This is a genomic window from Orrella marina, assembly GCF_003058465.1.
Taxonomy (GTDB): Bacteria; Pseudomonadota; Gammaproteobacteria; order Burkholderiales; family Burkholderiaceae_B; genus Algicoccus; species Algicoccus marinus.
Genome location: NZ_CP028901.1, coordinates 1,152,773 through 1,210,443, shown reverse-complemented (window position 1 = coordinate 1,210,443; position 57,671 = coordinate 1,152,773). Strand labels below are relative to the sequence as shown.

Sequence of the window (57,671 nt, the reverse complement as noted above, 5' to 3'; positions counted from 1 at the left end):
AGCTGCTCAGGCAGGGGGGCCTCAAGGATCCACTGGCGAATCTGTGACCCGGCTTCGGCGAGTGCGCCCACGTCGTCGGCGTCGAGGCTCAACAGACGATCCTGGATTTTCTTGTCAAGACCGGTTTGCGCCAGAAAGTCCCGAAACGCCTGGGAGGTGGTCGCAAAACCACCTGGGACCCGTACACCGGCATCCGAGAGCTGGCTGATCATTTCGCCAAGCGAGGCGTTTTTACCGCCGACCGAATCAACATCCGTCATCCGGAGCTGATCAAATGGAACAACATATGACATGGAGTTACCTTTTTACAATGGATAGAAAGCGAGTTTGGTCAATGCAGGTTGCGACACTCGCGCTACACTGACCAAACTGGCCTTGACCAGTCGGACTCCAGGTCCCGGAACATGACCGGTCTCCATAAGTGCGAATCGTCTATCTGATTTCTATCTGGTTTGGCGACTCGATTCACTTGCTGGGTTCACTTGTGTGGATACACGCAGGGCCGGACGGTTCTGGTATTTTTGTGCCGTGATTGTACTACCCTCAACACCGGATTCTTGGAACTGATATTGTGAGCGACAAACCGATCAAGCGAACCGTCTTCATCCTCTCTGACGGCACAGGCATTACAGCCGAGACTTTTAGCCATTCAGTCCTTTCCCAGTTCGAGTCAGTCGAGTTCAAACAGGTTCGGGTTCCGTTTATCGATTCGCACGAGAAAGTCGATGATGCGATCCGCCGAATCAATGAGGCAGCCAGCCGCGAGGATGGTCTCCCGATCGCCTTCACCACGTTGGTTAATTCGGAGCTGTCGGCTCGGGTCAAAACAGCCAACGCCATGTTCATGGACCTGTTTGCAGGCTTTGTGGAGCCTCTGGAACAGAATCTGGGTGTAAAGTCTACGCATTCGATCGGCAAGTCGCACAAAGGCGGCACCTCGGTTGAGTATCGCAATCGAATTGACGCGATCAACTACAGCCTGTCACATGACGACGGCCAGTTTGTGAAAGATCTGGCAAAGGCTGATGTCATCCTGATCGGGGTGTCGCGCTGTGGCAAGACACCCACGAGTCTGTATCTGGCTATGCAGTATGGTGTCAAGGCGGCAAACTTTCCGCTGATTCCGGAAGATTTTGAACGAGGCTCACTGCCTTCGACCTTGCATTCATTTCGCCACCGACTGTTTGGGCTGACGATTCAGCCGGATCGTCTGGCAGAAGTCAGGCACGAACGCCGTCCCAACAGCAAATACGCCTCGATCGAGCAGTGTCGCTACGAGGTGATGGAAGCTGAGAGGCTGATGCGCATGGAAAGTATCCCATCCCTGTCTACCACCACCAAGTCAATTGAGGAGATTTCGACGACGGTGCTACAGGAAATCAATCTCGAGCGGCAGATGGTCTACTGAACGGCTTCGCCGCAGGCGTCGGATGTGGGCATTATCTGCCCGTGCGATGCTGACGGGCCTGCTCGAACAGGCACAATGCGGCGGCAGTCGCCACATTTAGCGACTCGACATATTGCTGGTTGTGGTCAATTCTCACTCGATGATCTGCCAGGGACAGCATTTCAGACGAAACCCCCTGCCCTTCGCTTCCGAATATCCAGATTGCTCTGGCTGGTAGTCGCATCGAGAAAAGAGACGTCGCTTCTTCAAGGGTGGTCGCAATGACAGGCAGGCTCGAGGCATTTTCACGGTAAGCCCGCAACCAGTCGGATGCGTCCCGCGTTTCATGGATGTGCAGACCTGCATGAGCCCCTTGGGCGCTTCTGAGCACTTTTGGGGACCAGCACCCCGCTGTACCTGCGTTGGCGATGACGGTCTGGATACCGGCAGCCGCACACGTCCTCAGCAGTGTGCCTACATTGCCAGGATCCTGGATGCCGTCCAGGACCACCGCGCTGCCATGGATGTCAACAGGTATCTCCCGTGCGGGCAGATCGGCCAGCAAGGTCACACCCTGGTGGGACTTCACGTCCGAGAGTGCGTCAAACAGTGAGGTCGATATGACGACCCAGTTGGCCGGGTCGATCTGGTTGCGGATCTGGACGACTTCCGGGTGGTCGAACCTGGTCTGATCAATCAGCAGCCATTTCACCTCAAGCTGATTCTGCAACCAGCTTTGACACAGGTGCGGGCCTTCGAGCCAGACCAGATGTCCAGGCCGTCCAGCATGTGCCTTGTCATGCAACCATTGACGAAACAATGGATTGGCCCGAGACTGGATTTCCTTCACGGGCGGCCCCTTTCCAGTAGCACTCGCACAGGCGCAAAACTGGTGCGATGAGCCAGTGTCGGGCCCAGTTCTCTCAGGCGCTGCAGATGCAGCGCCGTGCCATACCCTTTATGCTGGTCAAATCCGTAGTCGGGGAACGCTTCATGGAGTCGCATCACCGAAGCGTCCCGGGATGTCTTGGCGAGTATCGAGGCCGCGGCAATTGCCTGGACGCTCGAATCACCCTTTATGATTGTTTCACATGCAATATCGAGATCTGGCGCACGATTGCCATCCACCTGCACCAGCGTCAAGGGAACGTTGATCTGCAGGACCGCTCGTTGCATGGCCAGCATGGTCGCCTGCAGGATGTTCAGGGAATCAATCTCTTCTACACTTGCGCTCGCAATGGACCAGGCCAGACTCTGATTGCGAATCTGTTCGGCCAGTTGTTCCCGGCGTTTTGGAGAGAGTTTTTTCGAATCCTTGAGACCTTCAATCGGTCGCTCGGGGTCGAGTACCACGGCGGCAGCAAATACCTCACCAGCCAGCGGGCCTCGGCCGGCTTCGTCTACGCCTGCGATAAACATCAGTTCTGACATGTCAACAACTCAACCACAGCCTGCCCGGCCTTTTGCGCGGTATTGCGGCGCAAGATCTGGTGCAGATCCTCAAACTGGCTGCGAATGTGTGCTTTGCGCGATTCGTCTCGCCAGAGACTGTCTAGCTCCCTGAACAGATTGTCCGGGGTGGCCTGCTCCTGGAGGAGTTCCGGTACGACAAATTCGCGGCTTAGCACGTTGGGCAGGCCCACCCAGGGGACACTAGGTCCCGTCTGGCCGGACTTGAACGCCATGATACGTCGCATCATTCCCGACAGAATGTAGCTGATGACCATAGGGCGCTTGAACAGCGCGGTTTCGAGTGTGGCAGTCCCGCTGGCAACCAGTGCTACATCGCAAGCCGCCATGGCTTGCCATGAGACGGGCCATTGTTCGCGCGACTGTATGCCGCTAGCCTGGATGATGCGCAGATTCGGCACCGGGTAGCGGGCGAGAAAAGCTTCGAATTCCTGCCTGCGGACCTGATTCACCATGGGCACCAGAAAACATGTTCCGGGCTCTTTCTGGGCAAATCGTGCTGCTGCCTGCAGAAAAACCGGGCTGAGCAGGCGGATCTCTGAGGAGCGACTGCCAGGCAGAATCGCCACGACCGGGGTGTCGGCATCAATGCCCAGGCTCTCCCGTACGCCTGCGCGGTCCGGTTCGGTTGGAATGGCATCAGCGAGCGGGTGGCCGACATAAGTGACCGGAATACCCTCTTTCTCATAAATCTCGACTTCGAATGGGAATAGCACCAGCATATGTGAAACGGCGCGACGGATCTGATGGATACGCTCGTAACGCCAGGCCCAGATGGACGGTCCCACAAAATGTACAGTTGGCACGCCTTGCGCGCGCAACTTCTCCTCAAGTCTCAAGTTGAAGTCGGGTGCATCCACGCCCAGAAAGAGCGCTGGTGGGGTCAGTTTCCAGCGCTTCGCCACGTCGTTGTAGATCCTGATCAGACGTGGCAGGGATCTCAGGGCATCTACATACCCAAATACCGAAAGCGCTGCCATGGGATGCCAGATCTGCATGCCGCTTTGCTCAAGTGCCGGACCACCGATCCCCTGAACCACCAGATCAGGTATACGTTCCTGCACTCCCTGCAACAGTCGGGATGCAATCAGATCCCCTGACGGCTCTCCCGCAACCAGACCAATGGGGGTCATGAGCGGATGATGCCCCGGTCACTTGCATCCAGAAACTGTACCAGCCTCTGGATGGCATTGGCCACCGCCGGCTCGTCAGTCAGGCGCTGGACCAGTTGTTCGCGGGCTTCGACAATAGACAGGCCACGTCTGTAGATAATCTTGTAGGCATCTCGAAGGGCAGAAACCTCCTCCGAAGAAAAGCCTCTGCGCTTCAAGCCTTCAACGTTGATGCCGACCGGGATGCAGGGGTTGCCCGAAGCCATTACGTATGGGGGTACATCCTTGTGAACGGCACTCGATCCACCGACCATGGCGTGTGCGCCCACCTTTCCAAACTGATGAATTGCCGCGAGACCCCCGATAATGGCCCAGTCACCGATGTGAACGTGTCCGCCCATCTGTACGCCATTGGCCAGTATGGCCTGGTTACCGATCTGACAGTCATGTGCCACGTGGACGTATGCCATCACCCAGTTGTCTGAGCCCAGTCGGGTCACTCCGACATCCTGAACAGTCCCGGTGTTGAAAGTGACATACTCCCGCACCATGTTCCGGTCGCCGATTTCCAGGCGGGTGGGCTCGTTGGCGTACTTCTTGTCCTGCGGCATGCCGCCGATCGAGCAGAAGCGGTAAAAAACGTTGTCTTCCCCGATGCGAGTGTGACCGTCGATCATGCAGTGCGGACCTACCTGGGTTCTGGCACCAATATGGACGTTCGGGCCGACGATGCTAAACGCGCCAATAGAGACGCCATCCTCGAGAATGGCTTTGGGGTCGACAATTGCGCTAGGGTGAATCGTTACAGCCATCAGGCACTCATCGGTCGAATTGCACACATCAGCTTGGCTTCAGCGGCCACCTGACCATCCACCTTGGCAACTGCAGCATATTTGCAGATCGTTCGGCTCAGCCGCTCAGCGACGACTTCCAGGTGCAACTGGTCTCCAGGTACGACCGGACGACGGAAGCGGGCACCATCAATACCGACAAAGTAGTAAAGCACTTCTTCGTCACTGGGCTTGAGACCGGTTTCATCGGCAAATGAAAAAATCGCTGCAGCCTGAGCGAGCGCTTCCAGGATCAATACACCCGGCATCACCGGATAGTGCGGGAAATGGCCTGAAAAAAATGGTTCGTTGATCGAGACATTCTTGAGCGCCACGATGGACTTTCCGGGCACCATGTCCACCACTCGGTCGATCAGCAACATCGGATAACGGTGAGGAATGCGGTCGAGGATGGCTTTGATATCTAGTTGCATGAAGGTTCCTGAAGCGAAGGAAGATCGGTTCTAGACCGGTATTGTATTGAAATTGATCCAACGTGGCGCTGAATCGTCGCGCTGGATTCGGATACTGGCGTAGCGCGTGCACTCATTCGCCTGGATCAAATCTTTTTCTGGGTGATGCAGTGCATGGTGTCGAAGGCAGTTCGCCACCAAGCTGGGAATTCGAAAAGCCGGGGGCGGATGACTGGCACGAGTTCCGGGGTGACTCAGACCTGCCAGCGTGCGTGCGGCTCAGACACCGCTGTCCCGACGTTCAAGGTCTCTCAGACGACGACGCAACGTTGACAGTTGCCCGAGCACGGCTGCGTTCTTCTGCCAGTCAGTGTGCTGGTCAAATGGGTACACGCCTGTGTATCGGCCAGCCTTGCGAACGTCTGAAGTGACTGCTGTCCCACCAGAAATCTGCACGTCATCGACCACTGTCAGATGCCCGGCGAACATCGCTGCCCCGCCGATGATGCAACGTTGACCGACAATCGTCGAGCCTGCCATGCCGACGCAGGCGGCCATCGCCGTGTGGTCACCGATCTGGCAGTTGTGAGCGATCATGATAAGGTTGTCGAGTTTGACGCCGTTTCCAATCGTCGTGTCTTCCAGGGCGCCGCGGTCGATAGTGGTGTTGGCCCCGATTTCGACGTCATCGCCAATGCGTACCCCGCCTAACTGGGCAATCTTGCCCCAGGCACCCTTGCCTGCCATCGGATTCGGCGCAAATCCGAAACCATCAGCTCCGAGCACGACACCTGCGTGAATGATTGCGCGAGCACCTACACGGACCCGCTCATACAGCGTGACGTTCGGATAAATAACACTGTCAGGGCCGACTTCGCAGTCATCGCCGACCGTGCAGTTGGCCTCAATGCGTGTGTTTGCACCGATAAAGCTACGTGCCCCGATCACCACATTCGGTCCAATCGTTGCACTCGGATCGACTGTTGCATCGTCAGCGACAACTGCACTGGGGTGAATCGCTGCAGCCGGTTCTGGGCGGCAGGCCTGTTCAAACCAGCCTGCTACCACTGCATAGAACAGATACGGTTCTCTACAGATGACCGTTGCATAGGGCGACTTGTCGCAGGCGTGCGTATTGTCCGCCGCAGATGACTCAGCAGCGCGGGATCCGCGGGAATCAGCCAGACTCGCCTGCATTGCGACTGCGCAGGCCTGGGTGCTCGCTAATTCGGACTCATACTTTGCCGAGACGATGAAAGAGATTTCTCGCGTGCCTGCACTGGCGAGTGATCCGATCCCCTGCACTTTGGTGTGGCGATCGAACTGTGTTCCATCCTCCACCGCACTAACCAGTCCTGGCACCCTGACATTCACAAAACCCACCAGGTCTGCCAGACTGGGTGCGTCAGATTCTGAAAGCAATATCGGCATGGTGAAAGAGGATTACTTCTTTTTGCTCAACAGTTCAAGCACCTTGTCGGTGATGTCCACGCGTGGGCTGACTGTGACAGCGTCCTGGATAATCAGGTCGTAATTTTCAGACTCTGCAATTTCCTTGATCGCCAGGTTGGCACTGTCAATAATGTCGGCGAACTCTTCGTTACGGCGGCGATTGAAGTCTTCCTGGATCTCGCGCTGCTTGCGTTGAATGTCGGCGTCCATGTTGCTCAGTTCGCGCTGGCGACGGTTCCGCTCGCTCTCGGCCATAACCGGTGCATCTTTCTCGAACGCCATGGCCTGCTTGCGCAGTTCCTCAACCGATTTCTGAAGCTCCTGGTTACGCTTGTCGAACTCTGCCTCGATCTTGCCTTGAGCCGCTTTGGCGGGCACCGAGTCCTGCAGAATGCGCTGCGTGTTGACGAAGCCAATCTTGGTGCTTGTCTGTTCGGCCTGCTGGGCCACTACCGGGGTAGCAGGCTTGGTGTTGCTCTGCCCAAAAGCGACAGAGGGCTGAGCCATTGCCCAGACACCCGCAAACGTCAGAACAGCTGCGCCGATGACCGTGCGCGACAGCACGGCTGTACCACGGTTGAAAGTGGACTGCTGGGAGTGGATACGCTTCATTTCAAAATTCACCATAAAAATGTCTCTCAAATCAAATGCATTGTGCCATCAATCAGGGCATCAGATGTGTGTTCGGTGTGCCGTCTTGCAACCGCCATGCGTACTCAGAAACCAGTTCCAACCTGGAACTGGAAGACCTGGGCATTGTCACCCGGTTTGGTGTTGAGTGCCTTGGCATAAACCAGCTGCAACGGTCCCATCGGTGAGAGCCAGGCCAGACCAATGCCGGTGGAGTAGCGCAGATCGGAGAAGTCAAAACCGGGGTTGATATTGCCAGCTCCGTTATACCCGAACACCTGACCAGCATCCGCAAACACAAACATCCGCAACGAACGGTCTCGCTGCGTTCCTGGGAACGGGAAGTAGAACTGAACGTTACCGACAACCCGCTTGGAGCCGCCAAGGAATGTCCCGGTTCTGACGTCTCTCGGACCAACCGAGTTGCCGACAAAACCACGGACTGTGCCAATACCACCCGCGTAAACGTTCTTGATGACGGGATATGGCGTATCACCATCGCCATACGAATTACCGTAGTCGAACAGGGCATTGAACGCAAGCGTGTAATCCCGACCGATCGGCATGTAATATTGCTGTTGAGCGCTCAGCATGTAGTACTTGAGGTCCATCGTGCCCACGGTTGCATTGAGCATTGTGTAGGCGCCCTTGTTGGGCGTAGTCACGCTGTCACGCGTATCGGTCGACCACCCCAGGTTGAAGATCACACTGTTGGTGGACTCGCCATATGACTGCACAAACTGTTCATAGGCCAGCGGTGAGTCGTCGTACAGACTCAGCGAGTTGTGCTCGAAGTTGGCACCCAGGAAGATTCGGTCGAATTCAGTGATCGGCACACCAAAATTCAACCCGCCACCTGCAGATGTGACTTCGTAGTTACCCGGGTTATTCAACGTTGGCGTAATCGTCCGGTAGTAGCCTGAAATCGAACGGCTAACCCCGTCAAGCGTCCAGTACGGGTCAGTATGGGTCACCACAAACGCCCGTGAGTTCTGGCTGGTATTGACTGCGAAGGTTAGTGACGTGCCGCTTCCGAACACGTTGTCCTCAGACAGTCCGGCGCTCAGGATCACACCATCGGCCTGGCCGTAGCCCACGCCGAGGTTGATTGCACCAGTCTGGCGCTCCTGGAGCGCAATGTTTACATCCACCTGATCAACCGAACCGGGAACGGGTTCGGTGGTCAGGTCGACTTGCTGAAAGTAGCCCAGACGGTCCAGACGCTCCTTGGAGAGTTTGAGCGCCTCGCCGTCGTACCAGGCGGCTTCCATTTGCCGAACTTCACGCCGGGCCACTGAGTCCCGTGTTCGCTCGTTACCGGTGATTTTGATGCCACGCACGTACACACGTCGACTCGGGTCGACGTAGAAAGTCATGTCGACCACGCGGGTTTCGCGATTGGGTACAGGACTGGGGTTGACGTTGGCAAATGCATAGCCAAGTCCGCCAAGGTAGTCACGGATGGCCTGGCTGGTTTCATTGACCTTGGCCCCGGAGAATGTCTCGCCGGACTTGATTTTGATCAGAGACTCGATCTCTTCGTTGAGCCCCATAAGCGTACCGGCAAGATCGACCTTGCCGACCTTGTACTGCTCACCTTCAAAAATCGTGATGGTGATGTAAATCGACTCTCGATCAGGCGAAATCGTGACCTGGGGTGTCTCAGCGCGGAACTCGAGATATCCTCGATCCAGATAAAAGGACTGGATCGCCTCGACATCGGCCTGCAGCTTCTCGCGCGAATAACGGTCGGTCTGTGTGTACCAGGTCAGATAGCCTGGTGTGGTCAGTTGCATCTGGTCAAGCAAGGTGCTTTCGCTGAACGCGTTGTTGCCAATGATTCGGATCTCACGGATCTTGGCAATGTCGCCTTCGAACACGTCAAAGTTCACACCGACCCGGTTGCGTGGCAAAGGCGTGGTGGTGGCCGTGATCTCGACACCGTACTTGCCCTTGGTGAGATATTGCTGCTTGAGTTCAAACTGTGCCTGGTCAAGCATCGATTGATCGAATATTCGGCCCTCGCCAAATCCCACTTCCTGGAATGTCTTGACGATCTGCGAAGACTCAAACTCACGCATTCCTGTGAACGAGACTGACGCGATCACGGGACGTTCCTGCACACGCACAACCACCACGTTGTTGTCAGTGCTGATGCGTACATCCTCAAAAAAGCCGGTCGAATATAGCTGGCGGATCGTATCGGTTGCCATTTCTTCCGTGAAGCGCTCGCCAACCTTGACCGGTATATAGGCGAACACGACCCCGGGTTCAGTTCGCTGGATACCTTCTACCCGGATATCGCGTACGACAAACGGAGAAAACGCCGAAGCAAGCATGGGCACGGCAAGCAGCGTTGCGGCCAGCATTGCTTTGACGCTCCTGGAAGCAGAACGCGTTGATGGCGTGGTTTCTTTGTGCTTGCCTAGCTGGCTAAGGAATGCTGAAATCTTTCTCAAACCCATTGAATGTCGTTGCATAAACCGTCTAATCCCGTGAAACGCGGGTGAAGCCCCTGAATCGGGGCATTTTAGTTGAGAACCGGGTCAGCTTAACAGCCGCGCCAGATCGTTGAATAAAGCGACGCTCATCAGCCCCGCCAACACAGCTACGCCAGCCCTCTGACCGACTTCGAGCCAGCGTTGCGGCGCCGGCTTGCCACGAATGATCTCAATGGTATAAAACGCCAGATGACCACCGTCAAGCATCGGAATCGGCAGCAGGTTCAGTACGCCGATGCTGACGCTTACCAACGCAATAAACCCGAGGTAGGCGACGATTCCGATTCTAGCTGACTGGCCAGCATAGTCTGCAATGGTGACCGGACCGCTCAAGTTTTTCAAGGATACATCGCCAATGACCATCTTGCCCAGCATCTTCAGAGAAAACCATGCTGTCTCGAACGTGCGGGTCACGCCGTTCCAGAGGCTTTCGATCACGCCGTGCTCGACAGTCACCATTGGAACAACTGACGAAACTTGAATACCTAGTCGACCCACTTCGCGTCCATCTGCTGCGGTGACCAGCGCAGGCACCGCCTGAATGACCAGATCCGTATTGCCACGGCGCACACCAATCTCGATCGGCTCGCCGGCGTGAGTCTCGACAAATTCAATAAAGGTCAGCACGTCCGGCTGCATGATCGAACCAATTGAAGTTACTTCGTCTTCAGGTTGCAGACCAGCCCGTTCGGCTGCACTATCCGGTTGCGCCTGACCAAAACGGACGCTTCCCGGGGCCAGAGACAGTCCGACCTGGGCGAGCGGGTCTTCCTGTTCGGCCTGTGCATCAGGGGCAAGGCCCGGCAGTTCGATCTGCCGCTCACTTACGCGCCCTCCCGACTCGATCCCCAGCGACACGGCGCCGCCAGACATGGTCTGGTCAAGCAGTAACCAGCGCGCCTGTGGCCAGGACTCGATGGTTGTGCCGTTGACCGAAATCAGACGATCGTTCTCGAGAATGCCCGCCTGTGCAGCCGGCGTACTGGCAGGAGGCTGCGCGAGAATCGCTTGCGGTTCCTGTGTTCCGGCAACGTTCAGTCCAGCGTAAATCACCGCGGCGAGGATGAAGTTGGCGACCGGGCCGGCGACCACAATGAAGAACCGGTTCCACACCGATTTCTGATTGAACGCCTCACCTTCTCGGTAGGGAAGCCCCTCCTCTTTTGCCTGTTGTGGGTCGTCGAGCATCTTGACGTAACCACCAAGCGGTATGGCGGCCACAGCCCATTCGGTACCGTTGCGATCGGTGCGGCTCCAGATTGGCTTGCCAAATCCGACACTGAAACGCAGGACTCTGACACCGCAGCGGCGCGCTGCCCAGTAGTGGCCCAGTTCGTGAAACGTAATCAGGACACCGAGAGCGATCAGAAAGGAAATAATCGTAGTCAGCATGTTTGAGCAGAGGGGGTGTCAGAAGGAATCATTGGCAACGGTCAGAGAGCGAAAGCATCAGTCAGAATCGGTAGGCCCAGAAACAATCGGGGCTGCAGTCAGAAAGAACCAGATAAAAAAGTAGAGAAAGAAACAGAAAATTTCGAAAGAACAGGCAACTGTTGACCTGTCACGCTCAAGGCATGAGCAGGTTAAATCAACAGTATCAAGGCTGGCTCACAGCATACTGCATCAGCCGGTCGGGTTTGTTTTGTGGCTTTCAGCAGCCTGCTCAAGCTGCTCTGCTTTGACATGCGGCGAGCGCAAAGGTTCTCGCTTGCGCATCGAGTTCCAGAACCTGCTCGATCGACACAACCGGAACGTTGCTGCGGGCACTGTACCAGTTCAATGCCTGCTCCAGTATCGCAGCGATACCAGGATAGGGAATTCGACGCTGCAGGAACTCCTCGACTGCGACTTCATTAGCCGCATTGAATGCGATACAAGCGCCCTGCCCGCCTCTGAGTGCTTGATAGGCGAGGTCCAGACACGGATACCGTAGTAGATTCACCTCCTCAAAATCCAGACGCCCTACTTTGAGCAGGTCGAGCCAGTCGACACCCGCCTCGATTCGTTGCGGAAATCCCAGCGCATGTGCAATCGGTGTACGCATATCAGGATTTCCGAGCTGGGCCAGCATGGATCCATCGTCATACTCGACAAGCGAGTGCACGATGCTTTGCGGATGGATGACGACATCAATGCGATCAGGCGTCATGTCAAACAGCCAGTGCGCTTCAATAACCTCCAGGCCCTTGTTGACCATGGTCGCGGAATCAACAGAGATCTTGCGTCCCATGCTCCAGTTTGGATGTGCACACGCCTGTTCAGGGGTGATGTGCGCCATCTCGTCCGGGTTGTGAGTCCTGAACGGACCACCTGATGCTGTCAACACGATACGGTTAACGCCTTTGGCGGGTCCGTTGCCGATACTGCCCTGTCCTCCACCTGGCATGCACTGGAAGATCGCGTTGTGCTCACTGTCGATCGGTAGCAGCACAGCGCCGCTTTCTCTCACCGCTTTCATGAAAATCGAGCCGGCAGCAACCAGTGCTTCCTTGTTGGCAAGCAGTACCCGTTTTCCCGTCTGGGCGGCAGCCAGAGCAGCCGGCAGACCTGCCGCACCGACGATAGCAGCCATCACCACGTCAGTATGATCGTCGCTTGCTACGTCGGCCAGTGCCTGATCGCCTTGAAGAATCTCTACCTTGCCTGTGTGCCCGGTCAGCCCCTCGCGTACGCGCTGTGCCGCGGCGGCGTCAGGCACGACCACCCGCCTTGCACCAGTGCGTCTGATCAGCTCAGCGAGTTCGTCCATGCGCTGGCGAGCGGTCAGTGTCACGATCCGGAATCTGTCTGGATGTCGCAAGGCGACATCAATCGTACTGAGCCCGATGGAGCCGGTCGCTCCGAGAATGCAGATTGACTGTGGCGTCATTGAAAAAGACTTGGTGAGGTGATCAGATAAGCCAGGGGGACGACGGCAACCACCGCGTCAATGCGATCAAACACGCCTCCGTGTCCCGGTAGCAAATTGCTGGAATCCTTGATGCCGACCTGACGCTTCAGAAGTGATTCGAACAGGTCGCCCATGATCGAGACTGCTCCGAGCAATGCTGCGATGAGGATAAGCAGAAACCAGCCATAAAGTTCAAGTACTTGTTCGGCGTAGCTGCCGGGAATCTGTGAGGTGACAAGCATCCATACAATGACACCATTGAGTCCTACAAGGGCCCCTTCGCGAGTCTTGCCCGGACTGATAGCCGGAGCCAGCTTGTTGCGGCCCCAGCGCTTGCCGCCGAAATAGGCGAATATGTCTGCAATCCAGACCAGCGCCAGAATCGAAATTACCAGCCAGATGCCACCCTGATCCATCCAGACCACCAGCGCACCCCAGGTCGCATAAAGACAGACAGGCGCAAAGAGCCCCCAGACCGGCAGGCCCGCGGCTGAATGCACGTCTGCATGCTTGAGTTTCATGGGTACCAGCATCAGCCAGACAGCGCTGCTCAAGGCAACACTTAGCAGGAACAGTGTCTGGCTACCTTGGGAAGCCGATAGCCCGACAGGCTCTTTCACAGCCCCTTGCCATAGCATGCCTTGCCAGATCAGGCCGAGTATGACGGCTGCACCACCCACCCAGCCAATGACGGGCATCGGACGTGAGGTCATGCGCAGCCATTCCCAGACCGCCAGCCCGCTGACAACTGCCAGAAATACCGGCCAGGCCTGCTGCCAGGGGCTTGCCAGAACGCTGGCCAGAACGAGTAGCAACACAATTGCCGTGATGACCCGCTGGCGCAGCATCAGAAACGTCCTGTCGATGAGAGTTCGGCGAGCTGCTCGCTGGTGCGTCCAAACCGTCTTTCACGATTGGCGTACCAGTCGAAAGCAGTCTGCAGGTCTTTCTCGTCAAACTCGGGCCAGTGACGATCTGAAAAGTAAAGCTCTGTATAGGCGAGCTGCCAGATGAGAAAATTGGAGATTCGCTGTTCGCCACCAGTGCGGATAAACAGGTCGGGTTCGGGCGCCCAGGCCATGCTGAGATGACTGGCCAGCAAGTCCTCGGATAACGGAACGGATCCGTCACGCACCCCTGGATTCTCCTGGAAGGATTTTTCGATCGCTTGCAGGATGTCCCAGCGACCACCATAGCTAGCCGCAATTGTCAGGTGAAGCTGATTATTGTGTTCAGTACGCTTCTCGGCGTTATGGATACTCTGGATCAGACGCGGCTCGAACTTGGAGATGTCGCCAATCACACGCAAACGCACGCCCTGCGAGTCGAGCTGGGTGACCTCCCTCTCGAGTGCCTGCATGAACAGCTTCATCAGTACGCCGACTTCTTCTTGCGGGCGACGCCAGTTCTCCGAGCTGAACGCGAACAGCGTCAGGTACTGAACGCCAGCCTCCCCGCAAGCCTGGACTGTTCGCCGGACACTCTGAACCCCTCGCATATGGCCAGCAGTGCGAGGAAGGTGGCGTGCCTTGGCCCAGCGTCCATTGCCGTCCATGATGATGGCAACGTGCCGGGGCACCTTGTTTGAGAATGTTGGCTTGCTCGCAACCTTCAAATCGGAAAAATCCTCAGACCGTCATGATTTCAGCTTCTTTCTGGGCAACCAGCTTGTCGATCTCGGCAACATACTGGTCGGTGAGCTTCTGAATACGATCCTGAGCCCTTCTTTCGTCGTCTTCGGAAATTTCCTTGTCCTTGACGAGACGTTTGAGGGCCTCGTTTGCATCGCGCCGCTGGTTGCGCACAGCAATCTTGGTGTCCTCGCCCTCGCCTCGTACAACCTTGGTGAGGTCGCGTCTGCGCTCTTCTGTCAGCGCTGGCATCGGCACGCGAATCGAATCGCCCATTGCCTGCGGATTCAAACCGAGATCGGAATCGCGAATCGCTTTGTCGACTATGTTGGCCATATTTTTTTCCCATACCTGCACGTTCAGGGTACGTCCGTCGAGCAAAGTGACGTTGGCGACCTGGTTCAAAGGCGTGGGAGAGCCGTAGTACTCGACCTCAATGTGGTCTAGCAATCCGGTTGATGCACGCCCAGTGCGGATCTTGGCAAGACTCGACTTCAGGGCTTCGATCGACTTGCCCATCTTGGTGTCGGTGGATGACTGAATTTCGTTGATGCTCATAGGGATCCTACCTTATACGTGAACGAGTGTGCCCTCATCCTCACCGTCGATGGCTCTTTGCAAAGCACCATGCTTGTTGATGGAGAACACACGAATCGGCAATTTCTGGTCGCGACACAATGCAAAGGCTGTCGCGTCCATCACTTCAAGCCGCCGGGCAATCACCTCGTCAAAACTGATGCGAGAGTAACGCGTGGCGGACGGGTCTTTGTTGGGGTCGGCGCTGTAGATACCGTCGACTTTAGTGGCCTTGAGAACAATCTCGGCACCCATCTCGGCCCCCCGCAAGGCAGCGGCGGTGTCGGTTGTAAAGAACGGATTACCCGTACCCGCCGCAAAAATGACGACCTTGCTCTCTTCGAGATAGCGCAAAGCCTTGGGGCGAATGTAAGGCTCGACGACCTGCTCGATCTTGAGAGCGGACTGAACCCGGGCGTCGACCTTTTGATGTTTGAGTGCGTCTTGCAGAGCGAGCGCATTCATGACCGTGGCCATCATGCCCATGTAGTCAGCCGTGGCTCGATCCATTCCCTGCGCACCGGGAGCAACCCCGCGGAAAATGTTACCCCCGCCGATGACGATAGCGAGTTGAACCCCCAGGCGGACCACCGAACTGACTTCTTCAGTCATTCGCACAATAGTGCTGCGATTAATTCCGTACGAATCCTCTCCCATGAGCGCTTCGCCGGACAGTTTCAACAAAACACGCTTGTGTCGCTGGGCGGGCATGATGTTTCCTATAACAATGGCTGGTTTGGTGGACAGACAGCCTGAACGGCTTGTGCCGGTGACTGTCAATCTTGTTTAATCTTCAATTTTGCGTGAAGTACAACGGTAAGTGAACGATGGTCAAAGGAGAAAGGTAATCGAGCCTGACGATGAATCTGGCTTGCAGGACCCGCTCTTGCAGATTGACTCACTGCAATGAGTCCTGACTTTCCTGAACCGCAGAACCCCCGAAGTTTAAACGATTCGAACGCATCAGTAATAGCCACAGTGGTCATCGCCAGATCGCATGGTTTTTTACATCTCGCCCGGACCCGGTCTTGCGTCATTGTCGGCCGAGAGTGGCTGTCCGATAACCTTCAACCCAAAAAAAACCGAGTCGGCTCATAAACAAGAACCGGCTCGGCTTCGGACCGACAGTCAGCAATCAGGCGTTACCAGCAGCCGTTGCAGCCACTTCCGCGGCAAAGTCAGTGACTTTCTTCTCGATGCCTTCGCCCACGACAAACAGTTCAAATGCCTGAACCGATGCCCCTTTTTCTTTGAGCATCTGAGCAACCGACTGCTTGTCGTTCTTGACGAACGGTTGTGACAGCAGAGCCACTTCCTTCAGGAACTTCTGAACCGAGCCTTCGACCATCTTCTCAACGATCTCGGCCGGCTTGCCCGATTCAGCCGCCTTCTGGCGCGCAACTGAGCGCTCAGCTTCTTTGTCTGCATCCGGAACACCCTGCTCGTCAATCGCGCGTGGCTTGGAAGCGGCGATGTGCATTGCGACGTCCTTGCCGACTTCGTCACCACCTTTGATGTCGACCAGCACGCCAATCTTGCCACCGTGAACGTAGCTGCTCAGGCCGTGCTCGGAAGCCAGGCGCTTGAAGCGGCGAACCGCGATGTTCTCGCCAATCTTTCCAACGAGAGCCGTGCGGGTGGATTCGACCGTACCGTCGCCCATTGCCAGTTCGGATAGCGTGGCAACGTCAGCGGGGTTCTGGGTTGCGACCAGGTCAGCGATTGACTGGACAAAGTTGATGAAGTCCTCGTTCTTCGCGACGAAGTCGGTTTCGCAGTTGACTTCAACAATTGCGCCAGTCTTGCCGTCGGACTGGATGCTGATGCCGACCAGACCTTCAGCGGTCACTCGGCTTGCTGCCTTGCTGGCCTTGCTGCCAAGCTTGACTCGCAGAATCTCTTCTGCACGCGCCAGGTCGCCCTCGGCTTCGGTCAAAGCTTTCTTGCACTCCATCATGGGTGCGTCGGTCTTTTCACGCAAGGTCTTGACCATTGCTGCGGTGATTTCAGCCATATCTACTCCGTCTTGTGACATGCCCGCCTGGCCGGGTTGCTGGCTGGCATGTGCGTTAATTCAATTTCTGCATCAAGTTCATTGGCGTCACCAGTTATGGTGACTGGCATCCGGCTTTCTGAGCCAGATGCCAGGCTAGAGGCCTGGTCAGGCCTTCTCGCCACCGTCTTCCTGGACTTCAACGAACTCTTCGCCTTCCTGGATAGCTTCGATGACACCGTTGACGGCTTGCTCACGGCCTTCAAGGACGGCGTCTGCCATGCCTGCTGCGTACAAGGTGATGGCTTTGGCAGAGTCGTCATTGCCCGGAATGACATGATCAATGCCGTCAGGCGAGTGGTTGGTGTCAACGACCGCGACAACAGGAATGCCGAGTGTCTTGGCTTCTGCGACAGCAATCTTGTGGTAACCGACGTCGATCATGAAAATCACATCGGGCAGACCGTTCATGTCCTTGATGCCGCCGATCGATTTGTTGAGCTTGTCCATCTCGCGAGTGAACAGCAGTGCCTCTTTCTTGGGCATGCGCTCGAGACCACCATCGGCGGCCAGCGTTTCCATTTCCTTAAGACGCTTGATTGAGCTTCTGACCGTCTTGAAGTTGGTCAGCATGCCACCGAGCCAGCGGCTATCAACGAAAGGCATGCCGCAACGAGCTGCTTCGCTAGCAATGATCTCGCGAGCGGCGCGTTTGGTCCCGACAAACAGAACGGTGCCGTTCTTGGCAGCAACCGAGCGCACAAACTTTGCAGCGTCGGCGAATTTCTCGACGGATTTCTCGAGGTTGATGATATGGATCTTGTTGCGCTGACCAAAGATGTAAGGAGCCATCTTGGGGTTCCAGTAGCGCGTCTGGTGTCCGAAGTGGACGCCAGCTTCCAGCATTTCACGCATCAATGACATGAATAAATCTCCGAGGGTTAGGTCTTGCAATGTGTCTGCACCGAAGGCCGGGTTAAGTCAGGTGAAACCGGCAGCATTCAGCACCCTGGTGACGCATTACGCTATTTGATCCGGCCTGAAGGCTGTTATCCTGACGGGGATGCATGCACAGGATCCCGGATCTCGAAGAGATTTCGGAAAGCTTGCGATGACACCCTTGATGCCGGGAAAGACGGCCAACTTTGTCGGACCGGACCGCGAATTTCCGCGTTACGAATCGTGTTTCTCTGACCCGGTTTTACGGAAAGCCTATAATTCTAACCTTTTTACGGGTTTCTACTCAACTGCCTTATGCCATTGGTCACCGACCCCTCCGATCTGGACAAGATGCGCGCTGCATGCCGTGACGCAGCCAAAGTACTTGATTACCTCACTCCCTTCGTCAAACCGGGCGTCACGACCGGCGAACTTGACCGTCTGACGGTTGAGTACATCACTGATGAACTCAAGGTCAAATCGGCCACCATCGGATATGCGCCGCCTGGTTATCCACCGTTTCCTGGTGCCATCTGTACTTCGGTGAATCATCAGGTGTGTCACGGCATACCGGGTGACCGGGTACTCAAGGCGACCGATATCGTCAACATTGATGTCACCATCATCAAGGACGGCTGGTTTGGTGACACGAGTCGAATGTATTACGTCGGGGAACCGTCAATCCAGGCCAGGCGTCTGACCGAAACAACGTTTGACTGCATGTGGCTTGGGATCATGCAGGTCAAGCCAGGCAAAACGCTTGGCGATATCGGGCATGCAATTCAGAAACATGCCGAATCGCTCGGTTTCTCGGTCGTCAGAGAGTTTTGTGGGCACGGTATTGGCCGCAAGTTTCACCAGGATCCCCAGATTCTGCATTACGGACGCCCGGGATCGGGTCAGGTGCTCGAGCCCGGCATGATCTTTACCATTGAGCCAATGATCAACGCCGGCAAACGTGATATCCGACAGCTTGGCGATGGCTGGACCGTGGTCACTCGAGATCACAGCCTCTCAGCACAGTGGGAACATTCTGTCCTCGTCACGGAGACTGGTCACGAGGTTCTGACCATTTCGGACAACATGCCGGCACCACCCGAGTGGGCGAACACGGGTGTCAGCGCTGCCTGATCAGGCAGCGCTGAACACAGATTCTCTGCAATCGACCGGAAGGTGTCGGGACAGCCGGATTTTCTCCAGAATGTCGACATCCTTCTGCCCCGGTACTCAAGCGTGCTGCACGAGTAGTTGTCGCAGGTGCTGTGAGCGGGTTGCCTGACGATGGTGAAATGGATGAAGTGGGTGGAGATCATGGCGTGAAATTTGTTTGTGCGGAGAAATCATGAGCGTGTCTGCGATCCCGACAGTCGTGTCTTCATCGGTCAGAACCGTCGCACAGATCAGAGATGATCTGAAGCAGAGTCGTGAGACTGCGATCGCGGCTTACCGGGAGCGAGGTAACGCAGACCGACTCCTGCATGATCTGCGACGCGCTACTGACGAGGCACTACGTGCCCTGCTGCGTCTGCATCCGCTTCCTCGACACGCCGCCCTGACAGCAGTGGGTGGGTACGGTCGTGGCGAACTCTACCCCTATTCGGATGTTGATCTGCTGATTCTCCTTAGCCAAGCACCGACACAGCAGGAAGAGTCCTTGCTGGGTGAGCTGGTCGCTTCACTATGGGACTTGGGCATCGAACCCGGATACAGCGTCCGGACCATTGATCAGTGTCTTGAGGAGGCTCGCGCCGACATCACGGTCGAGACATCGCTGCTGGAGACGCGCTACATCGCCGGGCGGCGTTCGCTGGTCAAGCAGTTTGACAAAACGATGTTTGCCCAACTCGATGCCCGTGCTTTTTTCAGAGCCAAGCTCGCCGAGATGCGGCAGCGTCACGTGCGTTTTCAGGAGACGCCCTACGCGCTTGAGCCCAACTGCAAGGAGTCGCCTGGTGGCCTGAGAGACTTGCAGGTGATTCGCTGGATGGCGCGTGCAGCCGGCTTCGGTAGCAGCTGGGCCCAGATCGCCCGTAGCGGCGTTCTGACCAACCAGGAGGCGCGTGATCTTCGCCGGGCAGAGCTCGCGTTCAAGCGTCTGCGCATAGAGCTGCATTTGCTGACCAACCGGCGCGAGGACCGACTGTTGTTCGATTTACAGCATAGCCTGGCGCAAGCCTACCGGATCCAGCCGAAAACGACACGGCGTGCCAGTGAGATCCTCATGCAGCGATACTACTGGGCAGCCCGATTGGTGACCCAGCTCAACACAGTGCTGGTGGAAAGTCTGCAGGCAGAACTGTTCCCGGTGGGGCGTGACAAGGCTGTTGCGCTCGACACGTATTTCTACAACCTGCAGGGACGTCTGGACATTGACGATGATCAGGTTTTCAACAAGCAGCCTGAGCTGCTTCTCAAAGCGTTTCTGATCGTCCAGCAACACCCCGAGATCACGGGCATGTCCCCGCGGACCTTGCGCGCCATCTGGCATGCCCGCTGGCGCGTGGATGCCAGGTTCCGGCAGAACCCGGTCAACAAACAGGCATTTCTGAGCATTCTGCAGCAGCCACAGGGCATCGTGCACGCCTTGCGCCGCATGACCATGCTGAACATCTTGCCGCGCTATCTGCCCGTGTTTCGTCGCGTGGTTGGACAGATGCAGCACGATCTGTTTCACGTTTACACAGTCGATCAGCACACTTTGCAGGTGGTGCGCAATCTGCGTCGCTTCACCATGCCTGAGCACGCACAGGAGTACCCGCTGTGTTCCAAGCTGATCGCCAACCTTGATCGCCACTGGCTGCTTTATGTGGCGGCTCTGTTTCATGACATTGCCAAGGGCCGCGGTGGTGACCATTCCGAACTCGGCGCGGTCGATGTGCGCAAGTTTGCACGGGAGCACGGCCTGGCAGAAGAAGACACCGATCTGGTGGTGTTTCTGGTTCGCAATCATCTTCTGATGTCCCAGGTGGCTCAGAAGCAGGATCTGTCCAATCCCGCCGTCATTGACACATTTGCCAGAAAAATTGGCAGCAGTCGACGGCTGACCGCTCTGTACCTGCTTACCGTGGCCGACATTCGTGGCACCAGCCCAAAAGTCTGGAACGCCTGGAAAGGCAAGCTGCTTGAAGACCTTTTCTATTTGGCCCGCGCGGCGCTTGGCGGTCAGCCCGAAACTACCAATACCGTGCTGCAGCAGCGGATCGCCGAAGCAACCCGACTGACCCGGCTCAGTGGGCTGCTTGATGAGAGTCGCGAGAACTTCTGGCGTACTCTGGACGTGGCCTATTTTCTGCGACACGACGCGCCCGATATCGCGTGGCACACCCGCAACCTGCATTTCCGGATCAGCCCGGCCGAACCGGTGGTCAAGGTCAGACCCGTTATTGGTGGCGAGGGAATGCAGATCATGGTCTACACCAACGATCAGAGTGACCTGTTTGCGCGCATCTGCACCTATCTGGGCCGACGTAAGCTTGATGTGCAGGATGCCCGGATTCACACAACACGCCATGGCTACGCTCTGGACAGCTTTGTGGTGTTGCCCACCTCAGGCGAGACAGATTTGCGTTCGCTTTCGACGTTGATCGAGCATGAGCTGCCTGATTATCTGCTAGGCCGCGAAGTCAAGGCCCTGAAGACCCGTTCAGGTATGACCCACCGCCCTTCCCGTCTCTCTCGCGCCTTTCCTGTCGATCCGATCGTTGAGCTTCGCCCGGATGAGGGCGGCCAGCACTGGCGTCTGGCGATCGTGGCCACCGACCGGCCTGGACTGCTGGCTGAAGTGGCCAATGTGTTTGTGGAATTCAACGTTTCAATCGAGACGGCGAAGGTCATGACACTTGGCGAGCGCGTGGAGGACGTATTCATCATCAGTTCCGAGCAGTTGACGCAACCCAGGATTCAGCGCCAGTTCGAGCGCGCCATCTTCAACACTCTTTGTGTAGAGCAATCTCATGTCGCTTGAAAAAAATGTCCTGACTGCTATCGCGTTTCTTGCTTTGAGCGCTCTGGGTGCGGCCCTGGTAAGCCAGCATGTCTTTGACATGCAGCCTTGTGCCTGGTGCGTACTGCAGCGTGTGATTTACATCGTGATCCTGATGTTTGCCCTGATCGGCCTGATCATGCCCGCCTTGATGAAACCTGCGCTAGGTTTCATCACACTCACCGGCGCAACGGGAGCTGGCGTGGCGGTTTATCAGGTGACTGTGGCATCAAACTCGCTTAGTTGTGATCTGACTCTGGCCGATCGCATCATCTCGGGCAGCGGCCTCGATGCGGCCGCTCCGTGGCTGTTTGGCGTTTACGCAAGCTGCTTTGACGCCGCAGTTGACTTGCTGGGCGTGGAGTACGCAATCTGGAGTCTGATTCTCTTTGTGGTGCTGGCGCTTGCCGCGCTGATGACACTGGTTGCTGGTCGGCCGTCTGGCCGCCGCCAGACTTCAATTTCTTCCAGCTGATGTGATGATGTGAGTGAGGGCAGACCGCTTGATCTGCCCATCCCCCGTTCTGACCCAGGCGGTTCTCGCCCGGCTTTTTCGCCCGGAGAGTGCTTTGGGCTCTGGGCTTTTCAGGCCCAGGCGCTTAGTTGTCGTTGGCAGCAAATCCCATGTTGAACTGAAGCCCGCCTCCGATCCGGTCACCATTGCGCGGTTCGGCAATTCTGGCCAGTAACTCTGGCGTGATGTCGCCGGTAATGTATTCGCCCGTAAAGCAAGATGCATCGAAACGGGTCAGTTTGGGGTTGAGATCGTTCACCGCGCGCTGCATGTCGTCAATGTCCTGATAAATCAGCGCATCGGCGCCGATGATGCGGGCGATTTCAGCTTCATCACGACCATTTGCGATCAATTCATCCTGTGTCGGCATGTCAATGCCGTAGACGTTCTGGTAGCGCACGGGTGGCGCAGCTGATGCCATGTAAACCTTGTTGGCGCCTGCTGCACGGGCCATTTCAACGATTTCGCGGCTCGTTGTTCCGCGTACGATTGAATCGTCTACAAGCAGCACATTCTTGCCCTGGAACTCCACACCGATGGTATTGAGTTTCTGTCGAACCGATTTCTTGCGCACCGCCTGACCTGGCATGATAAATGTGCGGCCGACGTAGCGGTTCTTGATCAGCCCCTCTCGATACTCCAGGTTCAGGCGCTGGGCCAGTTGCATGGCGGCTGGGCGGCTTGAGTCCGGAATAGGCATGACAACGTCGATGTCTCCCAGGGGTAGCGTTCGGGCGAGCTTGTCTGCCAGATATTCTCCCATGCGCAGACGTGAACCGTAGACAGAGACGCCTTCGATCACAGAGTCTGGACGCGCAAAATACACATACTCAAAAATACACGGGGCATGCTGATAGCCTTCACTGCAGCGCTGGCTGGAGATCTTGCCATCTAGCGAGATGAAGATGGCCTCACCGGGTTCAACATCGCGTACAAACGCAAATCCCGATCCTTCGAGGGCGACCGACTCCGAGGCAACCATCCATTCCTTGCCCTGAGCGGTATCCATGCTGCCCAGACACAGGGGCCGAATCCCGTGCGGATCCCGGAATGCGAGCATGCCATAGCCAGAAATCTGTGCCACCACAGCGTAAGCCCCTTTGACCCGTTCGTGCAAGGCTCGCACCGCTTTGAAGATTGCTGCTTCATCGAGTGAAACACCACTGGCTGCTCGTTGCAGCTCGTGCGCCAGCACATTGAGCAGCACTTCCGAATCTGAGTTGGTGTTGATATGTCGCTGGTCCACCCGGAAAAGTGATTCGCGCAATTCCAGCCAGTTGGTCAGGTTGCCGTTATGCGCAAACGTGATCCCGAACGGGGCATTCACGTAAAACGGCTGAGCCTCTTCTGCGCTTTCGCTCGAACCCGCTGTGGGGTAGCGAACCTGGCCGATACCGCTAAAACCGGGCAAGGATCGCATGCTGCGCGTGCGAAACACATCGCGTACCAGGCCATGACCTTTGAACATGTTGAAATGACTGCCATCTGATGTGGCAATGCCAGCTGCATCCTGCCCCCTGTGCTGCAACAGCAGCAGGCTGTCGTAGATCAGCTGATTGACAGGACCGCGACCGACGACACCAATGATTCCGCACATGAGATTTCCTGGGTTTCCTGATATAAGCGCTGTTCACGCCAATTGATTTAAAACACAACGAAGAGATTCGAGAAGAACGGGTAACGAGAAGAAGAGTTATTAGAAACGATTTGTTGCCCTTCAGTAGGGAAGCCACTCATTGACGGGCTCAGGGACTCTGGCCTTGATCTGCTGCATCGCCCCCACAATTGCAGACGAGAACATGGCATTGGTCCACCAGGCTTGTTTCGGGACCGGTGTGTAGCCGAGCACAATGACAAGGACCAGTGTGATCAGTAGTCCTCGAATCAGTCCGTACAGCCCCCCAGACCCCGGTCTGCCGGTGTGAGTCCGGCACCTCTTAAAAATCCGGACAGGGTCATGTTGAGCAGTCCTACAGACACCAGCACCAGAATGAACAACAGTACGTAAGCGATACCCAGACGCAGATACTCGTTGCTGGCCCACTGCAACAAGGGATGATTCGCAACCGACGGACCCCACCAGATCGATGCCAGGCCGGCCAGCGCAAAACTCACCAGAGACAGCAACTCCTTGATCAGGCCGCGCTTGAACCCGAGGAAACAGGACACGCCCAGTATGGCGAGCAGGCCGTAATCGAACCCGGTCACTGCGTTGCAATAAATCCGGTTGGATAGCCCAGCGAACGCAGCCGGGTCTGGGCCGCCTGTGCGGCATCACGCGAAGAAAACGGACCCACCCTCAGGCGGAATGTTGGCTTGCCGTTGACGGTTGTCGACTCGACAAACGCGTTGGTCACGCCTTCGGAGCGCAGCTTGTCACGGCGTGTACTGGCATCAGCCTGGGTGCTGTAAGAGGCCACCTGGACAACAAATCCTGATCCGGATGGTTTGGCAGCAGCCCCGGCAGTCGGTGCACGACCTTCGAGCAATGCGATCGCTCGTGATCCGTCGTCGGTTCGAGTGGCAGGTGTGGGTGGGGCTGGCTTGGGTTCCTTGACTTCGGCTGCAGGCTTGGGTTCAGAGGCTGCTTGCTCGCTGGTGGTTTGTGCTGAGTCAGTTGCCGCACCGGCGTCCGTCTCTACGCTGGCGGCGCCTGTCGTTTCGGTCCGTGGCGCTTGCTGCCCGGTTGTCTCGGTTCCGACGGAGGCTGAACCTGTGTCTTGCGAGTCCAATGCACCAGGCGTGACAGGCTGGACCGTTCCGCGGACCGTCGAATCAGACGCAGCGGATGTGATCAATGTCGGGTTAAACGGGCTGTTGCGATCAGGGATCGCGATTTCAACTGAAGCAGGAATGGGTTTGGGCTCACTATCGAGGAGCATGGGCAGAACGATGACCGCCGCCAGAACCAGTGCGACAGCGCCGGCCAGGCGACGCCGGGCTCTCACGCGCATGGAAGCCGCCTGGGCTTCACTGCTGACCGAAGGCCTGGGCCGTGACCCTTGTCGTGATGATGAGGCAGACTCTTTCCTGGAAAATAAACCCATGACACAACCCTGAGAACGCAGGATAAAACAGGCCGAGATGGCCACTGAACAAGCTTCCGTACTCGATCGACTGACTCAGATCAGTCCGGCTCACCCGATTGACCGGTCAAGCACGACCCAAGTGAGCCAGCACGTCACCAACGGTCATGAACGAACCGAACGTCACGATTCTATCATCCACAGCTGCCGCCTGGCGCGCAGCGTCAAAGGCTTCATGCGGTGAGTCGTAGCTGAGCACTTCGGCCAGAGGCTCGTCATGCTGGGGGTTGTCGTCAAGCCAGGCCTCGAGCGCAGCTTGCACGCGATCCTTGAGTACCGTTCCCGTCACGCCGCGCGACCCTTGCAGTGTGGCACAGTACCAGCGGTCGATCCGGGGAGCCAGAATTCGTACCACCTGGTCGATATCCTTGTCTGCCAGCATCCCGAACACGGCGTAGGTGTAAGGATGAAACCCCATTGCAGAGAGATTCTTTTCCAGAACAGCGGCCGCATGAGGGTTGTGGGCGACATCAAGCACCACCAGCGGCTGGCCTGGGAGAATCTGGAACCGGCCAGGCAGCGCAGCCTGCAACAGTCCCTGTCGTACCGCTTGTTGAGGTATTGCCATCCGGTCACGCACAGCGTCGAGTGCGGCCAGGACGCCGCAGGCATTAAGTAGCTGGTTGGCACCGCGCAAAGCCGGGTAATTCAGCGCGTTGCGACGATGGTCGCGTCCCGCAAAGCCCCATTGCTGCCGGTCACCTGAGTAATTGAAGTCGCGGCCAAACAGCCAGAGATCTGCGCCAATGGACTCGGCGTGGTCGATCAGTGTCTGCGGGATGGCAGGATCCGAGCAGATTGCCGGGCGCCCTGCTCTAAAAATGTGAGCTTTTTCTAGCGCGATGGCCTCGCGTGTGTTGCCCAGCCATTCGGTGTGGTCGATATCGGTGCTTGTCACGATGGCGCAATCGGCATCCACGATATTGACTGCATCCAGGCGCCCGCCGAGGCCGACTTCCAGAATCATGGCATCCAGACCGGCTCGGGCAAACAGCCACAGGATCGCGAGCGTGGTGAACTCGAAGTAAGTCAGACTCACGCCCTGTCGCGCTGCGTTGACCGTCTCGAATGCTTCGATCAACTGTGCGTCTTTTGCGGGATCCCCATTGATCCGGGCACGCTCGTTGAAATGGATCAGATGCGGGGAGGTATACATCCCCACGCGATATCCCGCTGCAAGCAGGATGGACTCCAGCATGGCACATGTCGACCCTTTGCCGTTGGTCCCGGCGACCACGAATCGTAGCGCCGTACTTTCCAGGTCCATCCGGTCGGCAACCTGGCGCACGCGCTCAAGGCCGAGATCCATCGCCTTTGGATGCATGGTTTCAAGTGCGGCGAGCCACTGGGCGAGTGTCTGCGGGGCAAACTGGGTGGAGTCTGGACTGATCGGATCGGTCATGGTTGGTGTCAGGTCGAGAATTGAAAATCAGATCCCAAGTTTACGCTCTTGCGTGAACTTAAGGGTTATCCCGTAATTTCTGTGATAGATTTCGGTCAGGTTCCACTCCGGTTCCGTACCATCATGCCAACCATATGTGTGCTCTCTATTCGCGTTGAATCTCCTGTGCTGCCTGCCTGGTAAGTGGTTAGCGGGTGATGAAGCTTCGTTGCATCATCTGTGGCGGCCTCTCCTGTATATCTGTCGCTCAGGGATACTTTCAGGCATATTGCAGCCTGCGGTAGCGGGCATCAGAAAGATGTGTTTTATGGTCTTGCGTTCTGGTCAGGCGTTCTGGCGTACGGGTATTCAGATGCTCTGGTCGGATTATCTGCGCTGACCGGGTTTATGAAATTTCTGGGGTACGGGTTGTTCAAGCATGTTGTGATCTTGGTGATACATGGCAAACGCACATAAATCGATCGATGCGACCGCGGCTTCCCTGATGTTGCTGCTGTGTGTGATCTGGGGTGCCCAGCAGTCTGTCATCAAACTGGTGGCTGACGATATGTCCCCTACTTTGCAGATCGCACTGCGTTCCGGAATCGGCATGCTGCTCATCGGCGTGGTGATGCTACGCCAGCGGGTGTCGTTTGCCCTGCACAAAGGCCCCTGGAAAGCTGGCCTGCTCGCGGGTGGCATGTTCGCGGTCGAGTTCCTGTTCATTGGCGAGGGGTTGCGTTACACCTCTGCCTCACACATGGTCGTGTTTCTGTACACATCCCCGATCTTCACCGCGCTGGGACTGCATTTTCTGCTGCCCGAGGAACGTCTCTCGCGCGCGCAATGGCTCGGAATCGGCATGTCGTTTGGCGGTATCGTAGTTGCCTTTCTGAGTGGGTTTCTGGTCCCGCAGTGGGATGCCGACATCCTGCTGGGGGACACGTTTGGTCTGCTGGCCGGTGCCATCTGGGGGCTGACTACGGTAGTGCTGCGCTGCACCCGTTTGAACCAGATCCCGGCGACCCAGACCACCCAGTATCAGCTTGGTTCGGCATTTGTCGGGTTGCTGATTGCATCGGCTTTCATGGGACAGCTCGAGGTCAACTGGACCCCGGCAGTGGTGTCTGCTGTTGTCGCTCAGGGTGTGCTGGTTGCATTTTTTACGCTTTTGATCTGGTTCTGGTTACTGACTTCCTATAACGCATCCCAGTTGGCATCCTTCTCGTTTTTGACGCCCATCTTTGGCGTTGCTTTTGGTGTGCTGCTGCTCGACGAGCCTCTGGATATAAACTTTGTCATTGGATCGGCCATGGTGATCCTTGGCGTGGCAATTGTGAATCATCCGCGTTCGCGGGCTGGATCTGCCATCAAGGATGCACCTTCTCGAACAAGGAAACGTTGAAACATGTGTCTGGCTGTTCTGGCGCTTGCATGTCCACAAGGACAGCGAAATCTGTCTTCCGAGCTTTCTCAGACCTATCTGAATGAGTCGGATCGCAACGAGATGGACTGGAACTGGGTGGTTGTGGCCAACCGGGATGAGGTGCACGACCGTCCAAGTACGGATATGCAGCCCTGGGATGATGATCCGCAGATTCTGGCCGGGCGCGACCTGAAAGCCGGCGGAAGCTGGCTTGGAGTTCACACGGACGGACGTTTTGCGTTGCTGACCAATTACCGTGAGCCTGGTAAACAACGCGCTGACGCACCATCCAGAGGCTTTCTGGTCGAGCAGTTTCTTCGTCAGTCTGTCACACCCGAAACGTATCTCGACGCACTCAACCCGATCTCGCAGCAGTACAACGGGTTCAATCTGCTAATTGGACGGGATGGTGACTGGTGGCATGCCTCGAATCGCTTACCGGGCTGGAAGCAACTGATCGGATGGCAAGAAACATCTCGTTCACCATCCGCATCAGACCCGGTTGTCTCGGCGTACGGATTGTCCAACGCCCTGTTCGACACGCCATGGCCCAAAGTGATTCGAACACGTGAGGCGGTTTATCAACGGCTACTAGATGGCCGGATCAGTCTCGACGTGCTTGCCGACGCAATGCGCGACTGTGAGCCGGCACCGGATGTTGAGCTGCCCAGAACTGGGCTGGCTCTCGACCGTGAGCGTCTGTTGTCCTCACCGTTCATTCTGAGTCCGGAGTATGGCACGCGTTGTACTACGGTCGTGATGCAAAAGCGTGATGGATCCATCCTGGCTCAGGAAACCACGTACTTTCCAGATGGACGGACAAAGAACCGTTCTGGCTGGTGTACGCAGGGTGACACCTGGTCGCGGATCGAAGTTTGACATCTTCCTGCCCCTGGCCACGTGACCGGGAGTTCCTGCTCTTGTGACTGACTCAGTCGCGCGAGAATGCACGACCGTTAAAGTCGACCGTTACGAGGTTTCCGTCAAGCTGCCCCATGCCTGGCGCATTGGTCGGCATGCCTGGTGCGGCAACACCTTTGATCGACGGATCGGTCAGCATTTTCCGAACAGCGTTGGCTGGCACATGGCCCTCAATCACCTGCCCCGTCTCATGAATCACGGCCGTGTGGCATGAACCGAGTGCTGGGGGCACCCCGAGCCGGGCTTTGTGAGCGACGACATCCTGGGTCTTGATCTGGGTGACCTTGAACCCCTCATCACGCATGTGGTCAACCCAGCCGGTACAACAGCCACAGTTCGGATCCTGATACACAGTCAGATGGGTTGTCTGCTGCATTGTGGGCTGCGTTGATTGCGCCAGGCTGGACGCAAACGCGAGACTGGCACTTCCCATCAGTGTCACCATCGCAAGTAGCCAGCCCATTCGTCCCGCGAGCGCAAGGCAGTCAATCTGCGGGAATTTCTTGATTCCAGACATACTGAATCTCATACACAAAATCTCATTTGAAAAAAACATCTGAAAATTTCAATCTTGTCAATGACTTAAACTGATTTGACCGGAACGTCTGAACGCTATTCAGACTATCTTTCCCTGTTGACTTGTCAAGTTCTGTGTAGTCAGACATCAAGGCGCCAATCAATCTGATCAGTACTGTAACAACCGATGCTGAGACAGGTACAAATTACCCCAGACCACCTCACACATTTCTGGCTCACCGGTCCGGTATGGGCCAGGCATTGTGCAAGGCTCGGACATCCCGTCGCGTGGGTCCAGATCTGGTCTGCACCATGGCGGCTGGCACTCCCAGTACGCGTGCGCCCGGGATGTCTGCCTGCTCGCAATACTGTCCCTGTCCGCTGGAGTCAGCCTCGTCAATCACCACAAAACACCGGTCATGCCGGGCTGGTTCATAAGGGTGTCCACCAGTGAACGCACCAAAGGCAGGCAGGATGCAACCATCGGGACGTACGACAAACCCTTTGAGCCTGATTCGCTCCCCCGTCTGGCCCTTGAGTACCAGAACAGGATGGAGATGGCCCGCAAGCCAGAATGTAGTCTGCGAGGATGCGTCCTGTAGTGAGCCCTTTGGTTGCGGGTCCTGCGGTAGCGTCATCTCGGGTGCATGCCTGCAGGCGAATGGTCCGACTGTGTACGGTTCGTTCACGACCTCAATGCCAAGTGATGACTCTGGATCACCTGCATGATCATCATGGTTACCCCGAATGAGGATGATCGAGAGCTCCGGATGCCGGGCCCGCCATTGCCGCAGAGCGTTGAGCGTTCCCTGTGCCCTGTGAACAGCTGCTGAGTGCAGAAAGTCCCCCAGCACAATTAGCCGTTTTGCCTGACTGGCTGACAAGGCCATGGAAAGCCTGGATAGTGTTGTCGAGGTCGTGCCTGTAGGCACGGGTTGTCCTTGTTGCCGGTAACTGGCCGCCTTACCCAGGTGGACGTCGGCGACAAACAGTGTCGACTGGGCTGGCCAGTAAAGTGTCCCGTGGGGCATCAGCCATACGTTTTCTGTCTGGCTTTGTCCGGCAATCTGAATCTGGCACCAGCCGCTACGGAGCAAGGTGGCCACTGTGCGGGATCTGTCTGGCGGTACGGCTGGCGATGTGGTGGACGCAGTAGTAGATGTTTCAGGCGATTCTGGCATGTGTTTCAGGTGCTCCGGAATTCGTTGTTTCGATTTTGTCGGCGCGCGGATGCAAGTCAGTCTTGCACTCGGTCAATTGTCTTCGTGCGCGGTGTCTTTCTGGTTCGCATCGACCTGCGCCGCTTGCCGGATGGACCAGATCGACTCTGGCGGTGTCCATTGCTGTCCGGGCCTGATGAGCCTGAGTGGTCAGGCATCTGCTCGACTTCCTGTAACGCACCTGCTTCTCGCAACATGCGGGTGACCCGGTCTGCAAGTTTCTCGGACGACAACCGCTGACTGAGTCGCTGCACAACCAGCCCAAATCCGAACGGTGTGGGTTTGCTGGTACTGGTGGCCACGAATGGTTGATCGCGGATGCGTGTGAGCACTGACGACAGGCCAGGCAGATCAAACTCCAGCGTCAGCACCTCCTGCATCGCCTGATGTAACAGACGGTTGTCAGGGTCGTAGGCCTCAAAGACCTTGTAAAAAAGCTGTGAAGACGCCTGAACCTGCCGCGCTGACTTCTTCTGACCGGGAAATCCCTGAAACACCAGCCCCGAAATTCGTGCAATCTCCCGAAAGCGCCGCTGCGCAAGCTCCGAGGCATTGACGCTGGCCTGCAGGTCAGACACCAACCGGGATTCGTCAAAGAGGTCAGGTGTCAGGTGCTGCTGTGCGTCCAATGGTTGGTTACACAGCAACTCAAGTCCGTAATCGTTGACCGACACCGAAAACGTTCGTGGCGACTTTTTTGCCAGTCGCCAGGCGAGCAGGCTGGCCAGCGCGAGATGAACGCGGCGCCCGGCCATGGGGTAGATAAACCAGTGCCAGCCTTCCCGGGATCGCATTTGCTCAATCAGGAGTCGCTCATGAGAAGGCAGCCCGGTCATCTCATGTTGTGTGGCCAGCAGCGGTCTGAGCGCGTGCCATGCCTGATCGGGCGTGCAGACAATGTGGCGCTCGGCCTCTGGCTCAGTCGTGCCGGGTTCGTCTGCATGGACGTCAGTATGATGATTGTCAGTCTGATGCTCTCTGTTCAGGTCAGCGTATTGCGCAAGGCGCCTGGCCATGGCCTGAGACAACTCCCCGGAGAGCGGCATGCTGCCACCCTCCCAGCGAGGCATGGCTGCGCGGCTAGCCTGGACCCGCCGAACGTAGACGGTCATGTCCTGCACCCGGACAAGCTCGAAAACCCGTCCCCCAAACACAAAACATTCTCCTGGCTTGAGCCTTGCCACAAACCCTTCTTCTATCTGGCCCAGTGCCGCACCGCCTGCCTTGCGGGTCCAGAAGCGTATCTGCATCATGGCGTCTGAGACGATCGTGCCGATGTTCAGTCGATGGCGCAAGGCCAGTCGTCGATCAGTGACTCGCCATAGCGTCTGCAGACCGGTTTGTGTGCTGGAGGGTACATCCGAAACATCCGGCACATCCCTCACGCCTCGCACGCCTCGCACGACTCGCTGATAATCGGGATAGGCACCAAGCGATTCTCCTCCGGTGGTGACAAACGCCAGCGCCCACGCCCAGGCCTGCTTGTCCAGATGCCGGTAAGCCCAGGTCTGGCGAATCTCGTCATATAGTGCTTGCGGTTCAAACCCGCCACCCAGCCCAACGGTTACGAGATGCTGCACCATCACATCCATTGGTGCCAGCGGGCTTTGGCGCGCTTCAATGGCGTACGCCTGTACGGCATCGTGCGCTGCAACCGCCTCGAGTGCTTCAAGTGCATGGGTGGGTACCAGTCCGATTCTGGGCTGACCGTCTGGCGAGTGACCGCTGCGGCCCGCGCGCTGTAAAAGGCGGGCCACGCCTTTGCATGAGCCAATCTGAAACACCTGTTCGACGGCCGTAAAATCCACACCCAGGTCCAGACTCGAGGTGCAGACCACCGCCTTGAGTGATCCATTGCGGATACCCTGTTCGACCCACTGGCGCACACTGGCATCGAGCGACCCGTGATGCAAAGCGATGAGACCTGCCAGTGACGGGTCGGCCTCCAGGAGCGCTTGATACCAGCGCTCGGTCTGGGCTCGGGTGTTGACAAACACCAGCGAACTGGTTGCTGCACGGATGCGCTGCGCGAGAACGCCAGCCATCGCATACCCCATCTGTCCGGACCACGCAAACCGCGGCAAACTGGCTGGCAACATCACATCAATGATGGGCGTTTTTGAACAGTTTGAATCGATTGTCCGTCCTGTAGAGCTTGTCGCTCTTGTGGATCGTGATGTGCGAGCAGTCTGGAAACCTGGGGCGCTGATCAGACAAGACCGGCCAGCGGTGTCAGTTGTGCTGTTGGTGCTTGCAATGGCATCAGGTAGCAGCGCTTCAAGCGCATGCTCCAGATTGCCTAGTGTGGCTGACATGCCCCACACCAGCAGTTTCGGGTTCCAGCGGGTCAGCCTGGCCAGCGCAAGCTGCACCTGAACGCCGCGTTTGCTGCCCACCAATTCATGCCACTCATCGACGATCACCACCGCGATACGCGACAGACGCGTCTGCGCATTCGCTTGTGTCAGCATGAGCGAGAGACTTTCCGGGGTGGTCACCAGCGCATCTGGCCAGGCTTTGGCTTGTCTGGTTCGTACCGATGCCTGCGTGTCCCCGGTTCGAGTCTGGACGGTCCAGTCCGGGCAAAGATCCGCCGCACTGGACTGCAATGCCCGAAAACTATCCTGAGCCAGTGCACGCATCGGGGTGATCCAAAGCACTTTGAGTTCTGCCGAGCGTTCTGTCTGCTTTCTTGCCCCCTTCCCTGTCCTGATCGACGCTTCCTGCCGTTCGCAAACCTGCAAAGCTCCAAGCCAGCAAGCAAGCGTCTTGCCCGAACCAGTGCCCGCGTGCAGCAGTCCGCTGCGTGCCTTGAGCATGGCTTGCCACACCTCTCGCTGGAACCCGAAGGGCTGATGTCCGCGATCGGCAAACCACTGCTCGATTCGGGCCTGCAAAGGTGTCAGATATCTCTGGGGTGGTGGCATCCTGGCTTGCAATGCTGTGTGTTCAAGCGTCGCGGCTGATGTCATGGCATGAGGGCTCTGAGCGTGAAGATGCTGTCGGCTTCGCTTGCAGGCTTGTCTTTTCTCCAGCGCAACATCCTGGAAAACCGCAGGGCCACACCGCTCTTGTGGCGTGCGCTTGCCGCAATTCCTTCAAATCCGATCTCGAAAACCAGAGCCGGATCCACCTTGCGTACCGGACCAAACGATTGCTGGGTCGACTTCTTGATGATGGCGTCTACCTCACGGATCTCGGCGTCATTGAGTCCGGAGTAGGCTTTGGTGACGGGTATCAGTGTCCGTTGCGGATCACCTGGCGGAGCGCTCCAGACGCCGAAGGTGTAGTCGGTGTAAAGACCGGCACGCCGGCCATGACCGCGCTGGGCATAGATCAGGACAGCATCCACGGTCATCGGATCGCACTTGAACTTGTACCAGGGACCACTGGCGCGCGTGCGTCCCATGCCGTAGTGTCCCTGGGCTGCCTTGAGCATCAGCCCTTCCACGCCCAGATCACGTGCTCTGGATTGCCATGGTTCGAGTTCTGACCAGTCAGCAAGCGCGATCTGCGCCGATAGACGCCATGGTTCATGCCATGGCCCTGTTCTCTGTGTGTTTGCCTGCCGGTCTGCCGGTTCAGCGCAACAATGCAGGATCACCTCCTCAAGTCTGGCTTTGCGCGCCAGCAAAGGCTGACTGCGCCAGTCCTGGCCTTCAGACTCCAGCAGGTCATAGGCCATCACCGTGACCGGGAGTTCGCGCATCAGGCGGGCACTGACCTGGCGCCGGCCAAGTCGTCGTTGCAACGCGGCAAAGGGCTGTGGCCGGTCCTGCTCCGACGGCCATACCAGCAGTTCACCATCAATGACCGTGCCTTCGGGCAGTTTTCGGGCGTATTCACAGACTTCCGGGAACTGCTCGCTGATGAGTTCTTCGCCACGCGACCACACCCACACCTCACCACGCCGGCGTATGATCTGGGCACGGATACCATCCCACTTCCATTCCGCCCACCAGTTTTCCGGTGGACCGAGTTGTGTCTGGACGGACTCATCTTTCTTGACTGGCCAGGGATGCGCCAGAAAGAACGGATAAGGTTGCCCTGATGTCAGTTCACTGACGTCGCTGGCGTGCGTACTGAGCAGCATCTCGTAGCGACTGGCACTGGGCCAGACTGGTTTACCACTGGCCGAGCCGTTGTTGCTGAGGTATCCCGTCATTCTTTGTGCCACCTGTGTGGTCTCGAGTCCGCATAGTCCGGCCAGTGCCCGCACGACAGTCTGGCGTGAGACGCCGACTCGCAATCCTCCAGTCAGTAACTTGAGACTCACAAAACGGGTGGCACTATCCCAGCCAGACAGTGCGTGCTCCAGCATGGCCTGACGCGTCTGCTCAGGATTTTCCTCTGCAGCGGCAGGCGTTAGTCGCGTCTCTGGGGCAGAACCTGAGATAGAACATGCTGCAGTGGCCGTTCTGGCAGATGGTGTCGCGGCGAGTAGATGGGCTTCGATCCACTGGGCAAGGTTCTCGTTGCGCCCGGTGTCCTTTTCTGGCCATAGCAGGGAAACTGTTTCGGCCAGATCACCCACGGATTGATAACACTCTTCGAATAGCCAGGGAGCCAGCCCGCTACGTTTGATGGCCAACTCACGCAAGACGGTCGTGTTCACCCGTCGGCGCAGCTTGCCCGCCCCCAGAAAGTAGATCGCCCAGGCGGCATCCGCGGCCGGTGTCTGCTCCAGATAGGCAACGATGGCCTGTATCTTGCGCTGCGTTGAGGTGGTGCTGTCGAGCGCCTGATACAGTTGTGCAAACCGCCTCATGTGTCATCCTCCTGGCCGTATTCAGTTTCGAATCGCTGGGCTTGCCAGCCATTCTCGTTGAGCCAGCGGATCAGCACTGATGCACTGCCGTGGGTCACGATCACACGTTGAGCGTCAGTGGCTTCAATCGCCTTGACAAGGCTGGGCCAGTCTGCGTGATCGGACATGACGAATCCCCGGTCCAGTGCGCGCCGGCGACGTGTGCCGCGAATCTGCATCCAGCCGCTCGCCATCGCATCGCTGAATGCACCAAGGCGTGCGGCCCAGGACTTTGAGGAGGGTTGCCGGCTGCGGCCAGCGGTTGCCGAGCTTGTTGCCGAGTCTGGTGCTGCGCTTTGTATGACGGCTGATGGTGGCGCAAGCACCAGCGCGCCACGCAGGCTTTGTGTATCGAGATCCTCGATATGCCGGGTTTCGGGTAGCGTGATCCCCTCATTCCGATACACCTGGTTCAGCGCGTCAAATGCCCTGTGGGTCACGATCGGTCCGATGCCGGACTCAAGTCCGGCCAGAATGCGCTGGCCCTTTCCGAGTGAATAAGCATAGAGCAGGCTGGTCTGATTGTGCCGCGCATTGTGTTGCCACCACTGGTTGATCTGTTGCATGGTGAATGCCGGATCCTGCCAGCGATAGACCGGTAACCCGAAGGTCGATTCAGTTACAAACGTGTGGCACCGAACAGGTTCAAACGCGGCGCAAGTCGGGTCATGATCGAGTTTATAGTCGCCCGACAGCACCCACACTTCGCCCCGGTACTCCAGTCGGACCTGTGCCGACCCGAGCACATGACCCGCCGGATGCAGGCTGATCCTGACGCCATTGTGCTCAATGGCTTGTCCGTAGGGCAAAGTATGTAGCCGGATGGCGCCGAGCCGGGTCCGCAGGATGCTCGCACTGCTGGCAGTTGCCAGATAGTGTGCATGTCCGGTGCGTGCATGATCGGCATGGCCGTGGGTGATGACTGCACGTTCGACTGGTCGCCAGGGGTCGATGTAAAAGTCACCTGGCCGGCAGTACAGCCCTTCAGGCCGGGCGATTACCAGATCCATTCCCGGCGCCATTTGATGCGTCCTGTGAGGCTGTCTGGCTGGCGTGATGAAGGTCTCCTGGGGTTTGGCCAAACTGGGGAAATGTCTGTTTCAGCGTGGCGTGTCTGGTGTTTTTGCCGGGTATACGGAATGGGTGATGCGTGCACTCCGGAACCCGCCTTGCCAGAAATTGCGGTTTTGCATGTCAACATTTTGTCGGGTGTATTTTTGCTAAGTTGCCGGTTGTTCAGGTACAGATTGTTCAAGTTCTCCTGTGGAGGTCGATGCTACGAATACGGACAGGCTGGCGACGGGCAAAACGGATATGACTGCCAATGGGTCCCCCAAGGGATTATCAGGGGGGGTTGCATTATCAGTACTGATTTTAAAATCAGATTATATTTGGCAAATAATCAGTTAGCCAGCACTTGGTTAGCCAACACTTGGTTAGCCAGCACTTGCCGGTTGATTTTCTGGTTGCTGTGCGTGTTGGCTTGCCTGCCTGTCTGGATAGTGGCTTGCCTTGCTGTCGCCATCCTCCTGTCGACTCTGGTACTGGTTTTCATTCTTGCACGGACCCGGACGGTGAGTCTTGCAGTGACCCTTGCCCCTGCCCTGACATTTGACGCGATTTTTGTCTGACATCTCTTTGACCAATCCCCCAGGTATCTCCTTCAAAAACCCTGCCTCGCCCTACGATCAGGCCGCCTGGGCTGTGTTGAGTGCCGTGGTCCAGACCGGTGCGATCTGACCGGATTTTGACCCGACATTGATTAGGAGAGATCTCATGCAGACTGCGCAGCGGCCCATCGGGTATCTGATCTGGTGGTTCTCCAGCACATTTCAAAATGCTGTATATTTACACATATACTGATTTTTTAATCAGATACTTTTTGATCAGATCGTGTTCAGGTTGCTGAGACGACAAGTCTGGCCTGGAGAGTCCTGTTTATGCAGCTGGCTGGTCCAGATTCGTTCAGCCTTGTTCAGGCTGGTTCAGTCAATCTGAATCGGTTACTCGGATTCAACGTGTATTCAACGAGTTTCAGCCGGATCGAGTGCAACCTGACTGAGCCCGGTCACAACCCCGGACACCTCCCGCCTTGAACCGTGCATGCGCAAGCACACGTGTCAACGATGCCACAAGGCGACTGGTGTTCCCTGATAAACAAGGACAACCATGCTCCAGAGTGCTGATCTTCACCGTGATGTCTGGCGGGCTAGCGACCGGGCACATGCAACTGTTGCAACTGTGCCAGCCGGACACGCTGCGCTGTCTGCATGGCTGCCCGATGAGGGCTGGCCGCTTGGACAGCTGATCGAGATTCTGACTGACCGCCCAGGCTGTGGTGAGCTGAGTCTGCTGGTGCCGGCCATGCTGGCTCTGTCTGGCAAGTGCCCGATTGTTTTATTGCGCCCTCCTCTGATCCCCAACATGCAGGCCTGGCAGCAGTGGCAGATCGACCTGCACCGGCTCTGGTGGATTCAGCCCGCCGGGCTGCATGATGCCTGGTGGAGTGCTGAGCAGATTCTGCGTAGCCAGTGTGCTGCCGCCCTGTTGTGCTGGGCAGATCCCATCGATGCCCGGTTGCTCAGACGTCTGCATCTGAGCGCACAGGCGAGCGACACCCTGTTCGTGATGTTTCGTCCACGTGACAGCGCCAGTCTGTTTTCACCGGCGGTGCTGCGCCTGGAACTGATTGCAGACTCAGCACAAGGCCCGTCTTTGCGACTGCTCAAGTCTCGAGGGCCCAAGCCGGCACACGATATTTCACTCAGAGGCGAACCGGGCTCTGTGTCGACCATGTGTACCACTGACAGCAGCCCGTCTGCCGAGACCGGCGCTCGATCGAACCCGCAAACGGTGTGTGACGTCCCGGATCGCCGGTCTGCACGAGCGGGATTGCGTGCTGTCGAACGCAGTCAGGTGGTGTGATTGCATATGTTCTGGATTGCCATTCGCCCGCCGATCTGTCCTGAGTCCGTGCGCACGACACTGACGCGGATTGCGCTGGATGTGACGTCACAGTGTGTCTGGCATGATCGCGATACGCTACTCATGGATGTCACCGCCAGTGTGCGGTTGTTTGGCGGTTTGCGCAGCTTGCGAGCCGAACTGCGACGTACTCTGATGCAGGAACTCGGTGGCGCTTTCAGTGGCGTTGTCAGTGATCCTCTTCATGGTGACACGGTTGATGAGGTGCCTGCTGCCCGGACAGCATCCAGTGCACAGGTGGCTTGCGGGCCGATCACGGTGAGCATCAGCATCAGTGCCATGGGGGCGTGGCTGCTGGCACAGTCACACGTCAAAGCCACCAGGGTTGAGCCGTTTCAGCACTGGCAGCAATGGTATTACGCGCTTTCACTCGGACGGCTGCGCCAGCTGACCGATGCCCTGCCCGTTTCCAGGTTGCCGGTCTGCAAGCCCTACCTGAAGTGGTTTCAGGGAATCGGCTGCACTTCAATTGGCGCCTTGCGCAGACTACCCCGAGCCCAGTTGCAGGCACGGACCGAGGTTGGTGTTCTTGCGGCCCTGGATCAGGTCGATGCCCTCGCCGTCTGGCCGTATCGCAGTTGCGAGATGCCCGAGCACTTTGTGGTGCGCCGCAGTCTGGACGAGCCCGTCCAGCACGCAGGGTTGCTGCAGGTCCGTCTGCACCCGTTACTGCAGCAGATGTGTCAGTGGTTGCAACAGCATCACTGGGCGGCGAGTGTCTGGGAAGTACGACTGTTTCATGCCGGACGGCGCAAACGTCAGCCACCTAGCCGTTTACGACTGGCGATGGCCGAGCCTGGCTGGCACTTTGAGCATCTGGCTTACCTGCTTGATGTCAGATTGCAGGCCTGGCAGTTGCCAGCGCCCGTCACGGATCTGATGGTTCTGAGTCATACCGTCGAGCCGCGTCAGTTGCACAACCCGAGCCTGTTCGCCGATGACCTGACTCGGCAACAGGATCTTCGCAGGACACTTGATACGCTGCGAACCCGACTCGGCGACGATGCCATCCGTATCGTTGCCCCTCGGCCAGACTATCGGCCTGAACGCGCCAACCACTGGTGTCGTGCAGATACCACCGCCCGGATCAGCCGGTCTGATATGGATAGCGTGTCGTCAGACGTTTCAGGGCGTGCGCCCGCAACGGTTGTCAGCGAGCACCACAGTCCATCCTGGCTTTTGCACGCACCGCAAGCGCTTTCGATACGGGACGATCGCCCCTGGCGCAACGGAGGGCCTTTGCAGCTCCTGTACGGCCCATATCGGGTGGAAACCGGATGGTGGGATCATCAGCCTGTGCAGCGGGACTATTTTGTGGCATGTGATCCACAGGCTCGGCATTACTGGATCTATCGCGAGCGCACCCGTGAGGGTCTGCTGTGGTATCTGCACGGTCTGTTCGGGTAATCCGTGCTCTGTGTTGTTCTGTTTCGCATGGGTTTTTTTATTTGTTGCTTTGCTTTCACAAATAGGTCGAACGTCTGATGCGCCCGATTTCCTCGCTCCCTGAATACGCTGAACTGCACTGCCAGAGCTACTTCAGCTTTCTGACCGGGACCAGTGCGCCCGAAGCACTGGTCGAACGTGCCCATGCGCTTGGTTATCAGGCCTTGGCACTGACCGACGAGTGTTCCATGGCAGGAGTGGTGCGCGCATACAGTCAGGCACGTCAACATTCGCTCAAACTCGTCATTGGTTCAACTTTCGCCGTGCATGCGCGCGAGACAGGTGAGCACGATGTCAATGGGTCAGGTCATGCCGAGCCCTGGCGGGTCACGGTGCTGGCCATGGATCACGCCGGGTACGCGCAGTTGTGCCAGGCGATTTCCGATGCGCGATCCCGTGCTGGTAAAGGCAGCTACCGGATGTGGATTGATGATCTGGACGCGCTGCAGAACTGTCTGGCAATTGTCCTGCCACCGCCGGTCAACAGCTTGAATGCATTACAAGCCGGTTTGCACTGTCTGGTGCCACGGTTCGAATCCAGACTGTGGGTGGGCCAGAGCCTGCTGCTACATGCGAGCCAGTCTGTCTGGCGTGCCAGGGTGCAAACCATAGCCGATGACTTCGGGTTACCTTGCGTGGCGCTGGGGATGGTGTTGATGGCCCGGCGTAGCGAGAAACCGCTGCAGGATGTGGTGACGGCCATCCGGCTGGGCAAGCCGGTTGGCGAGTGCGGCTACGCACTGACGCCCAATGCAGAACAGCACCTGCGTAGCAAGGTGCGTCTGGCCCAGCTTTATCCTGAACAGTGGTTAAGGGCAACGATCGACATTGCCGAGCGTTGCCAGTTCTCGCTTGACAGTCTGCGTTACGAGTATCCCGAGGAGATTGTGCCGTCGGGTTACACGCCTGACGTATACCTGCGCGAACAGACCTGGCTTGGTGCACAGAAGCGCTATCCAGAGGGCATCCCCAGAGCTGTTCACGACCAGATCCGGCATGAGCTCGATCTGATTGCCGAACTGGGCTATGCATGCTACTTCCTGACGGTATATGACGTGGTGCGGTTTGCCCGCCAGGCCGGCATTCTTTGTCAGGGGCGAGGTTCGGCTGCCAACTCGGCTGTGTGTTACTGCCTGGGCATCACCGAGGTCGATCCCGTCAATGGCAACCTGCTGTTTGAGCGCTTCATCAGCCGTGAGCGCAACGAGCCGCCTGACATCGATGTGGATTTTGAGCATCAGCGACGTGAAGAGGTTATCCAGTACATCTATGCGCGCTACGGGCGGGATCGGGCCGCCCTGACCGCGGTGGCCATCACTTACCGGCCACGCAGTGCACTGCGAGATGTGGGCAAGGCGCTCGGAGTCGATCGGGCCCTGATTGATCATGTGGCGCAGTCGGTTGCCTGGTGGGAGCGATCTCAAGCTCTTGATACGCTGCATGAGCGGTTGCCCGGCCTGATCGATCCCGGCCTGATCGATCCCGGGCTGCTGAGCCAGTGGATGGCGTTGTCGCGGGCTTTGCTGGGGTCTGTGCGGCATCTGTCTCAGCATCCGGGAGGTTTTGTGCTGTCACAACAGCGACTCTCGAGCCTGGTGCCGATCGAGCCTGCCAGCATGCCTGGACGCAGTGTGGTGCAGTGGGACAAGGATGACCTGGATACACTCGGACTCATGAAAGTGGATGTGCTGGCGTTAGGGATGCTGAGCGCGATTCGCCGGGCACTGGCGCTCACCGCCTGGCGGCGCGGACTGCCCGAGTTTCGTATGCAGGATATTGCTCGTGATGATGCGGCGACATTCGAGATGATCAGCCGGGCGCAGACAGTAGGCGTGTTTCAGATCGAATCCCGGGCCCAGATGAGCATGCTGCCCAGGCTGCGGCCTGCATGCTTCTACGATCTGGTGATCGAGGTGGCGATTGTGCGTCCTGGCCCGATACAGGGGGGGATGGTGCATCCATTCTTGCGGCGTCGCCAGGGGCTAGAGCCCGTGACCTACCCCAGCCCGGATGTGCAGCGTGTGCTGGAGCGAACACTGGGTGTGCCGATATTTCAGGAACAGGTGATGGCTATTGCCATGGTGGCCGCCGGGTTTACCGCCGGCGAAGCCGACAGCTTGCGTCGAGCCATGGCCGCCTGGCGTCGCAAGGGTGGGCTCGAGCCGTTTCAGGACCGGCTGATCGGGGGGCTGCTGGCCAATGGCTACGACCCCGCATTTGCCCGTGCGGTCTATCATCAGATCGAAGGATTTGCCGAGTACGGATTTCCGGAAAGCCATGCTGCCAGCTTCGCCTGGCTGGCGTATGTGAGCGCGTGGCTTAAATGCCATGAACCCGAGGCATTTCTGGCGGCGTTGCTGAACTCGCAGCCGATGGGGTTTTACACGCCATCTCAACTGATTCAGGACGCTCGCCGGCAGGGTGTCGGGGTTTTACCGGTCGACGTCCAGCACAGTGACTGGCTGTGTACGCTGGAGTACGTATCATCGCCCAGCCCAGGTGGCTCCCGGCCGGCCGTGCGTCTGGGCATGAATCAGGTCAGGGGCCTGCAGACGCAAGCTGCACAGCGAATCGGACAGGCCCGCGTGCAGCCTGGTTCGTATACGCACAAAGTTGCATTTGAAAGCGTTCAGTCACTGGCGCTACGGGCGCAGCTTGACCGGGGAGCGCTCGAGCAACTGGCAGCAGCCGGAGCCTTGGCCAGTCTGACGGGCCACCGCCACCATGCCATGTGGGAGATTGCGGATGCGCCTGTTCGTGACAGTTTGCTGACACGTGCTGTGGCGATGCCTGACTCTGTCCACGCCCGGGCTGGTGGCCCGTCTGCAGTCGTCGCGGCGGATGCAGTTGTTGCTCCAGCCCCTGATTTTATTGACCCACCTACGCCACTTGAAGATCTGGTGGCTGACTACGTTCAGCTGGGTTATACCCTGGGTGCGCACCCCGTTAGCTACTTGAGATCCGGGCTTGCTGCCGTGCGTTATCTGTCGGCGAGTCAGTTGACGGGACGCTGGCATGGGCAGCTCTCACGTGCCTGCGGACTGGTTGTCATGCGTCAACGTCCACCAACGGCCAATGGCGTGATGTTTCTCACCCTCGAAGATGAAACCGGTAATGTGAATGTGATTCTGTACCCTGCTCTGGTTGAGCGCGAGCGTCATATGCTGCTGCACGCTCGGTTGCTGGGTGTGGTCGGAACCTGGCAGGCACACGATAGTACCTGTCACTTGCTGGCCGGGCGATTGGTGGATGAGACACCGCGTCTTGCTGCATTGCTGTCTGACAAGCGTGAGCAGAGTGGCCAGCAAAGTGAAGATGCTGGCCGAGCCGTAAAACCCGCAACGTTTGAAGTCTCCCGGCATGGTAGTTCAGGTGCCCCGTCTGAGGGACATTCAGATGATGGCGCCAGCCCAGGTCAAAGCGTCAAACTGTCCGGCGCGACTGACAGTTTGCGTGCGTTCGGTAACTTGCGCAGTCCGTACTGAGACAGATGGTCGGGAGGAGTTCCTTTCAGTCACCCCTCTTCTATTGACCCGCAGTCATTCGGTTCTTGCTCAGCCGTTCAGTTTTGCCTTGACCTGCTGGGAAACGGATGCCATGTCGGCACGGCCGGCCAGTGCCTGCTTCAGGCTTGCCATGACTTTGCCCATGACGGCTGGTCCCTGCGCGCCAGCCGCCTTGGCCTGCGCGATTGCAGCCGTGATCGCGGCTTCGATTTCGGCGGGCTCGGCCGCCTGAGGAAGAAACGCTTGCAAGACGATGATCTCGGCTTTCTCTTGTTCAGCTGTTTCGGTGCGGCCAGCCTGCTCGTAAGCTGCGATCGATTCGCGACGCTGCTTGATCTGCTTCTCGATAATCGACGTGACATCGGCATCGCTCAGATCGCGTCGCTCGTCGACTTCCTTTTGCTTGATGGCGGCCTGCAGAAACCGCAGGGTTCCCAGGCGGGCAGAATCCCTGGCCCGCATGGCATTCTTGACTTCAGTTGAAATCGATTCTTTCAGAGACATGATAGTTACTTCACCTTGAACATTTTGAAGGAGGCCATTGCTTTGGCAACAACCTGCCCGGCTTCGTTGAGGATTTCACCCTCACAGAAACAGATAGACGAACCGCGGCGAATGCAACGAGCCCGACAAATCAGGTCCGAGTCGCCAGGCGACAGAAAACTGGAAGACAGATCAATGGTGGCAACCCCGGTGCCGACCGGATCATGTGAACGTCCGGCCGCACTCAGCGTGAAATCCAGCATGCTCAGGAGTGCCCCGCCGTGGATATGCCCCCGGCTGTTGACGACCTCATTACGGCGCGTCAGTCGTGTGACCGCCGTGTCCTCGCCGATTTCGACCGGTTCGATGCCAAGGTGCTCGAGATAGGGGATGTGCAGACCAAAGTAGCTGACCTGTCCTTGTTGTGCGAATGTTGTAGTCATGGTTTGATTGAAATTCAGTTAGGGCTGTATTGAAGCAGCAATGGTAAGAAATCCGCAACGACACTGCACGTGTGCCGTATCGTGGTCCGGATTGCGCAATCATCGTCTTCGCTTGATGATCGTCTGGTTGCTGGTTTCTGGGCCCGGAAAATAGTTGGTGCAACTCGGCACACCAAACTGGATGGCGGCCTGCATGGCGTCTACTGCGCTCTGATTCCAGACGTTTTCACCCCACATCTGGACGTCTACACGGGTGCTGTTCGCTGACAAGGCCTGCATGTCGACGCGGGCCATGACTTCCGATGTAAAAGTCATCAGCACCTCGATCTGTGCCTGCTGGCCATCTGCCGTGATATCTGCCTTGACCGGAAAATTGTCGTTGGTGACCAGACAATATTGTGTCTGAGCCATGGCGCGATCATACGTCTGCTTGACGGTCAGTGGCACGGTGAACTGCGATGATGGCGATTCGCCCGGTTTGATGCCAGCACATCCAGCCAGCGCGAGCGCGCAGATCAGGCCGGTTGCCCGGACGAACGAGTTTTTCAAGACTTTGTGCATGAACATCACTCCAGAAAAAAGTCCCGACAAGCCTGGTTAGCGACGCTAGTCGGACCCTATGTATAACCAGTAAGGCCTGATTGATCTGAACGGCCGATGGCGTTTCGGCAATCAATGCAAGCGCAACAAGTAACGCCTCACAAACGCAGGGCTGCCGTGTTTGCACTGGCGCAAGGCGTCACGATCGCATACTCAGGTAAAAGCAGCGCGCCATGCAAAAATGCCTGGAGTTCCGATGGCAGACTTTGCGCAGACGCCTGTCGATAAACGTCCAGGCATGTGGAAACATGTCACATGATATCGATTCGGCCTGGTATGCGTGAGTTGGCACAACGCAGATCCGGGCAGCCCGGATGACTGCCTGGCAGAATCACCACGCTTGTCTGCGCACCACACTGTAAAGCTTGTTGCCGTACCGTTTCCCGTTTATTGACACCTGCCAGACACTTTCTCCACCCATGCCCCAGGTTTGCCGCATCCATATATGTTAAACCGTCGAAGCACCCTGAGGGTTTAGCCTGTCAATCTTTCACTTCTTCATCTCAAGAGGCAGGATGATACCCGTTTGAGAGTATCTGCGACCAGCATGGCGAGGGTGATGATAGTAGGCGATGGTGCAGGACGATGACATTGCCTTGGTCCGGAAGACGTGCGCAGCCGATGCGCCAGCCGGATCTGTCAGGGCTCGGCCAGGGTCTGCTATGGTTTGGCCGGATTTTAAATTCTTGTCCCGTATTTATATTCATGTTCACTTATCAGGAGAGTTCGAAATGACCACTGGATCACGTCCCTGGTTGATCGTGGCAGGGATTCTGGGAGCAACCGGAGTTGCTCTCGGGGCCATTGCTGCTCACGCAGTGCAGGACCCGGTGGCCGTCACGTCACTGGAACGTGCAAGCACGTACCAGATACTGCACGCCATCGCCCTGGTGGCGTTGTCCGGGGTGACGTTTCGTCTGATGGGGATTGCCCGTGCGCTAATGTTGCTGGGCGTTGTCGGGTTTAGCGGCTCGATCTATGCTAAGTATCTGCTGGGCTTGACGGCGCTGGGCAAGTTTGCGCCCACGGGCGGAACCGCCTTGATTCTGAGCTGGCTCGTGGTAGTCCTCGCGGCCGTGCTGGCCAGAGAGACCGACTCATGAACTGACCCGTTGTGAGCGCAAGCCTCTGGTGTTAGCCATGGGGTGGTTCAGATATGCAACCTGTACGCAAGAGCACCTTGGATGCCCGGGCCCAGGAGCGCATATTTTCGCTGGGATGCGCCATCTTCGATCACTGCATCTGCAGCTGACCCGTAAATAAATACCCGCCGACCTTTAAGGGGGCGGGTACAGGCGGGCATTGCCAGCGTCAACTGCTGGTCATAAAAGGATCAGAGAATGCCTTTGTCACGAAGGCCCTTGATCTGGTCGTCACTCAGACCAAGCTCACTTTTGAGAACGTCTTCCGTGCTGCTACCAAGCAGAGGTGCCGGTTTGCGCAGTTGAATAGGCGTGTCGGACATGCGGATCGGGTTGGCGACCGTCGGCACGTTCACGCCAAGCGGATGGTTCAGCTCGGTTTTCATGTGACGGTGTTTGACCTGCTCATCCTCGAATACCTGGTCCAGAGTGTAGATCGGTCCGCACGGCACGTTGTTCTTCTCGAAGATCTCGACCCATTCCAGCATCGTGTGCTGGAGCATTGCCTTGTCAAGAATCGGGATCAGCTCCAGACGGTTGCGCACCCGGTTGGACTGCACCTTGAAACGGGGGTCTTCACTCAGTTCGGGTAAGCCCACCGAACGACACATGTCTGCAAACTGCGAGTCGTTTCCGACAGCCATGATGATGTCGCCTTCTTTGCACCGGAAGACCTGGTAAGGCACGATGTTGGTGTGCACGTTGCCCATGCGCTTGGGCACTTCGCCGCTAAAGAAGTAGTTCATCGACATGTAGGACGTCAGTGACACGGTGCAGTCAAGCAGCGACATGTCGATGTACTGGCCCTTGCCGCTGATGTGACGATGCTCGATGGCCGCCAGGATCGCAAAGGTAGCGTACATGCCAGTGGTCAGGTCGCTGATGGCCAGGCCGAACTTCATGGGGCCACCACCTGGCTCGGTATCCGGTTTGCCAGTCAGGCTCATGAGTCCGCCCATGCCCTGGAACACAAAATCGTATCCCGGCAGCGATGAGTACGGTCCCGACTGTCCAAAGCCCGTGATGGAACAGTACACCATACGTGGATTCAGCGCGCTCAGGCTCTCATAGTCCAGTCCGTATCGCTTGAGATCGCCGACTTTATAATTTTCCACCACGATATCAACCGTCTTGGCAAGCTCACGCACGATCTCCTGCCCTTCGGGCGTGGAGATGTCCACCGTAATGGACTCCTTGTTGCGATTGACTGCCATGAAGTAGGACGCTTCGCGTGACTCGTTACCTTCGGCGTCCTTCAGAAAGGGAGGGCCCCAGGAACGGGTGTCGTCGCCGCGAACGGGTCGCTCGACCTTGATGACACGCGCACCAAGATCGGCCAGGTTCTGTGTCGCCCATGGGCCTGCGAAGATTCGGGTCAAGTCCAGTACGCGCAAATGTTCAAGGGCTTGTCTCATGGTGATTCGGTTTTCCTTAACAGGTTGACGTGATGGATTCAGACAATAACAGAACTGCCCGCGTCGTGGGCAGTGGTTCCTCTGCCGCTGTCTTTCCGTCTTTTGTATTTTCAGCTTTCAGGTTTGCGGGCAGTACGCGCTGAACGTTCCGGCTACCGGGATGCAGCATGGTCCTTTCATCCCGTCCTGTCGCCATCTTCCTTCTTTTCTCTTGCGGCCAGTTTCTGGGTTTCACCCGTTTTTGCCTTGTTCCCATGCGCCCTCGCCCGGCGATCTATAGTGGTGCTGGGGCGTAGTCACGGCGATCGAGATCTGCTCTAAAAGCCCCCTTTGCAAATCACAAAACATCAAGTCGTTCTAGATGATAAAAAGACGTTGGCCTGTTCCACATGCATGTGCGAACTCTTTTTCCAACTTTTAAAGACACAGAACCCATGACTTTACGAGACAAAGCTTATATCGTGGGTGCTTATGAGCACCCGACTCGCAAGGCACCGGACAAGTCCGTCGCTCAACTGCATGCAGAAAGTGCCAAAGGCGCTCTGGAAGACGCTGGCCTGTCGCTCAGTGATGTTGACGGTTACTTTTGTGCTGGCGACGCACCTGGTCTTGGCGCCCTGAACATGATCGACTACATGGGGCTGACCAATCTGCGCCATGTGGATTCGACCGAAACCGGCGGTTCCTCCTACCTGATTCACGTCTCGCACGCTGCCCAGGCGATCGCCATGGGCAAGTGCGACATTGCACTGATCACCCTAGCTGGCCGTCCTCGCTCTGCTGGATCCTCCGGCATGCAGCCACGTAGCTGGGGTAGCGACCTGCCCGACGTGCCGTTCGAGGCACCGTTTGGTTCAGTGACGGTCAACAGCTATGCAATGGTTGCTGCGCGTCATATGCACGAGTTTGGTACCACCCCCGAGCAGCTCGCCTGGGTCAAGGTTGCCGCTTCGCATCACGCCCAGCACAACCCTCACGCCATGTTGCGTGATGTGGTGACGGTTGAGGACGTGATGAACGCTCCCATGGTGTCCTGGCCGCTCAAGCGACTTGACTGCTGCGTGGTCAGTGATGGCGGTGGTGCATTGATCGTTGCACGTCCCGAAATCGCTCGCAAGCTCAAGCGTCCGCTGGTCAGCATCCGTGGTGCTGGCGAGGCCGTCAAAGGCCAGCTTGGTGGTGAGGTCGACCTGACCTGGTCCGGCGCTCGTTACTCGGGTGCACGTGCCTTCGAAGAGGCCGGCGTGACCCAGCAAGACATCAAGTATGCCTCGATCTACGATAGCTTCACGATCACGGTGATCATGCAGCTTGAAGATCTGGGCTTCTGCAAGAAAGGCGAAGGTGGCAAGTTTGTCGCCGACGGCAACCTGATCTCCGGTGTGGGCAAACTGCCTTTCAACACCGACGGCGGTGGCCTGTGCAACAACCACCCTGCCAATCGCGGTGGCATCACCAAGGTTATCGAGGCTGTGCGTCAACTGCGCGGCGAGGCCAATCCGGCGGTTCAGGTTCCGAACTGCGACCTGGCCCTTGCCCACGGTACTGGCGGCCTGCTGGGTTCCCGGCACGGTAGTGCGACACTGATTCTGGAGCGTGTCTGATCATGAGCAAACCTTTTCAACCCAACAAACTTCCCCTCCCGTCATTGAACCTGGTACCGAGTACTTCTGGGAACAGGCTCGCGCTGGCAAGCTGGCGATCAAGTCCTGCAAGTCCTGCGGCAAGTTTCACTGGTATCCGCGTACCCTTTGCCCATTCTGCTTCGGTGAAACCGAGTGGAAAGAAAGTTCAGGCAAGGGCAAGGTCTACACTTACAGCGTGATGTCGCGTGGTAACCCCAATCCATATTGCATCGCCTACGTGACACTCGAAGAAGGTGTCACCATGATGACGCAAATCGTGGATTGTGACCTCGACGAGGTGAGAATCGACCAGGCGGTCGAAGTGGTGTTCAAGCCAACCGATGGAGAGGATACGCCACCGGTGCCGACTTTCCGGCCAGTCTGACCTCGCCTGATTGCCTTTGGTGTGTCTTGATTGAGTTGGCAGGAGAGCCGAAGAAACTCAAGGTGTTTCAAACTGCGCGGAGTTCACGGAAAGCGGACTGGTCCGTAAACCGCTGATACATCGCTCACAGATTGCTGGTACGCCGCTGACATACTGAAGAGCTCCAAAGCCACCTGGCTGTTCACAAGATCCGGTTCAAGCCGGATCGTCGTGACAGTCAGGTGTTTTTTTTGCTGATGCCGTGTCCCGGGTGCCGGGTGCCAAAGTGTCGTGCCGGCCTGGCGAGTGTTTCTTGTGACGTCAGCACCCTTGTGCCGTGGTTTCAGTGCGTCGCCAGGGTTTGCCTGACAGTACCTGCTGATTTCGGTGTTATGCTCAGCCCTGCCAAAAAAGCGCCGACAGATCCCAAAAAAAAACCGGACAGGACAATACCGATCGTAGCCAGATCGTATCCAGAAGGCATAAAAGGCATCAGAATCGTACCGGGCCAGGCCAGTACCTGGCTGGTTCTTTGCTCGTGTCAGGCCTGGCGATGGCGCTCTTGTCTGTCTGTCGGTATTGTCGAGTCAGCTTTCCCGTGTCTGCTTTACTACTGGTTGTATGAGTTGTACGAGTTTTACTGGCTGTACTGTGACTGCTTTTCCCCTTTGACTGATCACTGACTGAAGGTAACCCGCACCGTGCTGCGTTCACTTTACGACTGGACCCTATCTCTGGCAGCCAATCGCCATGCACTCTGGGCGCTCGCGTTTGTTTCATTCATTGAAAGCTCGGTGTTTCCGATCCCGCCCGATGTGCTGATGATCGCGATGATTGTTGCCACGCCTTCGAGAGCCTTTCTGATTGCAACGGTTGCCACGTTATCTTCTGTTGCGGGTGGTCTGGCTGGTTACTGGATCGGCTATGGGGCGTTTGAAACCATTGGTCGCCCTGTTCTCGAGTTTTACGGAAAAGAGGCGTACTTTGCCGAGTTCACCCAGCGTTACAACGAATGGGGTGCCTGGGCTGTTCTGATCGGCGGTGTCACGCCCTTCCCTTATAAGGTCATCACCATCCTGTCTGGTGCCACCGGCTTGTCGATTCCGGTCTTTATCGTGTCTTCGTTCATCGCGCGCGCCTTGCGATTCTTTATCGTGGCTGCGCTGCTCTGGAAGTACGGTGCACCGATCCGGGATTTCATCGAGAAGCGACTTGGTTTGTTGTTCACGATTTTCATCGCACTGTTGATCGGTGGCTTTGTAGCAGTCCGGTATATCTGAGACTGAGACACAGTCGAGAGAAATCCTGCAATCAGCAGGACGGTTGTAAATCCGGGCAGTTTGTGAACATCAGTCCGCGGTGAACATCTGCCCGCGCACCCCTGCCAGGCGCATGGATGCGGCGCACCCTCAGTGCGCGAGCACAACGCCAGGAGGGGGTCAAGCGGACGGTATGGCCGACGGTATGGCCGCCGGTTTGGCCTTACGTTTGCTTCGGACTTGCGAGCATGCTCTTCAGTACCTTGCGCATGGACACAGGCGCGCGCCTGATCAAGCGATGCGCCACCCACCACCCACACACTACCAACATAGTAAGCCCGATGCCAGAACTGTGGCTTGCGATAGAACCGGGCCAGATGCTCGGAGCACAGAAGCAGCAAAGCATGGCCGTGAGGCCCGCAGAAATCCCAGCTACAAGCCTCGGGCTTTAGCAATGGGAGCGATCGTGAAGACTCTTTGTCCAGATCCTGTTTGGTCAAATACCGCTGGGCGGCGGCAGTGTGTCGGCAAATGCCGGTCGCTGACTCGCACGCTCAAACCAGTCAATGAGTGCGGGTCGGCCTGTGCGCCAGTCCCAGACTGTGTGACGCCGCTCGGCGTAGCCAAGTACGGCGGCAAGGGTCAGATAGCCGGCATCAATGTGATGACCAGACATTTCCCGATAAGCACCCTTTGCGATATCCTCTTCAAGCGCATCTGCTATCCGACGGGCCCTCACCTGCTCGAGCGCGATCACAGAAGGACTGCGTTCATTGACGGGTCTTCTGAGTTCCCGATTCCAGACGGCAATCCCGTCTAGCAAACCGAGCACGCGGCCGTAAGCAGAAACCGACTGATCCTCTACTGGCAGTACGACAGGCGCTTCGCCTTGCCGGTCGAGCCATCCCAGCACTAGCGTGGTTTCGGTGAGGGTCGGGCCATCAGGCAGCGTCAGGGCAGGAACACGGCCGGCGGGGCTAAATGGTAGGACGCTCGCCTGCGGGTCTCGTAGTGTGGTCTCGATTTCTTCGACCGCGTTCGTCAGTTCGCGTTCCCGAATCGCCATTCTGCAGATCCGTGCGTAAGGTGAGCCAGACGAATAGAAAAGTCTTGGGCGAATGAGAGTGGCAGTCTGGTCGGGCGGGTGTATCTGTGCTGTCATGAGGATCCTCCATATGAACTACTCTACCCTATGCGCAGCAAAGGATGGGGTTTCACGGGGAGGATGAATCCCCGTCTCGGCCAGTTCCTGGCCGGATACTTATTCCAGGGCCCAGCGCAACATCAAACGCGCTGAAGAGCACTTCGAATAATCGCATTTAGTGAAAATCAGAGCAATACATTTCAATCGATTACGCAGCGAGCTTTATGGATACGGCAGGTGATTCGAGGTGCCCGCATTGCTCGCAGCCGTGCTTTTGCTGCGAGAGCTCCTTTTCTGACCACATGCCAGCACCCGGGACAGCGTTATCCTGTTCCCGACTACAACCAGCCGAGCGAGGTCGGTTCAGGCTGATCAGGCGATAAAAGCGTGTCTGACTCCCCGACGGGATGCGTCAGGTCTGCCGGTCCTGCAGATCAGGGGTGTTCGGCACTGGAAGAACCTCCAGCTCAGGGTTCTGAGGCTTGTAGCCGTCAATGTAGTCCTCGAGCAGACGATCCAGAATACTGCCATCAGACTGCACGACCAGCGGGTTCAGAATCCGGTTGATGACAACCAGTGCAGGCAGGGCTGGCAGGCTCTTGCCATTGAGTGCGAGTCGGTCGCCATCGAGCTCGTAGCTTGCCATCACGCCATCGGGCGTTCGTACCAGCACCCCTGTCAACAATCCGAGTGCAGTCAATGTGGGCGAGATGCCCTGCCCTTGCAGGATGAGGCGACCTTTTGAGGAGACATAGCCCTCAAAATCAATCGGCTCTGCCGGATTACCGCGTTGTGAGGCGGGCACCGGCGCCAGCGTGAACACGCTCTGCCCCCGTACTTTTCCAAAAGAAGTGCCAGCGGCCAGTTCGGGGATATCAATGACCAGTCCGCTCAAGATCAGTTCGCGCATTGCATGACGCCACTGATCTGCCTGCTCCTCAGTGACTTGCTGCAACCCGGCTGTTTCATTCCAGATTTGTTGCAGACGACGTACTGCCTCCGGATTCAAACCCTTGATGACACCATCAAGCACCACACCATCAAGCGCGTACATGCCGGATTGCATGCGACCAATCTGTGTGTTGATCGCCAGACTCATGGTCGATCCGGCGTGTGAGCGTCCGGTGACAGAAAGGTCTGCAATCTGCAGGTCGTCTGATTTCAACGCGGCGACATGCAAGCGGTTCTGGCCTTCTCCCTCAATGCGATCCGACATGGCGATATCGAGTCTCACGCCTCTTGCAGCGAGTGTCGAGGCGGTGGCTGATCTGGATGTGGCACCAGGTGTACTGTCAGATGAGCTGCCTGATGAGGCCCTGTCTACTTCAAGCAGGTCGATTTCTGGCCAGTGCATGTTGAGAGTGAGTTCGCGTCCGTAGGTGCGCAACTCTCCCTGCATGGCTGAGAATGCGACTTCGTTGCTGACGTTGCGGGAGGACGATTGAGGGCTGCTCTGAGCCGCTTGATCTGCGTTGCCGGAGACAATCCGGAACGCTGGCATGGCGAGGCTGCTGTCAAACCGCCCTTCCCAGTCAAGAGTGCCAATACCGCTCAGGACGGGTGTCGGGTTGAAACTGTCCTGCATTTCCATCCCCAGCGATTCTGATGGCTGCGCACGCCAGCTCACCCTGGCAAGTCGGTCCGGCATCAGCGCGTGATTGATCACGTAGTGGATCACGATGGCATCAGCACCCTCTGCTCGAGCGGTTTGCGTGTTTTCAGAGGCTGTAGCCTGAGTAGCGGGTACCACAGAAGCGAGCGTGAGTGTGCCGCTGGACTGCCATATGCCGCGCTCGTGCCGGTCGAGTCTTGGTTTGACCGATCCGGGGCTTGGAGGCAGTTCGACGTAAGCTCTGAGTTCGCTTTCGGATCGCATGCCGGCGTAATAGCTCGCAGCGCTGTATCCCACTGCCAGTACCCCGATAGTGATGAGCACACTGCGCCAGGGTGAGTTCCTTCGACGGATGCGGCGCGGCGGTACGACCCGACTGGTATCGCCCTGATTTGCGGAGCTTGTTTTGGTGTCAATGGATGAGTTGGAGTCAGTCATGAAATATTCGCTATCACCCTGCCTTGATCCAGAAACGGTGCATTCGCAGCCGCACAGGCATGAGTGCAAAAACGGTCAGGCACAAAAACTGACTTTACACCAGGCGGCTTGCGAATGCGCGGGCAGGTGTGATGATGCAAGGTGTAATGCCTGATCTTGTTCTGACCGGTTACCGTCCTGCATCGTCGCGGCTACTGGATTCGGGGGCTTGCCAGGCATGCGATCAATCGCGATCAGATGTGCTGTTCAGTGCAACAGTGATCTGTAAATAGCGAGAGGGACGACACGCAGTGGCGTAATCCTGTGACCGTCGCCTCTCTGTCCTGTACCGCCATGTGTTTCAGATTCGGTCGGGCCCGGCGTCAAGTATGAAGCGTGTTAAAAGTTGATTTAAATTGATTTAAATACATGCTCCGAGCGCGTATTCACAGCACAATCGGATGGCCGTGCGGGGTTCTGGCTGCCGCTTCGCGCCATGCTTGCTGGCGTGACTGCAAATCCTGAGTGGTGACGTAACCATGCTCGCTCAGAATGCGTTCAAGCGCTGCCAGCCAGTGCCAGTAGTAGGTGTTGCCCTGGTCCGGATCACCTTTTTCTGGCGCCTTGGCGATGACATCACCGAGTGTTTGCGCCCAGCGGTTCCAGTCAAACAGTCCCTTGTCATGCAAAGCCAGTGTCATGGCGAAAGCCTGGGCCTGCCACGGCTCACAAAACACCGGCCCATCCTGCTTCAGAAGGGGCATGTCCAGACCGTGTGCCTTGATCGCGGCCTCACAGTCTTGTATGGCCTGAACTTCCTGAACGGTCATCGAATTCGGTTGCGTTGCAGATGAGAAGGCTGCAGAGCGAGTGACGGGTTCTGTTGTATTCATGACTGTGTTTCCGGCAAAAGGTAAGGTTCCCAGCAGTTCAGACTGACCGAGTCGGCCGTGGTGTCGGGTCCCCAGAGCGTTCTGCCATCAAACTCGACGGTGTACATCCACTGTGGCTCGTCAGGTCCAATGGCATTCTTGTCCGGAAACACGTGAACACCAAGGACCTGAGTGATGGTGCCGACCTTGTCGCGGCAGTAACGCGGCAGGCGTGTATGGGTCCTGGGGCTGAACTCGATGGTGCGAACCTGGTCCCCGAGGGCAAACCGTGCGGGTGTTGTGGCGGGACGCTCGCTGGGCCAGCCGCGTTTGAGGGCTTCAGGAAACTCCTCGGCTCTGAGCGTCTGAACACCAGGCAATCCAGGCCCCGCGGCCTTGCGAGTGGCCAGCTCTTCTGTCGAGACCATACTGGTATGGAGCAACAGTCTTTCCAGACCGTCAAGCCAGATCTGGTAATAGGTGTTTGACAGGTAACGTAGCGGGGGCAGACTCTCGCGCAAGGAGCGGGATGTGTCAATGTTCCACTGTTTCGCGGTGTTCATCGCAACCGTCAGCGCAAACGCGCGACGTTCCCAGTCAGCGTGAAACACGGGTTCGTTTTCTTCAAGTGGTATTGGGCCAAATCCCTGCATGCCACCCATGTCATGGACGTTGTTCATCAAATCCCCCTGCTCTGTCAATATCCGGATGGTGAATACCAGTCCAGCCTTCACCTGTACTTGTCGCGTGTTGTGATGGAGTGTTGTGATCGAGTCCGGCTCACACAGCCTGTTTCCGGGGTGGGTAGACGATGTTGGTGCCGATCATCGAGTCACGTGAAACCAGTGCCGCGAGTGCATCTTCGCTCATGCCCTCTGTGCCCTCTGGTCGCATGGGAAGCACCAGATAGCGTTGTTCGGAGTTGGAGTCCCAGACCTTGATCCGGGTGTCTGGCGGTAGTTCGCAGCCAAACTCGGCCAGTACACTGCGTGGGTCAATCACGACCCGGGACCGGTACGGGGCGGACTTGTACCACATCGGTGGCAGGCCGAGTACAGGCCACGGATAGCATGAGCACAGTGTGCAGACCACCACGTTGTGGATCCCGGGTGTGTTCTCGAGCACGATCATGTGCTCGCCCCCCCTTCCTGAAAATCCCATCGATGATATCGCGGCGGTGGCATCCTCGAGTAACCATGCTTTGAACTCGGGATCGGTCCAGGCCCGGGCAACAACCTGGGCGCCATTGTGCGGCCCGACCCGGGTTTCGTAGGTTTCGATCAGCACGTCGAGTGCGGATGGGTCCAGATACCCTTTTTCTGTCATGAGGGATTCGAGTGCACGCACGCGCACATCCTCGTCAGAGAGATGACTCATCTCATGATCATGGTCATGACCATGGCCGTGATGATCGTGGTGACTATGCGGATTGTCTGACTGGCTCATGGGGGTTGTTTCCGGTTAGAGCGATGCGCCACGTGCACTGATGGGCCAGATAGCCTCAACTTTGCCGCCTCGCACGCAGATGATCTCGTCGTAAAGATTCACAGTCGGGTCACAGTGCCCGGGAATGAGCATGAGCTTATCACCGAGTTGCAACCCGTGACCAGTTGTTGCGTCGCTGATCTTTGCGCTGGAAGAGAGCCCGTGTTGTGAGCCGATCTTGATGACCCCGTGCTCGTCTGATGCTTTGACGTACTTCAGATCAGTGCGTTTGTACACGGCCGGCATGCCGGAGTCCACGCTGGAAGCTTTCAGGCCGGCATCGATGACGGCTACATCCGGAGCGGGCCGGCTTTGCACGGTGGCGAGTACGAACAGTGCGTGTTCAAATCGGGCCTCTCCTGCGTCTGGTTCATTGTCCGCATAGTCCCGGTCCATAAAAATGTAGGAACCTGGCTGAAGCTCGTTGTACACCCCGCTATCTCGCTCATGCCAGAACGTGCCAGTGCCGGCTCCTGTGATGATAGGTACGGTCATGCCTACTGACTCGATCGCATCACGGGCCTGACTCGCCCTGGCCGCGGCAAACCGGATGGCGGCGGCTCGCTCATAGGGCTTGCGCAGATGCTGGGCGCCACCGTGATACGCGTGAACTCCAGCAAAACGGATACCGTCCAGCGCGTGAATCTTGCGGGCCAGCACGACACTTTGCTCGACCGTGGTGCCACAGCGGCCGGCTCCCACATCAATCTCGACATAGACATCCAGTTCGTGGTGGCTACCTGCCATCACGTGTCCCAGGCTTCGAATCTGCTCGGCGTGGTCAACGAGCACACCGAGTCGGATGGTTTGTGCCAGCTCGCGCACGTGCCGCAATTTGCGCTCACCCACCAGCTGATTCGTGACCAGGATATCAGTGATGCCGGCGCTGGCGAATACGGCTGCTTCACTGAGCTTCTGGCAGCAGATGCCGACAGCACCGTGTGCGATCTGGGCCCTGGCAATCTCCGGGCATTTGTGACTTTTGGCGTGAGGGCGTAGTCGCATCTGACCTCGTAACCGGGTCATATGAGACAGATTGCGCTCGAACGCGTCCAGATCCAGTATCAGTGACGGGGTGTCGATCTGTTCCATCGAATCACCTACTGTGCAGGCTTTCCAGGGCAACATCCTCTAACCTCACAAAAAGACATATCAAGGACAGACCTGTTCACAAAGGGCTGACCGATACAAAGGGT

At 57.3% G+C, this 57,671-nt stretch carries 50 protein-coding genes (1 of these 50 cut by a window edge); 13 read left to right on the top strand and 37 right to left on the bottom strand.

Annotation, left to right across the window (positions count from 1 at the left end; genetic code table 11):
• Positions 1–293: the 5' portion of a phosphoenolpyruvate synthase gene (gene ppsA / locus DBV39_RS05380; protein WP_108620662.1), read on the bottom strand. Its footprint begins 2,074 nt before the window's first position; 293 of the gene's 2,367 nt are visible here — the first part of the coding sequence; the start codon lies at positions 291–293; its stop codon lies beyond the left edge, outside the window.
• A 278-nt stretch (positions 294–571) separates the two neighbouring features.
• Between ppsA and ppsR the strand changes: the two genes are divergently transcribed.
• Positions 572–1,408 (top strand): posphoenolpyruvate synthetase regulatory kinase/phosphorylase PpsR, encoded by an 837-nt coding sequence (ppsR, locus tag DBV39_RS05375; RefSeq protein WP_108623108.1) that lies wholly within the window; start codon positions 572–574, stop codon positions 1,406–1,408.
• A 31-nt stretch (positions 1,409–1,439) separates the two neighbouring features.
• Here the strand turns inward: ppsR and DBV39_RS05370 are convergent, their stop codons facing one another.
• From DBV39_RS05370 to rpsB, 16 genes are all read right to left on the bottom strand, one after another.
• Entirely contained in the window at positions 1,440–2,237 is a 798-nt protein-coding gene (locus tag DBV39_RS05370) for a TrmH family RNA methyltransferase (protein ID WP_108620661.1), read from the bottom strand.
• Entirely contained in the window at positions 2,234–2,818 is a 585-nt protein-coding gene (gene rnhB / locus DBV39_RS05365; protein ID WP_108620660.1) for a ribonuclease HII, read from the bottom strand. Before rnhB ends, DBV39_RS05370 begins: the two co-directional genes overlap by 4 nt.
• Positions 2,806–3,990: a lipid-A-disaccharide synthase gene (gene lpxB / locus DBV39_RS05360; RefSeq protein WP_108620659.1), complete on the bottom strand. Its 1,185-nt coding sequence runs from the start codon at positions 3,988–3,990 to the stop codon at positions 2,806–2,808. The genes rnhB and lpxB overlap by 13 nt, the downstream gene beginning before the upstream one ends.
• The gene (gene lpxA / locus DBV39_RS05355) at positions 3,987–4,781 is read right to left on the bottom strand and encodes an acyl-ACP--UDP-N-acetylglucosamine O-acyltransferase (RefSeq protein WP_108620658.1); all 795 of its coding nucleotides are present in this window, start codon (positions 4,779–4,781) and stop codon (positions 3,987–3,989) included. Before lpxA ends, lpxB begins: the two co-directional genes overlap by 4 nt.
• Positions 4,781–5,233 (bottom strand): 3-hydroxyacyl-ACP dehydratase FabZ, encoded by a 453-nt coding sequence (gene fabZ, locus DBV39_RS05350; RefSeq protein WP_108620657.1) that lies wholly within the window; start codon positions 5,231–5,233, stop codon positions 4,781–4,783. Before fabZ ends, lpxA begins: the two co-directional genes overlap by 1 nt.
• Before the next feature lie 258 nt (positions 5,234–5,491).
• Positions 5,492–6,643: a UDP-3-O-(3-hydroxymyristoyl)glucosamine N-acyltransferase gene (gene lpxD, locus DBV39_RS05345; RefSeq protein ID WP_108620656.1), complete on the bottom strand. Its 1,152-nt coding sequence runs from the start codon at positions 6,641–6,643 to the stop codon at positions 5,492–5,494.
• A gap of 12 nt (positions 6,644–6,655) precedes the next feature.
• Positions 6,656–7,276 carry an OmpH family outer membrane protein gene (locus tag DBV39_RS05340; protein ID WP_227870826.1) on the bottom strand — a complete coding sequence of 207 codons (621 nt, stop codon included), beginning with the start codon at positions 7,274–7,276 and terminating at the stop codon, positions 6,656–6,658.
• 104 nt (positions 7,277–7,380) lie between these two features.
• The gene (gene bamA / locus DBV39_RS05335) at positions 7,381–9,663 is read right to left on the bottom strand and encodes an outer membrane protein assembly factor BamA (RefSeq protein WP_108620655.1); all 2,283 of its coding nucleotides are present in this window, start codon (positions 9,661–9,663) and stop codon (positions 7,381–7,383) included.
• Between the two features lie 177 nt (positions 9,664–9,840).
• A complete protein-coding gene (gene rseP, locus DBV39_RS05330; RefSeq protein ID WP_108620654.1) occupies positions 9,841–11,187 on the bottom strand; it encodes an RIP metalloprotease RseP in 1,347 nt (448 codons plus the stop codon).
• Positions 11,188–11,458: 271 nt separating this feature from the next.
• Positions 11,459–12,664, bottom strand: a complete 1,206-nt coding sequence (locus DBV39_RS05325; protein WP_108620653.1) for a 1-deoxy-D-xylulose-5-phosphate reductoisomerase — start codon at positions 12,662–12,664, stop codon at positions 11,459–11,461.
• Entirely contained in the window at positions 12,661–13,533 is an 873-nt protein-coding gene (locus DBV39_RS05320; protein ID WP_108620652.1) for a phosphatidate cytidylyltransferase, read from the bottom strand. The genes DBV39_RS05325 and DBV39_RS05320 overlap by 4 nt, the downstream gene beginning before the upstream one ends.
• Positions 13,533–14,240, bottom strand: coding sequence for a polyprenyl diphosphate synthase (gene uppS, locus DBV39_RS05315; RefSeq protein ID WP_108623106.1), 708 nt, complete (start codon positions 14,238–14,240; stop codon positions 13,533–13,535). Before uppS ends, DBV39_RS05320 begins: the two co-directional genes overlap by 1 nt.
• A 73-nt stretch (positions 14,241–14,313) precedes the next feature.
• Positions 14,314–14,874, bottom strand: a complete 561-nt coding sequence (frr, locus tag DBV39_RS05310; protein WP_108620651.1) for a ribosome recycling factor — start codon at positions 14,872–14,874, stop codon at positions 14,314–14,316.
• A 12-nt stretch (positions 14,875–14,886) separates the two neighbouring features.
• The gene (pyrH, locus tag DBV39_RS05305) at positions 14,887–15,603 is read right to left on the bottom strand and encodes a UMP kinase (protein WP_108620650.1); all 717 of its coding nucleotides are present in this window, start codon (positions 15,601–15,603) and stop codon (positions 14,887–14,889) included.
• A gap of 424 nt (positions 15,604–16,027) precedes the next feature.
• Positions 16,028–16,906, bottom strand: coding sequence for a translation elongation factor Ts (gene tsf, locus DBV39_RS05300; protein WP_108620649.1), 879 nt, complete (start codon positions 16,904–16,906; stop codon positions 16,028–16,030).
• Positions 16,907–17,053: 147 nt separating this feature from the next.
• Positions 17,054–17,809: a 30S ribosomal protein S2 gene (gene rpsB / locus DBV39_RS05295; RefSeq protein ID WP_108620648.1), complete on the bottom strand. Its 756-nt coding sequence runs from the start codon at positions 17,807–17,809 to the stop codon at positions 17,054–17,056.
• Between the two features lie 330 nt (positions 17,810–18,139).
• Between rpsB and map the strand changes: the two genes are divergently transcribed.
• From map to DBV39_RS05280, 3 genes are all read left to right on the top strand, one after another.
• Entirely contained in the window at positions 18,140–18,955 is an 816-nt protein-coding gene (map, locus tag DBV39_RS05290; protein ID WP_108620647.1) for a type I methionyl aminopeptidase, read from the top strand.
• A 211-nt stretch (positions 18,956–19,166) separates the two neighbouring features.
• Positions 19,167–21,788 carry a [protein-PII] uridylyltransferase gene (locus tag DBV39_RS05285; protein WP_108620646.1) on the top strand — a complete coding sequence of 874 codons (2,622 nt, stop codon included), beginning with the start codon at positions 19,167–19,169 and terminating at the stop codon, positions 21,786–21,788.
• A complete protein-coding gene (locus DBV39_RS05280) occupies positions 21,778–22,281 on the top strand; it encodes a disulfide bond formation protein B (RefSeq protein WP_108620645.1) in 504 nt (167 codons plus the stop codon). The genes DBV39_RS05285 and DBV39_RS05280 overlap by 11 nt, the downstream gene beginning before the upstream one ends.
• Before the next feature lie 124 nt (positions 22,282–22,405).
• On the opposite strand, the gene purF is transcribed toward DBV39_RS05280, so the two are convergent.
• From purF to folC, 5 genes are all read right to left on the bottom strand, one after another.
• Entirely contained in the window at positions 22,406–23,917 is a 1,512-nt protein-coding gene (gene purF, locus DBV39_RS05275) for an amidophosphoribosyltransferase (RefSeq protein WP_108620644.1), read from the bottom strand.
• 120 nt (positions 23,918–24,037) lie between these two features.
• Complete coding sequence (locus tag DBV39_RS20415) at positions 24,038–24,169, bottom strand: hypothetical protein (RefSeq protein ID WP_322348745.1); 132 nt, start codon at positions 24,167–24,169, stop codon at positions 24,038–24,040.
• A 35-nt stretch (positions 24,170–24,204) separates the two neighbouring features.
• Positions 24,205–24,528, bottom strand: coding sequence for a CvpA family protein (locus tag DBV39_RS05270; RefSeq protein ID WP_322348744.1), 324 nt, complete (start codon positions 24,526–24,528; stop codon positions 24,205–24,207).
• The gene (locus DBV39_RS05265; RefSeq protein WP_108623105.1) at positions 24,525–25,367 is read right to left on the bottom strand and encodes an SPOR domain-containing protein; all 843 of its coding nucleotides are present in this window, start codon (positions 25,365–25,367) and stop codon (positions 24,525–24,527) included. The genes DBV39_RS05270 and DBV39_RS05265 overlap by 4 nt, the downstream gene beginning before the upstream one ends.
• A 106-nt stretch (positions 25,368–25,473) precedes the next feature.
• Positions 25,474–26,808, bottom strand: coding sequence for a bifunctional tetrahydrofolate synthase/dihydrofolate synthase (gene folC, locus DBV39_RS05260; protein WP_108620643.1), 1,335 nt, complete (start codon positions 26,806–26,808; stop codon positions 25,474–25,476).
• Between the two features lie 439 nt (positions 26,809–27,247).
• Here folC and DBV39_RS05255 point away from each other — a divergent pair, with 439 nt between their 5' ends.
• Both DBV39_RS05255 and DBV39_RS05250 read left to right on the top strand, forming a co-directional pair.
• On the top strand, positions 27,248–28,192 hold the full coding sequence (locus DBV39_RS05255; RefSeq protein ID WP_108620642.1) for a DMT family transporter: 945 nt from the start codon (positions 27,248–27,250) through the stop codon (positions 28,190–28,192).
• Between the two features lie 3 nt (positions 28,193–28,195).
• Positions 28,196–29,092, top strand: a complete 897-nt coding sequence (locus DBV39_RS05250) for an NRDE family protein (RefSeq protein ID WP_227870824.1) — start codon at positions 28,196–28,198, stop codon at positions 29,090–29,092.
• A gap of 52 nt (positions 29,093–29,144) precedes the next feature.
• Here DBV39_RS05250 and DBV39_RS05245 read toward each other — a convergent pair whose 3' ends face one another.
• The 5 genes from DBV39_RS05245 to DBV39_RS05225 form a co-directional block, all read right to left on the bottom strand.
• Complete coding sequence (locus DBV39_RS05245; protein WP_227870896.1) at positions 29,145–29,510, bottom strand: DUF411 domain-containing protein; 366 nt, start codon at positions 29,508–29,510, stop codon at positions 29,145–29,147.
• Positions 29,511–29,886: 376 nt separating this feature from the next.
• Positions 29,887–30,831, bottom strand: coding sequence for a ligase-associated DNA damage response endonuclease PdeM (pdeM, locus tag DBV39_RS05240; protein WP_108620641.1), 945 nt, complete (start codon positions 30,829–30,831; stop codon positions 29,887–29,889).
• Positions 30,832–30,887: 56 nt separating this feature from the next.
• Positions 30,888–33,842 carry a DEAD/DEAH box helicase gene (locus DBV39_RS05235; RefSeq protein ID WP_227870823.1) on the bottom strand — a complete coding sequence of 985 codons (2,955 nt, stop codon included), beginning with the start codon at positions 33,840–33,842 and terminating at the stop codon, positions 30,888–30,890.
• Positions 33,839–35,638, bottom strand: coding sequence for an ATP-dependent DNA ligase (locus DBV39_RS05230; protein ID WP_108620640.1), 1,800 nt, complete (start codon positions 35,636–35,638; stop codon positions 33,839–33,841). The genes DBV39_RS05235 and DBV39_RS05230 overlap by 4 nt, the downstream gene beginning before the upstream one ends.
• Positions 35,635–36,687: a ligase-associated DNA damage response exonuclease gene (locus DBV39_RS05225; protein WP_108623101.1), complete on the bottom strand. Its 1,053-nt coding sequence runs from the start codon at positions 36,685–36,687 to the stop codon at positions 35,635–35,637. Before DBV39_RS05225 ends, DBV39_RS05230 begins: the two co-directional genes overlap by 4 nt.
• Positions 36,688–37,846: 1,159 nt before the next feature.
• On the opposite strand from DBV39_RS05225, the gene imuA reads away from it, so the two are divergent.
• The 3 genes from imuA to DBV39_RS05205 all read left to right on the top strand — a co-directional run bounded on the left by imuA (position 37,847) and on the right by DBV39_RS05205 (position 43,593).
• Positions 37,847–38,602, top strand: a complete 756-nt coding sequence (gene imuA, locus DBV39_RS05215; protein ID WP_108620638.1) for a translesion DNA synthesis-associated protein ImuA — start codon at positions 37,847–37,849, stop codon at positions 38,600–38,602.
• A complete protein-coding gene (locus tag DBV39_RS05210; RefSeq protein WP_159078816.1) occupies positions 38,603–40,069 on the top strand; it encodes a DNA polymerase Y subunit UmuC family protein in 1,467 nt (488 codons plus the stop codon).
• Positions 40,070–40,146: 77 nt separating this feature from the next.
• Positions 40,147–43,593 carry an error-prone DNA polymerase gene (locus DBV39_RS05205; protein WP_108620636.1) on the top strand — a complete coding sequence of 1,149 codons (3,447 nt, stop codon included), beginning with the start codon at positions 40,147–40,149 and terminating at the stop codon, positions 43,591–43,593.
• Positions 43,594–43,662: 69 nt separating this feature from the next.
• Here DBV39_RS05205 and DBV39_RS05200 read toward each other — a convergent pair whose 3' ends face one another.
• The 3 genes from DBV39_RS05200 to DBV39_RS05190 all read right to left on the bottom strand — a co-directional run bounded on the left by DBV39_RS05200 (position 43,663) and on the right by DBV39_RS05190 (position 45,101).
• Entirely contained in the window at positions 43,663–44,118 is a 456-nt protein-coding gene (locus DBV39_RS05200) for a GatB/YqeY domain-containing protein (RefSeq protein WP_108620635.1), read from the bottom strand.
• A gap of 5 nt (positions 44,119–44,123) precedes the next feature.
• Positions 44,124–44,540, bottom strand: coding sequence for a PaaI family thioesterase (locus tag DBV39_RS05195; RefSeq protein ID WP_108620634.1), 417 nt, complete (start codon positions 44,538–44,540; stop codon positions 44,124–44,126).
• A 99-nt stretch (positions 44,541–44,639) separates the two neighbouring features.
• Positions 44,640–45,101, bottom strand: a complete 462-nt coding sequence (locus tag DBV39_RS05190; RefSeq protein WP_159078815.1) for a BPTD_2524 family lipoprotein — start codon at positions 45,099–45,101, stop codon at positions 44,640–44,642.
• Positions 45,102–45,871: 770 nt separating this feature from the next.
• Here DBV39_RS05190 and DBV39_RS05185 point away from each other — a divergent pair.
• Positions 45,872–46,243 carry a DUF423 domain-containing protein gene (locus DBV39_RS05185; RefSeq protein WP_159078814.1) on the top strand — a complete coding sequence of 124 codons (372 nt, stop codon included), beginning with the start codon at positions 45,872–45,874 and terminating at the stop codon, positions 46,241–46,243.
• Between the two features lie 230 nt (positions 46,244–46,473).
• Here DBV39_RS05185 and DBV39_RS05180 read toward each other — a convergent pair whose 3' ends face one another.
• Entirely contained in the window at positions 46,474–47,697 is a 1,224-nt protein-coding gene (locus tag DBV39_RS05180; RefSeq protein WP_108620631.1) for a CaiB/BaiF CoA transferase family protein, read from the bottom strand.
• Between the two features lie 434 nt (positions 47,698–48,131).
• Between DBV39_RS05180 and DBV39_RS05170 the strand changes: the two genes are divergently transcribed.
• The 3 genes from DBV39_RS05170 (at position 48,132) to DBV39_RS05155 (ending at position 50,966) form a co-directional block, all read left to right on the top strand.
• A complete protein-coding gene (locus tag DBV39_RS05170) occupies positions 48,132–49,301 on the top strand; it encodes a thiolase domain-containing protein (protein ID WP_108620629.1) in 1,170 nt (389 codons plus the stop codon).
• The gene (locus DBV39_RS05165) at positions 49,294–49,707 is read left to right on the top strand and encodes a Zn-ribbon domain-containing OB-fold protein (protein WP_407669250.1); all 414 of its coding nucleotides are present in this window, start codon (positions 49,294–49,296) and stop codon (positions 49,705–49,707) included. Before DBV39_RS05170 ends, DBV39_RS05165 begins: the two co-directional genes overlap by 8 nt.
• Positions 49,708–50,387: 680 nt before the next feature.
• Positions 50,388–50,966, top strand: coding sequence for a YqaA family protein (locus DBV39_RS05155; RefSeq protein ID WP_108620627.1), 579 nt, complete (start codon positions 50,388–50,390; stop codon positions 50,964–50,966).
• A gap of 475 nt (positions 50,967–51,441) precedes the next feature.
• Here DBV39_RS05155 and DBV39_RS05145 read toward each other — a convergent pair whose 3' ends face one another.
• The 6 genes from DBV39_RS05145 to DBV39_RS05120 form a co-directional block, all read right to left on the bottom strand.
• A complete protein-coding gene (locus DBV39_RS05145) occupies positions 51,442–52,107 on the bottom strand; it encodes a glutathione S-transferase family protein (RefSeq protein WP_108620625.1) in 666 nt (221 codons plus the stop codon).
• A 394-nt stretch (positions 52,108–52,501) separates the two neighbouring features.
• Entirely contained in the window at positions 52,502–54,139 is a 1,638-nt protein-coding gene (locus DBV39_RS05140; protein ID WP_108620624.1) for a DUF945 family protein, read from the bottom strand.
• 425 nt (positions 54,140–54,564) lie between these two features.
• Positions 54,565–55,011 (bottom strand): nitrile hydratase accessory protein, encoded by a 447-nt coding sequence (locus DBV39_RS05135; protein WP_227870822.1) that lies wholly within the window; start codon positions 55,009–55,011, stop codon positions 54,565–54,567.
• Positions 55,008–55,670, bottom strand: a complete 663-nt coding sequence (gene nthB, locus DBV39_RS05130) for a nitrile hydratase subunit beta (RefSeq protein ID WP_108620623.1) — start codon at positions 55,668–55,670, stop codon at positions 55,008–55,010. Before nthB ends, DBV39_RS05135 begins: the two co-directional genes overlap by 4 nt.
• A gap of 100 nt (positions 55,671–55,770) precedes the next feature.
• Positions 55,771–56,436: a nitrile hydratase subunit alpha gene (gene nthA, locus DBV39_RS05125; RefSeq protein ID WP_108620622.1), complete on the bottom strand. Its 666-nt coding sequence runs from the start codon at positions 56,434–56,436 to the stop codon at positions 55,771–55,773.
• A 15-nt stretch (positions 56,437–56,451) separates the two neighbouring features.
• On the bottom strand, positions 56,452–57,567 hold the full coding sequence (locus DBV39_RS05120; RefSeq protein ID WP_227870821.1) for a DSD1 family PLP-dependent enzyme: 1,116 nt from the start codon (positions 57,565–57,567) through the stop codon (positions 56,452–56,454).
• Positions 57,568–57,671 lie beyond the last annotated feature (104 nt).

What these genes read in the sequence shown, in the direction of transcription:
- DBV39_RS05250 (WP_227870824.1), top strand. Translation starts at nt 28,196, where the DNA reads ATGTGTCTGGCTGTTCTGGCGCTTGCATGTCCACAAGGACAGCGAAAT.
- DBV39_RS05255 (WP_108620642.1), top strand. Translation starts at nt 27,248, where the DNA reads ATGGCAAACGCACATAAATCGATCGATGCGACCGCGGCTTCCCTGATG.
- nthB (WP_108620623.1), bottom strand. Translation starts at nt 55,670, where the DNA reads ATGAACAACGTCCATGACATGGGTGGCATGCAGGGATTTGGCCCAATA.
- folC (WP_108620643.1), bottom strand. Translation starts at nt 26,808, where the DNA reads ATGACCGATCCGATCAGTCCAGACTCCACCCAGTTTGCCCCGCAGACA.
- DBV39_RS05265 (WP_108623105.1), bottom strand. Translation starts at nt 25,367, where the DNA reads ATGGGTTTATTTTCCAGGAAAGAGTCTGCCTCATCATCACGACAAGGG.
- rseP (WP_108620654.1), bottom strand. Translation starts at nt 11,187, where the DNA reads ATGCTGACTACGATTATTTCCTTTCTGATCGCTCTCGGTGTCCTGATT.
- purF (WP_108620644.1), bottom strand. Translation starts at nt 23,917, where the DNA reads ATGTGCGGAATCATTGGTGTCGTCGGTCGCGGTCCTGTCAATCAGCTG.
- map (WP_108620647.1), top strand. Translation starts at nt 18,140, where the DNA reads ATGCCATTGGTCACCGACCCCTCCGATCTGGACAAGATGCGCGCTGCA.
- DBV39_RS05195 (WP_108620634.1), bottom strand. Translation starts at nt 44,540, where the DNA reads ATGACTACAACATTCGCACAACAAGGACAGGTCAGCTACTTTGGTCTG.
- DBV39_RS05135 (WP_227870822.1), bottom strand. Translation starts at nt 55,011, where the DNA reads ATGAATACAACAGAACCCGTCACTCGCTCTGCAGCCTTCTCATCTGCA.
- DBV39_RS05190 (WP_159078815.1), bottom strand. Translation starts at nt 45,101, where the DNA reads ATGCACAAAGTCTTGAAAAACTCGTTCGTCCGGGCAACCGGCCTGATC.
- lpxD (WP_108620656.1), bottom strand. Translation starts at nt 6,643, where the DNA reads ATGCCGATATTGCTTTCAGAATCTGACGCACCCAGTCTGGCAGACCTG.
- lpxB (WP_108620659.1), bottom strand. Translation starts at nt 3,990, where the DNA reads ATGACCCCCATTGGTCTGGTTGCGGGAGAGCCGTCAGGGGATCTGATT.
- nthA (WP_108620622.1), bottom strand. Translation starts at nt 56,436, where the DNA reads ATGAGCCAGTCAGACAATCCGCATAGTCACCACGATCATCACGGCCAT.
- DBV39_RS05170 (WP_108620629.1), top strand. Translation starts at nt 48,132, where the DNA reads ATGACTTTACGAGACAAAGCTTATATCGTGGGTGCTTATGAGCACCCG.
- DBV39_RS05185 (WP_159078814.1), top strand. Translation starts at nt 45,872, where the DNA reads ATGACCACTGGATCACGTCCCTGGTTGATCGTGGCAGGGATTCTGGGA.
- tsf (WP_108620649.1), bottom strand. Translation starts at nt 16,906, where the DNA reads ATGGCTGAAATCACCGCAGCAATGGTCAAGACCTTGCGTGAAAAGACC.
- frr (WP_108620651.1), bottom strand. Translation starts at nt 14,874, where the DNA reads ATGAGCATCAACGAAATTCAGTCATCCACCGACACCAAGATGGGCAAG.
- DBV39_RS05145 (WP_108620625.1), bottom strand. Translation starts at nt 52,107, where the DNA reads ATGACAGCACAGATACACCCGCCCGACCAGACTGCCACTCTCATTCGC.
- rpsB (WP_108620648.1), bottom strand. Translation starts at nt 17,809, where the DNA reads ATGTCATTGATGCGTGAAATGCTGGAAGCTGGCGTCCACTTCGGACAC.
- DBV39_RS05280 (WP_108620645.1), top strand. Translation starts at nt 21,778, where the DNA reads ATGTCGCTTGAAAAAAATGTCCTGACTGCTATCGCGTTTCTTGCTTTG.
- DBV39_RS05140 (WP_108620624.1), bottom strand. Translation starts at nt 54,139, where the DNA reads ATGACTGACTCCAACTCATCCATTGACACCAAAACAAGCTCCGCAAAT.
- bamA (WP_108620655.1), bottom strand. Translation starts at nt 9,663, where the DNA reads ATGCTGGCCGCAACGCTGCTTGCCGTGCCCATGCTTGCTTCGGCGTTT.
- DBV39_RS05180 (WP_108620631.1), bottom strand. Translation starts at nt 47,697, where the DNA reads ATGAGACAAGCCCTTGAACATTTGCGCGTACTGGACTTGACCCGAATC.
- fabZ (WP_108620657.1), bottom strand. Translation starts at nt 5,233, where the DNA reads ATGCAACTAGATATCAAAGCCATCCTCGACCGCATTCCTCACCGTTAT.
- imuA (WP_108620638.1), top strand. Translation starts at nt 37,847, where the DNA reads ATGCTCCAGAGTGCTGATCTTCACCGTGATGTCTGGCGGGCTAGCGAC.
- DBV39_RS05325 (WP_108620653.1), bottom strand. Translation starts at nt 12,664, where the DNA reads ATGACGCCACAGTCAATCTGCATTCTCGGAGCGACCGGCTCCATCGGG.
- DBV39_RS05230 (WP_108620640.1), bottom strand. Translation starts at nt 35,638, where the DNA reads ATGAGGCGGTTTGCACAACTGTATCAGGCGCTCGACAGCACCACCTCA.
- pyrH (WP_108620650.1), bottom strand. Translation starts at nt 15,603, where the DNA reads ATGCCCGCCCAGCGACACAAGCGTGTTTTGTTGAAACTGTCCGGCGAA.
- pdeM (WP_108620641.1), bottom strand. Translation starts at nt 30,831, where the DNA reads ATGCCAGAATCGCCTGAAACATCTACTACTGCGTCCACCACATCGCCA.
- DBV39_RS05205 (WP_108620636.1), top strand. Translation starts at nt 40,147, where the DNA reads ATGCGCCCGATTTCCTCGCTCCCTGAATACGCTGAACTGCACTGCCAG.
- DBV39_RS05120 (WP_227870821.1), bottom strand. Translation starts at nt 57,567, where the DNA reads ATGGAACAGATCGACACCCCGTCACTGATACTGGATCTGGACGCGTTC.
- DBV39_RS05235 (WP_227870823.1), bottom strand. Translation starts at nt 33,842, where the DNA reads ATGACATCAGCCGCGACGCTTGAACACACAGCATTGCAAGCCAGGATG.
- uppS (WP_108623106.1), bottom strand. Translation starts at nt 14,240, where the DNA reads ATGGACGGCAATGGACGCTGGGCCAAGGCACGCCACCTTCCTCGCACT.
- DBV39_RS05320 (WP_108620652.1), bottom strand. Translation starts at nt 13,533, where the DNA reads ATGCTGCGCCAGCGGGTCATCACGGCAATTGTGTTGCTACTCGTTCTG.
- lpxA (WP_108620658.1), bottom strand. Translation starts at nt 4,781, where the DNA reads ATGGCTGTAACGATTCACCCTAGCGCAATTGTCGACCCCAAAGCCATT.
- rnhB (WP_108620660.1), bottom strand. Translation starts at nt 2,818, where the DNA reads ATGTCAGAACTGATGTTTATCGCAGGCGTAGACGAAGCCGGCCGAGGC.
- DBV39_RS05225 (WP_108623101.1), bottom strand. Translation starts at nt 36,687, where the DNA reads ATGGATCTGGTAATCGCCCGGCCTGAAGGGCTGTACTGCCGGCCAGGT.
- DBV39_RS05245 (WP_227870896.1), bottom strand. Translation starts at nt 29,510, where the DNA reads ATGCAGCAGACAACCCATCTGACTGTGTATCAGGATCCGAACTGTGGC.
- DBV39_RS05340 (WP_227870826.1), bottom strand. Translation starts at nt 7,276, where the DNA reads ATGAAGCGTATCCACTCCCAGCAGTCCACTTTCAACCGTGGTACAGCC.
- DBV39_RS05200 (WP_108620635.1), bottom strand. Translation starts at nt 44,118, where the DNA reads ATGTCTCTGAAAGAATCGATTTCAACTGAAGTCAAGAATGCCATGCGG.
- DBV39_RS05285 (WP_108620646.1), top strand. Translation starts at nt 19,167, where the DNA reads ATGAGCGTGTCTGCGATCCCGACAGTCGTGTCTTCATCGGTCAGAACC.